Consider the following 57671-nt stretch of genomic DNA (forward strand, 5'->3'; position numbering starts at 1 on the left):
GCACTGAGTTGTTCATAGCTTTGTCCCATGCAACATATCCTATTTCAAAGGTGTTGCACTTGTACCTTGAAAACGCCCCTGGATTAAACCTCGCCAAAAATCCGCTGTTGCGACATTGCAAGGAGCCAGATCGAGGCTGAGGAACAAAACGATCACCGGTACTGCGCGCTTGCCGATTTTTTGTTGCTTACTTTAGTAGGTATCCTTAGCTTTCTGGTCATGCATATGTTGATCGCCCTCCCACCGCGGCATTCATTCGCCTGACAGCGCACGGTTGCCATCCCATACGTCATCGGATACTCTAAAACGACCGGTCAAAAGCTCGGACAGCCGGACCCGCAAGCCGCCCTCACCGCTCTCCAATTCCAGGAAGACATGATCCGCTTCTACTTTCATCCCACGCCCAATCCCGCGAAAGTCGCGCTTTTTCTCGAAGAGTCGGGACTGGAATACGAAATCATCCCCGTCGATACCAGCAAAGGCGAACAACATCTAGCGGCGTTTCGCAGCGTCAACCCGAACGGCAAGGTCCCTGCGATCGTGGACACGGAAGGCCCTGGCGGCAAGGAAGCACGCGTGTTCGATTCCAGCGCGATCCTCCTCTATCTCGCGGAGAAAACCCAGCGCTTTTGCGCAATGCCCGCAGACCGGCCTGAACTGCTCTCATGGCTTTTCTTCATCAGTTCGGGCCTCGGCCCGTTTTCCGGTCAGGCAGTGCATTTCCAGCACGCCGCGCCGGAAAAACTGCCGTATGCAATCAATCGTTATCGGCGGGAAATCGAGCGGCATTACCGCGTGCTCGACGAGCATCTCGCCAGGCGCGAATACATCGTCGGCGAAGATTATTCGATTGTCGACATGTCCGCCTGGGGCTGGCTCGAGCGCGCGCCGCGGGTCCTGCCCGGCGACGCGGAGCCGCTCGCGGCGTTCCCGAATCTGCGCCGTTTCTTCAATACCATCAGCGCCCGGCCGGCCGTGGCGCGCGCCCGCGCCGTCGGCCGGGACCTTACGTTCAAGCGTGAACTGGATGACGAAGCGCGCCGGGCTCTGTTTCCATCGAATTATCCGGACGCCGCACGCTGAGCGCTTCAGCCTTCGTCAGTGGGTGTGCGGCATCGACATCGGCAAGGCGATGCGGCACAATCCGGTCGTTTTGTGTCTGGCAGGTCGTTCGACGCCCTGCCGCTTTTTTTATCTGGAGCGCGCTGTAACCCGATGCCGCGATGAAGCGAATAACACAAGGTGGTGCCGTATCAGGCGTTGAAGAACGACTCCGGGCGCTATTCGTACGCGGCCTGGATGGCGACGCCGCCGCGTATCGCGCGTTCCTCGACGACCTGACCCGGCATTTGCGAGGTTTTCTGAGAAAACGTATTTATTACCTTCAGGACGATATTGAAGACGTCGTGCAGGAGATCTTGCTTGCAGTGCACAACAGCCGCCACACGTATCGTCCCGACGAACCGCTGACGGCGTGGGTGCACGCCATTGCGCGCTACAAGCTGATGGATTTTTTCCGTGCAAGATCGCGGCGCGAAGCACTAAACGACCCGCTGGACGAAACGCTCGATATCTTCGCGACCTCGGATGAAGAACCCGCCGACGCCAGGCGCGACATTGGCAAGCTGCTCGATCAGTTGCCCGAGCGTCACCGGTTGCCGATCGTCCACGTCAAGCTGCAAGGGCTTTCCGTCACGGAAACGGCAGCGCTGACAGGCATGTCGGAGTCGGCTGTTAAAGTGGGCATCCATCGTGGATTGAAGGCGCTGGCAGCAAAGATTCGAGGCACCGCATGAAAACCGAGGACCTGATTTCGCTTCTCTCGACAGGCGTGACGCCCGTCGACGCCGGCCTGTCCCGACGCCGTTTTGTGCGCGCGTTGCTGCTGGGCGGCCTGGGTTCGTTCGTGCTCATGCTCGCGATCTACGGCTTGCGTCACGACTTCGCGGTGGTATCTCGCACGCCGTTGTTTTGGGCGCGCTTCGCATTCCCCGCGACACTTGCCACGTGTGCACTGTTTCTGGCGGCGCGCCTGTCGCGGCCGGGGACCCGCATGGGCGCATTGTGGGCGATGCCGGCGGTCCCCATCCTCGTTGTATGGAGCGCGGCCGTGGCGGTTTTGTGCCTCGTGTCCCCCGACGCCCGTGTTCCGCTCGTGATGGGTACAACGTGGCGCTCATGCCCGTTCAATATCGTGCTGCTGTCGGTGCCGGCTTTTGTCGCCGTGTTCTGGGCAATTCGCGGACTTGCGCCCACGCGGCTGCGTCTTGCGGGCGCCGCTGGCGGCATGCTGGCGGGAACCATCGCGACCATGGCGTACTGCCTCCATTGCCCCGAAATGAGCGTTGCATTCTGGGCCGTCTGGTATGTGCTCGGCATGGTGCTCGCCACCTTGATCGGCGCGTTGCTGGGTCCGCGTTTCCTGCGCTGGTAAAACGACTTGTCAGCCTGCCATTGTGCGGTCAAGACAGTGCGAGGTTTGCCTCATGAACACTCGCCCAGTCTGATGCGCATTGAGCGACTGGTGCACGCTTCGTGCGCGCCGCTCGCCGGCTTCATCTCCGCTTAATACGCCACTTCATCTTCGTGACGCCACGCAGGAAAAGGATCGTTGAAACGGCGCCACGCTTCGGGTCCCTGCGCCATTTCCGCATCGGTGAGAAGACACGCATCGAGGCGCGCGCGCAGCGCCGCTTCGTTCATATCGATGCCGATCAGCACAAGCTCCTGCCGCGCGTCGCCGACTTGCGGATCCCAGTCGTCATCGATCGCCTGAAGCGATTCGGCATCCTGCGGCCAATAGGACTTCGGCACCGCGGCCCACCACAATCCCATCGCGCCATGACGGCATACGCCGCCAGCCTGCGACCACGATCCAACATATGTCGGCCGGCTGGCGAGCCAGAAAAAGCCCTTCGAACGCATCACGCCCGGCCATTCGCTTTCGATGAGTTGCCAGAATCGCCCGGGATGAAACGGCCGGCGCGCCCGATACACAAAGTTGGTGATGCCGTACTCTTCCGCTTCGGATGTATGTTCGCCGCGCAGCGCCGTGAGCCAGCCAGGTGCTTTGGATGCCTCATCAAAATCGAACAGGCTGGTATCGAGAACCTTGTCGAGGTCTAGCTGGCCAAATTCGGCTATCTCGATCCTTGCACGAGGATTGAGGCCGCCCAGGATTGCCATGAGCCGAATACGGTCGTCACCACTCACAAGATCGATCTTGTTCAGCACGATGACATCGCAAAACTCGATCTGCTCGACCAACAGGTCGACCACCGTGCGCGTGTCTTCCCCGCCAAGCGATTCGCCGCGCGCCTGCAGGCTGTCGGCCGAACTGTAGTCCCTCAGGAAGTTGAACGCATCCACCACGGTGACCATGGTATCGAGCCGCGCGACATCGGAAAGGCTCTGCCCTTCTTCGTCGGCAAACGTGAAGGTCTCCGCGACCGGCAACGGCTCGGATACGCCCGTCGATTCGATCACGAGATAGTCGAAGCGGCCCTCCTTTGCCAGGCGGTTCACCTCGAGCAAAAGGTCTTCGCGCAACGTGCAGCAAATGCAACCGTTGCTCATCTCGACAAGCTTTTCATCCGTGCGTGCAAGCTCGGCGCCGCCGTTGCGAATCAACGCGGCATCGATGTTGACCTCGCTCATGTCATTCACGATTACGGCGACTCTTCGCCCTTCACGATTGTTCAGGATGTGGTTCAAAAGCGTGGTTTTACCCGCACCCAGGAATCCCGACAAAACAGTTACAGGTAACTTTCTCATTTATTTCACCGTGAAAAATGATGGCGGTTTTGATTATGGATGTTATAACATTACATTATTCAAGCGGCATTGGACACAAGAACGGCGCTCAGGAAGATGCGACCGCCTGACCCGTTGCACACATCGCCACCACTCACGCACAAAAAACAATCGATGAAAAATCGCACGCTCTTCGCTCATGCAGCGTTATTGCTGTTCGCCCAGATAGCCGCGGCTGAAGCCTACGCAGCCGGACCTGATGGCACTGTATCCGGCTCTGTAACCGACAGCGCGGGAAAACCCGTCGCGAACGCCAACGTTGTGCTGCAGAACGCGAGCGGCGCTTCCGCTGGAACAGCCAGCACGGACACGGGCGGGCATTTCGTGGTCCACAACGTGAGTGCGGGCACGTATGCGGTCGTCGTGGCCGCGCCTGGGTATGCGAGCGGCAGCAGCATCGCGACCGCGAACGATGGCAGTGATGCTTCGGTGTCCGTATCGCTTTCAAAAAGCGACGCGCTCGATGTACAGGTCAACGCAAAACGACTCGACCGGGCGCGCAACGGCTTGCTGCCGGAAACGGGCAGCAGTGTTTACCGGTTCAGTCAGGCCGATATCAATACCCTTCCGGCCGGACAGGACACGCCACTCAATCAGGTGCTGCTACAGGCGCCGGGCGTGGCGAGCGATTCGTATGGCCAGTTGCACGTGCGCGGAGACCACGCAAATCTGCAGTACCGAATCAATGGCGTCATCATTCCTGAGCCAATCAGCGGCTTCGGTCAATCGCTGGATACCCGGATCATCGACCAGTTGAATCTGCTGACTGGCGCCTTGCCTGCTCAGTATGGGGACCGGACCGCCGGCATTGTCGATATTCATACGAAAAGCGGGGACCAGGGCGACGGCGGCTCCATCGATGTTTTCGGTGGCAGTCATCAAACCATCAAGACCAGCGCCGACGTGTTCGGCAGCAAGGGACCATTCAGCTACTATTTCAGCGGCTCGGTGGGCGAGAACAACCTGGGGATCGAAAACCCCACGTCGAGCGCAAACGCTATTCACGATCACACGCGCCAGGGCGATGCATTCGGGCTCATGTCGTACATCATCAATCCGCTCACGCGCGTGAGCCTGATGTTCGGCACGACGAGCAACCAGTTCGACATTCCCAACACGGCGGGTTTGCCGACCAACTTCACGTTGAATGGCAACACCACGTTCGACTCAAGCAAGCTCAACGAAACACAGTCCGAACTCAACCAGTTCGCAGTAGTCGCCTTGCAGGGCACGAACGGCGGCGCACTCGACTATCAGGTTGCGCTCTTCACCCGTTATTCACGCACGCAATTCAATCCTGATCCCGTCGGCGATCTGCTTTTTAACGGCGTGGCAGCGAGCGATTTTCATAGTGACAGCGCGAATGGCGTACAAGCGGATACCACCTACCGGCTCAACGCAAAACACACGCTGCGCGCGGGCATTTCGTTTCAGCAGGAACACGCGGTTTTCGACAATAACCTGAGCGTCTTTCCCGCCGATGAGGACGGCAACCAGCTATCCGACCAACCGTTCAACGTACCGGATTCCAGCAGCAAGACGGGCTACCTTTACAGCGCATACGTTCAGGACGAGTGGAAGGTTACTGACAAGCTCACGATCAACTACGGTCTGCGCTACGACAAGATGGACGAATATGTGAGCGCGAGCCAGCTTAGTCCGCGCGTTGGAATGGTGTATGCGCTGACGCCATCCACGACCGTGCATGCGGGGTATTCGCGCTATTTCACGCCACCGGCATTCGAACTCGTATCCGGCGCGGACATTGCGAGATTTGCTGGAACGACCGCGCAGACATCGACACAGAACGATCCGGTTCAACCAGAGCGCAGCCACTATTTCGATCTCGGTGTCACACAACGGCTGACATCCGCAATCACCGTAGGTGTGGACGCGTACTACAAGAAATCGACCAATCTGCTCGATGAAGGCCAGTTCGGCACCGCACTGATTTTCACGCCGTTCAACTACCAGTACGGTCGCGTGTACGGCGTGGAATTTACCAGCAACTATAAACAAGGCAACGTCTCTGCGTACATGAACGTGGCGTTCAGCCGTGCTCAGGGCAAGGACATCGACTCTGCACAGTTCAACTTCGGTCCGGACGAACTCGCCTTTATCGGCAGCCACTTCGTATTCCTCGATCACGACCAGCGTGTTACGGCTTCGTTCGGCGGTGCGTATCAGTTGGGCGCGACCACATTCACTTTCGACGGGATTGTCGGCAGCGGGCTGCGCAGCGGCTTTGCGAACACAGATCGCCTTCCGGTGTACACGCAAGTCAACCTGGGCGTGATCCATCACTTCGACTTCAAGGAGCCGCTCATCGGCAAGTTCGACGGCCGTCTGCTTCTCATCAACGCATTCAATCGCGTCTACGAGTTGCGCGACGGTTCGGGCATTGGCGTAGGTGCGCCGCAGTATGGCCCGCACATTGCGTTATATGCGGGTATCACGAAGAACTTTTAATGCACTGGATAACTAGATAAAGGTTCTTATCATGCAGGATTGGGGAGGAATCGTTGCGGCTGCCCAGGTCGGTGGATGGGCCGTATATCCGCTGACGCTGCTTGCCATGCTGGCGATTGCCATAACGATAGATCGCGCTTATGTATTCATGCGCTTTGCAGGCGAACCGTCAACGCATGTTGAAACACTTCCGGCGCAGCATGCGTTCAAGCGCCTGGATGCAACGTTCGTCATGCGGCCCGGCACGCCGCTATGGCTGTATGAGACACGTGCGCAATCTCTGGCAACGCGAATCGAGCGCGACATGAGCCGCGGCTTCTGGGTATTGGAGACGATCGTCACCGCCGCGCCATTGCTTGGATTACTCGGGACCATCGTGGGAATGATGCATTCATTCCAGCTCTTCGGCGGCAGCGGACTCGTGAATCCCGGTGGAGTGACCGGCGGTGTCGCGCAATCGCTGGTGGCGACAGCAATCGGGTTGATCGTCGCGTTGTTTGCGCTGTTTGCGTTCAACTACTTTTCGCGACGCCTTGAACGTTTGATCGATGACCTTGAGGTGTACACCAACCAGCGTCTCAGCGAGATCCGGCTTGCTGCTGATGACCGCGGGCTGAACGCGGAAAATGCCAAATGAAACTCAGAAGAACACGCGCGTCGAAGCGCGGCCGCATAGAAATCATTCCGATGATCGACGTGATGTTCTTCCTGCTCGCGACCTTCATGCTGGCTTCGCTGGCCATGCAACGACTCGACGCGGTAAAAATCAATCTGCCGTCGGGACAAGCCGAGCGCATGTCTGAAGATCAGCCGCTCACAATGACGATCGATCAGAATAACGGAATCTTTCTGGATCATCATCCGGTCCGCCTGGATCAGGTTCAAGCCAGCGTGAGGCAACTTCTCAAGTCGGATCGTAACGTGGTGATCGCGGCCGACGATAAAGCGGCTCAAGGCGCCGTCGTTCAAGCTATGCTTGCCGCCCAGCGCGGCGGCGCCGCGCATTTTTTGATCGCCGTGCATCGTGAATAGATGGTCGCGTCCTTTGAGCGGTCTGCTCGATGAACCGCGTTTCAGGTTGGGCGTTGCGCTTCTGATCGCCGTGTTGGCATGGACATTTATGCTCGCTGAGGTCGCCAGCCGGCTCTCGCGGGTTTCGGCGAAACCCGCCATGCCCCAGGAGACGGTGGTGGAGATGCGTCTTGTCGAACTCGCGCCGCCCTCGCCTGAGCCCGCCCCTGCCCGCCCGAAAGCTGTTGCACCAGCGGTTCATCCACGGCTAAATCCCGCGCCCGTTCATACGACCGAACCGCGCATAGCGCGGCCGCCTATGGATGAACACGCCATCGTCAAGGCCGAACATCCTCCCACGCCCACACGTGACGCAAGCCTTGCACCAGTTCCGCCTACATCACCAGCGCCATCAATGCCTGCGCCGGAGAGCGAAAAGCCCGCGGCGCCGGCAGGTTCCGCTGCGCGAGTCATCAGCCAACCCATGCCCGCTCTCCCCGATGAACTTCGCGAGGACGCCTATCAAGCTGTGGCAATTGCGCGCTTCGACGTTCACGCGGACGGAACCGTCGATGTGGAACTATCAAAGCCGACGTCCAATCCACGCTTGAACGCGTTATTGCTTGATGCCCTGAAAAAATGGCGCTTTTTCCCGGCAATGCAGGACGGTCGAGCAGTCGAAAGCCATCAGGATGTTCGCGTTCATTTCAACGTGAGTTGAAGTCAGAAGAGCACGTGGACAACGCGTCTTCATGCAAAGTTCGCGCGTGCGCCATGGCTATCTAAGCTGCATCGTGCGCGGCACTTGATGTAATGCGCTCGGCAAGCCCCGCGTCGTAGCTCGAATGTACGTGCGTGCGCTTCTTGTCGGGATAAGCGTACGCGTACGCCTTTCGCAGCGCGAGCGATGCCTCATGAAAACCCGAAAGAATCAGCTTCTGTTTGTTCGGATAATTCGCGATATCGCCAACAGCAAAAACTCCAGGCCGGTTAGTTTCGTAGTTCGAAGTATCGACATTGATACGGCCGCCCACGATTTCCAAACCCCACTTTGCGATTGGTCCGAGATCCGCAACAAGGCCGTAAAGCACAACGAGATGATCCGCATCGATCTGAGCCATGCCATCGATCTGCCGGATCTCGATGGACGCAAGCTTGTCATCAAGCATCTGCAAGCCGGCAATCGAGCCGATCATGAACTCCATTTCGCCGGCATCGACCGCGCGCTTCATCTGGTCGACGCTCGAGGCCACCGCGCTGAAACCATTGCGCCGATGAACCAGCACCACCTTACGCGCAACCCGGCGCAGGGCCAGCGCCCAATCAAGCGCCGAGTCTCCACCGCCTGCGACCACGACGGTTTTATCGGCGAAGTCAGCGAGCGATCGCACGCTGTAGTGAACGAAGCGCTCTTCCAGCGGCGTGGCTTCGGGCAATGCAAGGCGCTGCGGCACGAACGCACCGTTGCCGGCCGCGAGCATGATGGCGGCGGTATCGAAGACGAGGCCCTGCGCTGTTGTCACCGTCCATCGGCCATCATCGCGCTGTTCGACTGTCTCGACGCGCTGGTCCAGATGGATTGGCGGATTGAACGGGCGGCATTGTTCCATCAGCCGGTCGACAAGTTCACGCGCCGTACATGACGCAATGGCAGGAATGTCGTAAATGGGTTTGTCAGGATACAACTCGATGCATTGGCCACCAATGCGTCCAAGCGTATCCACGATCTGGCACGACAAGCCGATCACGCCCGCCTCGAATGCCGCGAAAAGCCCGACAGGTCCCGCGCCGACAATCAATACATCGGTGCGGATCGGAATCTCGGTCTGTGTGCTGGTCCCGGATGTCATTCGATATCCCTTTGTGATCTGCATGCAAATGTCTTACGCCTGGCAACACCATACAGAAGCGGCGAACGGCCGGCAACGAAGGCACTATTGGCAGCAGAGATATCCGCGTTTTCAGGGAGGTTCGAGGAATATTTTCGACTGTCCGATGTTTATGGTAAGACAACATCTTTCCCGAAAGTCTTCCAAAGGAGCTTCGCGCTGTGCATCCTCTCGACAATCCGGCGTGGAACGCGCTAACCCACTTGCAACGCTCAGTCAGCTTCGGAAACGACCTTGCCCGCCGATATGAACCGGCCATCTCGCCGATCGCGGCCGTCGCGGACTCCGCCAATCCGGCTTGCTGGACGGCCCTCGCGGACGTCGCGGGTGCGGGCTCGCTGGTTGGCGTGTTTGCGATCGCGAAGCATGCGCCGCCCGACGGATGGTCTGTCGACTGGCGCTATAGCTTTGCCCAGATGACATGCACAAAGGCCGCGTTCAAGGTCCCCACGCATTTCATTTCCCATTCATCGATGCGCGCGCTCACGCTTGCGGATGGTCCGGCCATGGTCGCGCTTGCAACGTTGGCGCAGCCCGGGCCAATGGAAATGCGAACAGTGACACTGGGCCGTTATCTAGGTATCTTCGATGAGAACGATATGCTCATTGCGATGGCCGGCGAGCGCATGCGGCTCGATGGCGCCACCGAAGTGAGCGGCGTATGCACGCATCCGGATCATCGTGGGAAACGCTATGCGCAAATACTGAGCGCGGCTATCGCCGAGAACATCCTCGAACGCGGCGATACCGCCTTTCTTCACGTGAGAGATGGAAACGCCGGCGCGGCCAGCGTGTATGAAAAACTGGGGTTCGGCGTGCGAGCGGTGTTTGATATAGCGGCCGTGAAGAAATGCTAGATCCGCACATCAAGGATCGTCTATCCGCGTCATTCAAATAACGAGGGCCGCATTTTTGCTCAGGCAATCGCCTGAATGATCCGCTCGATGTTCTCTTCCAGGTAACTCGTTTCATAAACGCCCGCCGCCACGCCGGGGTCGTCGAGCAATGCCAGATGTAGCGCCCGCGTGGTCTTCACACCGTCCACATGCAGTTCGGTCAACGCGCGTTTCATCCGGCTGATCGCCGCGTCGCGATTCACGTCCCACGCAATCACCTTGCCAAGCAGCGAATCGTAGAATGGCGGCACGCGGTAGCCGTCGAAGATATGCGTGTCCGTACGCACCCCTGGCCCACCAGGCAAGCGCACATTGCCGATAACCCCCGGCGACGGCATGAAGTTCCTGACCGGATCCTCCGCGTTGATCCGGCATTCGATCGCGGCGCCGCGCAATACGATGTCTTCCTGCGCGAACCCAAGCGCTTCCCCTGTCGCCAGGCGCAGCGACTCGCGCACAATATCGATGCCCGTCACCATTTCGGTTACTGGATGTTCGACCTGCACGCGTGTATTCATTTCAATGAAAAAGAACTCGGAGGTCGTGGCGTCGAACAAATATTCAATCGTGCCTACGCCCACGTAGCCCACCGATTCAGCCAGCGCCACCGCCGACGCGCACAAGCGTCCGCGAACTTCATCATCAAGCGACGGCGACGGCGCTTCTTCCATCAGTTTTTGCCTGCGCCTTTGCAGCGAGCATTCGCGGTCGTACAGATGGATCGCGCGTACGCCGTCGCCCATGATCTGCACTTCTACATGATGTGCGCGCCCGACGAAGCGCTCGAGATAAAGGCCGCCATAGCCGAAAGCGCTTTCGGCTTCGCGGGTGGCCTTGTCGAATTCAGCGGCCAGTTCGTCTGCGTCCTGCGCGACCCGAATGCCGCGTCCGCCGCCGCCCGCAGCCGCTTTCAACATCACCGGATAGCCGACCTTGAGCGCCTCACGCTGCGCCTCTCCAACGTGTTCGACCACGCCGTCGCTGCCGGGCACGGTCGGAACGCCCGCGCGCCGCGCACAGGCACGCGCTGCAGCCTTGTCGCCCATCAACGAAATGGTCTCCGGCGAGGGTCCCACGAAGATCAGACCCGCGTCCTTGAGCGCCTGCGCAAAAGCGGCATTCTCCGATAAAAACCCATACCCCGGATGCACGGCGTCAGCGCCACTGCGAAGCGCCGCGTCAACGACCGCACGCGTGTCGAGATAACTCTTCGCGGCAGGCGCCGGACCCAGCACCTCGACGCCATCCGCCATGCGCGCGGCGAGACTGTCGGCATCGGCTTCGCTGCAACCCAGCACCGTTTGCAAACCAAGCTCCCGCGCCGCTCGGATGATGCGCACCGCAATCTCACCGCGGTTCGCAATGAACACCTTTCTGATCGCGCGCGTCATGTCATGCACTTCCCGTGTCGATTACCACAAGCACGGCGTCCGCGTCAACGGCGTCGCCATCGGCCACGGCAAAGCTGCGCACGACACCCGCCACGCCCGCGGGCACATCGTTGAACTGTTTCATCAGTTCCACGATCCCGACTATCGTATCGGCCGTGACGTGTTGCCCTTCTTCAACGAGCGGCGGCTTGCCGGGTGCGGAACTGCGATAGAACGTCCCCGGGATTTCGCTTTTGACTTCGAAGTCGGCCATCTGGTTGTCATCCTTGGTTTGCGTTATAGGTCATGCTCGAGTAGTCGGTTCGATCAGTGCTTCCGCCGTGCACAACGCATCGATGCGCCGGCGTCGCGCGTTGGCTTCGTCCATGGTCACGCGGCGAAAGCGCAGGTTTTCATTCGGCCGCGCTTGCCCCAGGCGCCATAAATCGCAGCGCGGCACCGTGAACGGAATGATGAAACCGCCGGCACTCGGCGCGTCGTGAATCAGCACAATCGCCGTCTGCCCTGCAACGCTGATGCCGCCGACCGGATAGCCGTGGTCAAGAATGTTCGATGGTTCCTGCCCATGCTCGGGCCGCTTCGAATATGCGCGCTCAGAGAAGGTGAACTCGGGTCCGGTCAGCCTCAACCCCGTGCGGTTGCTTCGCGCCTGAACCGTCCATTCGCTTTCGAAGAACATGTCGATGGCGTGCGGGTCGAGCCATGCATCGTTGGGACCGAGCATGGCGGCAACACGCTTTGAAGCGGCGCTGGTGCGAAGGGCGGTATCGATCGGCGGGCGGGCGCTTTCTGCCACACGAAACCGCTTGAACTGCGCGCTCGGTTCGCCGAGCGGCACGCGGTCATCTTTCTTCAGCGCACCATTGCCCATCCCGCCGATGGCGGCCATATGGAACGTCGCGCGCGAACCAAGCACCGGCTCCGTCGCAATACCGCCCGATACCGCGATATACCCCCGCGCCCCCGTGCGCGCCGCGCCGCACGTCAGCACCTGCCCTGCTTTAACGTTGAGCGTTTCCCACATTGGCACGGGTGCGTCATCGAGCTTCGCGGCCATGTCCGCGCCTGTCAGCGCGATCGCGCCATCGCGATGAAAGCGCACCGTTGGCCCGACGAACTGCCATTCGAGCGCAGCCGTATCGCGGTCGTTGCCAACCAAAAGATTAGCAAGCCGAAATGACCACGCGTCGGCCGGCCCGGATGGCGGAAAGCCCTGCTCCCAATGACCGATGCGACCGGGCAATTCCTGCACCGTGGTCTCGAGTCCCGGTTTGACGATATCGAGCATCGCTTACTCCTTCCCGAGGGTTTGCAGCCAGGCCTGATATTTCGGCACCGAGAATGTCTGGTATTCGATCACCGGATGCACGTAGCGGCCCACGTTCACTTCTTCTTCAATGAAGTCGTATTCGTCGCGCTGGATCGGCACGAAACGTACGCGGTCACCTGGCCTGAACAATGCCGGGCTTTCGCGGAACGCGCCCAGCCGTTGATGCCGGTCCCACGTCGGCATGGGGGTGCGGGCGAAGATCTGGTAGCCCCCGGGCGTACGGTCCGGATAAATGCACGTGAGGCCGCCGCCAAGACCTATCGCGCCCTTGGGCGTCCAGCCTCGCGGCGGGTTGTACTTCGGCGCGTTGAGCCGCGAGCGCGGATCGAGCGGCATCAGCGAACACAGTCCGGGCCAGAATCCGAGCGCCGCCACCCAGTATTCGCTTGCGCAATGCACCCGCTGTAACGCGGCGCGGTCGGCGAGGCCGTTCTGCTCGCACATCAGTTCGGGGTCGGGCGTCTTGTCGGGATACGTCTTGCGATATTCATCGACGCATTCGGCGGTCCACGGGTCGTAGTAGAGCAGCGGGACGTGGAAGACCCGGCTGGTCATTTCCTGCATTGCGCCACCCGAAAGCGCGTCGGATAACGCCTGGATTTCACGGACGGCGTCAGCGTACGAGATACGGTCCGGATCATAGGACACAAGCAAAGATGCCAGTTCGGGAATCAACTCGACGACGCCCGCAATCCGCGCCGCGCGAATGGCGGCGGCAAGCGCATGAACCCGCACATTGAGGTCGAAACTCATTTCATCGCCGAGTTCGACTTCGATGAAACAATCGCCGCCCGGCACGAAGCGCGGCTCAGGATAAAGCATCGCGATGCCCTTGAGAGTTAAGGAGAGACGTCGATCAATTCTTGTCCATTCGCACGAACAAGACCCAGAAAAGCGCGGCCAGCAACGGCAACACCACGGCGAGGACAATTGTCTCGAGCGAGAAGATCACCGGCACCTGCGATTGTTGCGACGACGCCATTTCCCAGTTCCAGATCGGCATGGTCGTCGCCGTGCCGCGCAGGAAGATGGACCGCTGCACTTCGTTGAACGAGATGAGAAAACCGAACGTGCCCGCACCCACTATGCCGGGGCGCAGTATCGGCAACTCGATGTCCCAGAAAGTGCGCCAGCCCGACGCGCCGAGATCGGCCGCGGCCTCCACAAGACGGCTATCGAAACGGGTTGTCAGCACCAGCACGATCAGCAACGAAAATGGAAACGCCCAGACCACGTGACCAAGGAAGATGGACCAGAACCCCAGTGTGAGCCCGAGCATGGGCCGCAGGAAAATGAACTGGGCGGCGCCCATCGACATGCCGGGTATGAAGAGCGGCAACACCGCGAGCAGGACCAGCGTTCCGGCGCGTGGCGAATGGGGCAACGCACGGCCAACCAGCGTTGCTGTCAACGCCGTCACGACCGCAACGCCGAGCGCAATCATCACGCTGATGCCGAACGGTGCAAGCCAGTCGTTGTTCGTAAAGAGCGATACGTAATTGGCGCCCGACAACGGAAACGGAATACCCGAGAGCGGACGCGCGCTCACGGACATCATGGCGAGCCACAGCAGCGGAAAGTAGATCAGGCCCAGCACGCCGAACGTGATCCACTTCGCGCATGCCGGCCAGCCGCGCCAGTAGCTCCACGCGCCGCCCTTCGGTTGCGCCGCGGGTTCGCGAACAGATAGCTGAAGGACGGAATGGCTCAACTCTGAAGATTCCGGAAAGAAGTGGAAAGGTCGGCGAAGCGGCGCGTGAGGAACATCAGCACGGCAAGCATCAGGCCAACCATCAGGATAACGAAGCTCGACAGCGCGGCCACCACGGGATAGCGCAATGCGCTATAAGCGCTGTCCACGGAATTGCTGAGCAAGTTGACGAAACCGCCGCCCAGCATGTTCGGTTCGATCCACGACGCAAGCGCCGGCCCGAGTGTAAAGACCACGCCGGCCAGGATGCCGGGCATGGAAAGCGGCAGGATGATATCGGCGAGAACGCGCCACGGCGACGCGCCGAGATCGGCGGCCGCCGCGATGAGCGTGTCGTCTATCACGCTGATTGCCATGTAGATGGGCAGGACCATCATGGGAAAGTACGAGACGATCATGCCGAAATGCACCGCCTGCTCGGTGTAGAGCATGCCGCGTATGGGCGACGCAATCACATGCAGCGCCATCAGCACATGATTGATGAGGCCGTTTTCATCGAGAATACCGCGCCAGACTATGATGCGCGACGATAAATCGAGGAAGAACGGAATCGTCAGCAACGCCAGCACCAGCGCCTTCGTGGTCTTGCTGCAGCCGCCCTTCGCGAGCCATAACGCGCTCGGAAAAGCGAGCGCGAGTTCGATCACCGTCACCGTCAACGCAATGCGCAACGTGCGCACCGTGACTTCGAAGCGCCCGGACGTGAAGAGACTTTCCCACGTTGCGAGCGACGGCTTGTAGATCATCGCGAAGTTGCGGCTCTCGAAGAAGCTGTAGGCGAACAGCACCAGCAACGGCGCGATCACGAGCGTCAGCCATACCGAAAGAAACAGCGGCAATAGCCAGGGAGAACGCTCGAGCGGCGTTCGCATGGTGCCGCGCCGCGCAATGCCGATGCTTGCATCGCTCATGATTGGACCCGGTTGAATGAATGGCTCATGCAGTCGGTTACGCGTTCAGAAAGCGCTGCCACTCTTCTTCGATAACATCGGAATTCGATGGCGTAGTCGTGCTGACAAAGGGCTTGGTGAACTTGCGGTCGACCTTCTGCTGCGTCGCCTTCAGGTTCGCAATGTCTTCGGGTTTCCACCCGTTTGCAGTTGCATACGTCACTGCAAGATCCATGTTCGGGCCGGCATAACCGCGGTCCCGCGCCTGCATTGCACGGTATTCGCCGTCAAGGAAGTAGTTCAGCATCTTGTAGATGCTGTCCATGTTTCCACGGCTCTTTGCCTGCGAAGCAATGTAGGCGCCGTGGCCCCATTTGTAATAGCCTTCGGTGGTGTAGGCGTAGCGGGTCTTGCCATCGCCGAGTTTGAGATTTGCTTCTCGCACGGCGGGTTCCCAGCAATTCAGAATGTCCACCTCATGGTTCGAGAGCAACTGGATCTGTTCCTCGAACGACGACACCAGCGTGCGGAACTGGCCGGCCTTCTTGCGCGCAACGAGAAAGTCCACCACGGTCTTCGCTTCCGCTCCCGTGGGATCGGCAGGGTTCGCCACCTTCGCTTTACCGGTCGCATTCAAATAAAGCGCAGCCACGCCAATGGAATAATTCCACGTCTTGTCGTAGCCCACGCGGCCGCGCGTGCGGTCGTCCTCGAACATCATCTTCCACGATACATCCGCGCTGCCGTCCGGATTCACGCCGATCTTGTCGGGGAAATAGCCAAAGCTGTCCGCATTGCCGATCACAGGCACGCCGTACTGTTTGCCGTCACGGCCAACCACGGTCTGCGAGCGTTTCCACGTATCGGAGGTGCGCTGCCATAGCTTGAGCTCGGGCTGTTTTTCATCGATGACAAGATACGCGCCCTGCGGTCCAAGCAGATTTTGCGTACCGCCTTCGAAGATGAAGATATCGACTTTGTTACCCATTTGCGAAGCCATCACGTCGCGCATGAAAACGCCGACGTCATTGCCCGAGCCAACGTATTCCATCTTCAGGCCGGTGGTTTTCGTCAGCGCCGACCAGTCCTTCAATTGCGCGGTGGTCACCCCATATGCGCGCACGGTGTTCGACGCCGCGGCTTGCGCAAGGCGGTTCAGGCCCAGCGAACCCGCAAGCGCCACGGCGCCGGTTGCGGCGATGCTCTTCAACATGTCCCGGCGGGACAGATCCAGTTGCGATGTAATCGAATGCCGGTCTTTCATGATTTCCCGCCTTAGTCGTTAGTGTGGAAGAACAACGCAATCCTGTGGGCGGCAGGCCACCGCGTCGAAGCCGGATGCATCGGGGCCATGTTGCGCGCCGCTCTGGTCCCAGCTGCGGATCTTGAGCACCGTGCCGCCCGGCATGCGCGCGGTCCGGTCGGTGTATTTGCCGCGATAAAGATGGCCTTCGGCCGTGCACGCCAGCACGTTCAGGTTCGCCCCGGCCTGTGCGCGCAGAATGAGCGAGAGACGTTCGGCGCGTACAGCAACGAGGGCGGCTTCGCCGCGCCGCGCGCGACAACCAGGCGAGCGTTGTGCGCGCACCGTTGCGCCGCCCAGGTCGACGGTCATGACAGACGCGTCGTCGTCGCTCGTTACGGTGCATGGCAGGACGTTGTCGTAGCCCATGAACTCGGCGGCGAACCGGCTGCCAGGGCGGTCGAAAAGGTCTTCCGGCGTTCCGCTTTGCTCGATACGCCCGCGCCGCATGAGGACGATCCGGTCGCTCATGGTGAGCGCTTCTTCCTGGCTGTGCGTGATGTAGATGAACGTCATGCCGAGCGCCTTGTGGATGTCCACCAGTTCGGCCTGCATGTCGTAGCGCAGGCGTTCGTCGAGAGCGCCGAGCGGTTCATCGAGTAACAGGATGGCCGGCTTCGTGACCACCGCGCGCGCCAGCGCCACGCGCTGCCGCTCGCCGCCCGACAACTGGCCGATGCGCCTTGCGCCCTTCGCGCCGAGCCGCACCATGTCGAGCGCCTCGCCCGCGCGGCGGCGGCATTCTTCGCGCGGCACGCCACGCAGCTTCAACCCGTAACCAACGTTTTCCTCGACCGACATATGCGGAAAAAGCGCGTAGCTTTGAAACACCGTCGTACAGTTTCGACGCGCTGCCGGAACGTTGGTCACGTCCACGCCGTCAAGCGACAACTGCGCCACGTGCGACGCCCGTTCAAGACCGGATATCACGCGCAGCATGGTTGTTTTGCCCGAGCCGCTCTCGCCAAGGATGGTGAGGAATTCGCCGCGCCGGACTTCCAGAGAGACGTGGTCGAGCGCGGTAACCGGACCATAGTGATGCACGACATCGATCGCGCGCAGGATCAGATCCGCGGCTGACGAGCCATCGTGCTGCACGCGAGGCGCGGCGGCTGGCGACGGGACAAACGTGGGCGTCACGCGCTCGGCGTCGTGGCGTTCCTTCAACATATCAGGACCTCGATGGTCAAAAGGGTCATCGCCAGTGAAACTGCATGGCGAAGAATGGCGAGCGTGGCCGAGAGCGGATCGGCGACATCGGGTGGAACCTGAAGCGCCCCCGGCTCCACGCCGGCATTGCCCGCAATGCGCGTGGCGATCGCGCGGCAACCGCGCACCAGTGCTTCGAGAGCGGCATCTTGTGCGACCGTCGCATGAGCGGGATGCTCGGCAACGAGCGCATCGGCAAGCTGCATCAAAGCTATACCGCCGCCTGCCACAACGCCATGCGCGGCAGCGCGCGTAGCGGCAAGCGCGGCGCTCGCGCCATCGATACATTCCGCTGTTTCCCACGCTGTGCGCCCCGCCACGCGTAATTCGCCCCAGCCGCCGCCCATGCGCGCAGCGCGGCGCAGCAGCCGTTCACGATCAAGCGCCACGTAGCGTTGCGCGGCCGCCTCGCGGGTAATCAGGTCACGCCGGTTGGCGATGGTCTCGCGCTCGCCCGCCGGTTCGACAAAGATCGCTCGTCCGCCCTGCACGATCAATCGGCCGGCGCGGCCGAGCATCGCGGGACGAACCCGTTCAATCGATATGCCCGTTTCCTCGCTGACGAGCGTGGCGCCGGTCATCGCGCATAGGTCTTCGAGCACATGCATTGCGCTCAGGCCCGTGTCCGCGGGCAACAGCCCCAACACATGCATGCCAAGACCCGCGCGATTGGCGGCCAGCGTGGCGCGCGCCGCGCCCTGAATGCCGCGCGCGACCACCACAAGCGACTTCGCGCGCGAAACGAACTGCTCCATCACGCGCGCAAGCGGCCCGAAATCGTCCAGTATCTCGTTGACCACCAGCACGTGCACGCCATCCATCTCGATGCGCGCACCTTGTTCCCTTACCGTCACACCCGCGCGATCCGCCTGGACTTCCATGCAAAAGCCCGCGAACTGCGCGAGTTCGACGCCGGGCCGATAGCCTTCGACAACCGAGATCGCACCTTCATCGCAAAGCGCCTCCGGCATCTGCGCGACGCTCGCCGCGATATCGGCGTGATCACAGGCGCTGTGCGCCATCGCACAGGCGCCGGGCGACTCGCGGCGCTGGCGCTCGAGCAACGCCGGCAAACGCGCCGCCAGTTCGCCAAGCGCTCGCGCAAGCAGCCCCGGAGAGACACCTTGTTCCACGCGTTTCGCGGCCACGGCATGCATCGAAATGGCCATGCATGCAATACGTGCCGTGCCGTCGCCAAGTTCTCGCTGCGCGTCCCACAACGCGTCGCGCAAAATGCGTGGCGCAACCGACCACGCGCCTTCCTCCTGAGCAATCTGACGCGCGATCGCAAGACCGTTGTTTGCGTGGCGCGGACCGCCCGAGCCGCCGTCATACATCAGGCCCCGCCCGAGCGGTCCAAGCGACGCGCCGATCGCCCGCTCGCACTGCGCGAGCGACTTCACCACGATTGCACGCGCGGCGTCGCCTGTGAGAATGAGGCTTGTATGGAGGGTCTTCATGCGGCGCGCGTCAGAGCCTGTCCGCTACGGCGTCATACACTGCTTTCGCCAACGCCACCGCGCCGGGGGTGTCGCTGTGAACACAGATGGAATCCGCCGCCACCTTGACGGTGCGGCCATTGATGGATTTCGCCGTATGTTCGTCGAGCGCGCGCAGCACGCGCTCCACCGCGTCTTCCGGCGCGACAGGATCATGCTTCATGGTGATGATCTGGCGGCCTTCGTCGTCGTAGTCGAGATCCGAATAGAACTCGCAGGCGTAGCTGATCTTGCGCTCGTCGAATACGCGAGTCATCTCGCTGTCCGAGCAGCCGATGACCGGCAAGCCCAGCGCAATGGCGGCGTCCGCGATGCCTTCGGCGACAGGGGCATATTTCATCGCCATGCCCATCAGTGCGCCGTGCGGCTTGATGTGCGAAAGCTGCATGCCTTCCGCGTCGAGGAACGCGCGCAGCGCGCCGGTCTGGTACAGCACGAGCGCTGCGGTTTCGTCGCGCGACAACTTCATTTCACGCCGGCCGAAGCCTTCCCGGTCCGGCAATCCCGGATGCGAACCAACCTTGACGCCATGGCGCTTCGCTGCTCGAACGGTCCGCCACATGACATTCGGATCCGACGCATGAAAACCGCACGCGACGTTCGCGTGAGTCACGAAGGGCATCACATCTTCGTCGTCGCCGAGGTGATAGATCCCAAACGCCTCGCCCATGTCGCAGTTGATCGTGAGTTTGTTCATGGATTGCCTTTCCTTCGCTGTCTGGCGGCTTTCGCCGCGTCAGTATTGCAATTTCAGCTGACGTTTCGCTGCTTTCGATGAGATATGATATATCGCAATTTCACTGGAAAAAAATAATTTCATGGTGCATGAAAATTCGGCGAACCCACGTACGGCATTAGCTTCCGGCGTTCACCGCGCATCTCCACGAAGCTCGCAAAAATTCCTGGTGACATCGATTTTTTACGACTCGACACGCGGTTTTGACGTGTTATTCTTGTTGCATGATATATCATATCTCGTCAATTTTTGAAGGTTCAGGGGATAGGTAATGAGCGAGCTGGAAGCGAACGTCGACAGCGAACTTGCGGAGTCGGTGAACGACATCCTGCGGGTGGCGGCTGAGGAAGTGCCTATCGAGGACGCGCAGAAAACCGTGGCGGTTCACTATGGAATCAGCGGTTCGGTGTCGCGGCTGACCAGCGAGCGCGATCAGAACTTCAAAATCGACGCTGACGATGGTCACGAATACGCGCTCAAGATCAGCAACCCGGTCGAGGATCCGACCATCAATGATTTCCAGGTCCGCGCCCTGCTCCACGTCGAGTCGGTCGACCCGCCGCTGCCCGTGCCGCGCGTCACGAGAGCGCTCGACGGCCATGCGCATTTGCGTCTTGCGTACGGACACCATGCGGAGCGCGCCGTGCGGCTGCTTTCATACCTGCCGGGCGTGCCGCTCTACACGGTCGAGCGAAGCGCCGCCCAGCGCCAGCAACTAGGCGCACTGCTCGCGCGGCTGGGACTTGCGTTGCGGGGCTTCTTTCATAGCGCGGCCGGCCACGACCTTGCCTGGGACATCAAGAACGCAAGCCGCCTGCGCACGCTGATCACGCATATTCCCGACGCCTCGCGCCGCCAGATGGTCGAGGCGTTCCTGGATAACTTCGAGCGTCACGCGCAACACGTGCTTCCGCGCTTGCGCGCTCAAGTCGTACACAACGACCTCAATCCGCACAACGTTCTGGTTGATCCAGCGGACCACGATCGCATTGCTGGAATCCTCGACTTTGGCGACATGGTGCATACGGCGCTTATCAACGACGTCGCCGTGGGCGCCTCGTATCACATGAGCGGCGTGGGTCCTGAAGATCCGTGGGATTGCATCGCACAATTCGTCGCGGCGTATCACGCGGTGTCGCCGCTGGAGCCGGTCGAACTGGATCTCCTGTATGACCTGATTGCAGCGCGTTTTGTGCTGACGGTATCGATCACCGGCTGGCGGGCCGCGCGTTATCCGGAGAACAGCGCATATATCCTGAAGAACAATGCCAGCGCCTGGAACGGCCTCGCGCATCTGTCAACCCTGCGGCGTGACGAGGCGCAGCAGCGCCTGCGCGCCGCATGCAACATGGAGTGATTTCGATGGTCAAGCCCTTGATGGTCAATGCGTTCAACCCTGCGAACGCCGAACGTCTCGATGCGCCCTTGCGCGCATTGCTCGAACGCAGGCAGCGCGTGCTCGGGCCATCGTACAAGCTCTTCTACGAGGAGCCCGTACATCTGGTCCGGGCAGAAGGCGTCCATATGTACGATGCCGAAGGAAACCGCTATCTGGATGTCTATAACAACGTGCCGTCGGTGAGTCATTGCCATCCGCGCGTGGTGGCGGCGATTGCGAAGCAGGCCGCAACGCTCAATACGCACACCCGCTATCTGCACGAACTCATCCTGGACTACGCGGAGAAACTGGTCGCCACCTTCCCGGCGGAACTGTCGAACGTGATGTTCACCTGCACCGGCAGCGAGACGTCGGACCTTGCCTTGAGAGTCGCGCGCAATTTCACGGGCGGCACGGGGATCATCGTCACGGAGACGGCTTATCACGGGATCACCAGCGCCGTGTCGGAAATCTCGCCGTCGCTCGGCGATCACGTTCCGCTCGGCAGTCACGTCCGCACAGTGCCCGCGCCCGATGCCAAGCGCATGGGCGATGCCGATGTCGGCAAGACTTTCGCTGCGAACGTGGAAGCCGCCATTGCCGATCTCGCGCGGCACGGCGTACGCACTGCAGCCCTGATCGTGGATACGATTTTTTCAAGCGACGGCGTCTACGCCGATCCGGCCGGTTTCCTCGCGCCCGCGGTCGACGCAATCCATCGCGCGGGCGGCGTTTTCATTGCCGATGAAGTCCAGCCCGGCTTTGGCCGCACAGGCGACAGCATGTGGGGGTTCCAGCGGCACGGCGTGCTCCCCGATCTCGTGATCCTCGGCAAGCCGATGGGCAACGGCATCCCCATCGCGGGACTCGTTGCGAAACCGGAAGTCTTGCAGGACTTCGCGTTGAAGGCGCGCTACTTCAATACGTTTGGCGGCAATCCGGTGTCTTGCGCGGCGGCGCTTGCCGTGCTCGAAGTCATCGAGCAAGAGCAATTGATGGCGAACGCGAAGAAGGTCGGGCGTTATATGAAGGACGGCCTGGAGGCGCTTGCACAGCAATTCCCGTCGATAGGCGCCGTGCGCGGCGCGGGATTTTTCATCGGCGCGGATCTGGTCAGCGATCCGGCAAACGCGACGCCGGATCCGGCGTTGGCCACGCGTCTTGTCAATGGATTGCGCAAACGGCGCATATTGATCGGGGCATCCGGACCGGAAGGCCACGTATTGAAGATTCGTCCGCCACTGCCCTTCTCGATTGAACACGCGGACTTCTTCCTGAGCGCAATGGAAGACACCCTGCGCGACGAGCAGACTGGAATTTAATGCACGACCGCCTTGGCCGCGCGTTTCCGGCGGCCGGGGGATTGGGATTCTTCGAACGCACCTGTAGCCGGCGCGAGGCTGGCATCGGTTGCGCTGGCTGCATCGCTCAAGTCGGTGCCCGGTTCGAACCCGGCTTCCGCGCCCGGCACGACCAGCATGCCGAGGCGGGGCCGCAGTGCATCGCCCGCGGCAACCAGATCTTCCACGATCATCTTGCGCACTCTCGCAGCGTCGCCGTCCTCTATCGCCTGAACAATCTCCCGGTGATGCAGGTTTGCGTGCTCGCCACCATAGTCGGGGGCATCGAGTAGTCCGTAGAACACCGGGCCAACCTGCCCCCACAGGTTCTGAATCAACTCAAGCAACCGCGGGAGCTTCGCTTTCCGATAAATATCGAAGTGAAACTTCTCATTGAGTTCGCGATACGTTGTCTTCTCGCCCCGCTCTATGGTCTTGTCCATTGCAACAAGCGTCTTCTTCAGGCGTGCAGTATCGGCGGCACGGAAATGCGCAGTCGCGACCTCCCCAGCGAGCCCTTCGAGTTCGCAACGGATACGATAGATTTCCGCGAAGTTTTCGGGCGACAACGACGGCACCACGATGGTGCGATTTGGCAACATGACAAGGAGACGCTCGGCGACGAGGCGCTGCAGCGCTTCACGAACCGGCGTGGTCGAAATGCCGTAACGCTCCGCCAGGGAGCGAATGATGAAAACCTGCCCGGGGTGAAAGGTCCCTGATATCAAACCGCCCTTAAGGATCGCGTACGTCCGATCGTTAAGGTTTTGATGTTCGAGCTTGTCTTGATGCATTCGGCGCAACCGTCCATGAGGAGAATCCGGGATACCTTTCATGATGTAAAGCCAGGTTTGACGCGGCTTCACCATGATCATGGCTCGATATGATATATCAAGTGTGCAGGATCGACGGTGGATTCAGGCCGTTCGTCGCTTGCTCAACACGCGTTCCCCTAGCGCCATCAAAACGGCGCAAATCACAACTCCGCGAGTTTCCCGCTGTCCAGTATCTTCACCTGCCTGCCCTTCATCACGATCACGCCGTCCCTTTGCAGCTTTGAAAACATACGGCTGACGGTTTCCAGTTTCAGTCCGAGATAGCTGCCGATTTCTTCCCTCGTCATTCGCAGATTGAACTCCGCGGCCGAATAACCGCGCGCCTTCATTCTCGACGACAGGTTTATCAGGAACGTGGCCACGCGCTGTTCGGCGGTCATGGTGCCCAGCAGCATCATGAGATGCGCGCCGCGCACGATCTCGCCGCTCATCATGTGATGCACATGCTGTTGTACTGCCTTGAAGTCGTAGCACAGGTTTTCCAGCAGGTCGTAGGGGATCACGCAGACCTGGCTGTCTTCCAGTGCGACCGCGTCGCAGTTCTGCCTGCCCGCGTACACGCCGTCGAGTCCAAGCGGTTCTCCGGCAATGTGAAAGCCCGTGACCTGCTCGCGGTCGTCGCGAAAGATGATCGTCTTGAAGCAGCCAACGCGGACCGCGTAAACGCTTTTGAACGTATCGCCGGCGCGAAACAGCGTCTCGCCGCGCCGCACGAGCCGCCTTGTGCACACGATGGAATCCAGTTGACCAAGCGACGCTCCGGGCAGCCGCGTCGACATCAGGATGGTGCTCAGCGAACAGATTGGACAGTCGATAACCGGAGGCCGCTCCGGGTACGTCTGTTCCGCGCGGGTCGAACGGGTCATGAGATGGAGTGAGCCTAAGGCTGACGGGACTCACACCATTGTTGCCGCGCAAACCCGGAAACAGCATTGATTCGAATCACTTTAGCCCATGCCGCCGGCAGGGATATCCATACGCGGCCGCGCTGTGATTCGCTGGGCCCGCGCCGTGGTATCAAGGACAAACGTACAGAACAGGAAGGCCGACATACTTGACTTGAGTCAAAACCAGCGCGGGCCGTTGACCCACAATTCCTATCGTTAGCAGGTTTGAAAGAAAGACCGGCCCGCGCCGGAAATCAGGAGAAGCATATGCGCGCACTTGACGTCATGACCCGTGCGGTAATCACGGTCAAACCGGAAACATCGGTGCGGGACGCCGCTGCCCTATTCGCCGAGAATCACATCAGCGGCGCACCCGTGGTGGATGACGAGGGCCGCTTGATCGGCATGATCACCGAGGGCGACCTGATTCATCGGATCGAAACGGGCACGCAAACCCGGCGCCGCTCATGGTGGCTCGATTTCTTTTCTTCCACGCGAGATCTTGCCGCCACCTATATCAAGGAGAACGCGCGATCGGTGAGGGACGTCATGACGGAAAAAGTGATTTCCGTGCGCGAAGGTACGCCGGTCAGCGAAATCGCGGATCTGCTTGAGCGGCATCGAATCAAACGGGTTCCGGTTGTCTACGACGGAGAGCTTCTTGGGATCGTCAGCCGGGCGAACCTGGTGAAGGCGCTGGCAAGCGTGCCGAAGGAAACCGCGTCCGCTCAGCCCGATGCCGATGAGGCAATCCGCAATGCTGTCCTTCGCGAACTTGCGAATCATCGCTGGGCATTGGCTGCGGAGAACGTCATTGTGAATGCAGGCACGGTCCATCTGTGGGGCGTTGTCACCTCGGTCGAGCAGGCGCGCGCCATGTGCGTTGCCGCGGAAAACGTGCCAGGCGTCAAAGGCGTTGAGGATCATACGGACTTTCCGGTGGTGATTCCCGCCATGTGACCGTGAGCCTTGGCAAAGCGTGCGGCAGCGAGGCTTTATGGAGTACAGGCGCGACGTAGCGAAGCCACCCGAACCATGTGTTGACCAGAGGTGAATAATGAGTAAGACAATGAAAGCGGCTGTGGTGCGCGGGTTCGGCCAGCCATTGGAAATCGAAGAGGTTGCAGTGCCTTCGGCCGCGGTCGGACAGGTGCTTGTCAAGATTGAGGCTTGCGGGGTTTGCCATACCGATCTGCACGCGGCCCACGGGGATTGGCCGGTCAAGCCAAATCCTCCGTTTATTCCGGGACATGAGGGTGTCGGCTACGTGGTTGAAGTCGGGGCTGGCGTGCGCCATGTCAAGGAAGGCGACCGCGTAGGCATTCCATGGCTGTACTCCGCGTGCGGACACTGCGAGCATTGCCTGGGCGGGTGGGAAACGCTCTGCGAGTCGCAACAGAACACGGGATACTCGGTCAACGGTGGTTTCGCCGAATATGCGCTTGCAGATGCGAACTATGTCGGGCATCTGCCGAAGGGCATCGGCTTCGTCGATATCGCGCCGATCCTTTGCGCCGGTGTGACCGTGTACAAGGGATTGAAGGTCACCGATACAAAACCGGGCGACTGGGTCGTCATTTCGGGCATTGGCGGCCTCGGGCACATGGCCGTGCAGTACGCGAAGGCGATGGGTCTCAACGTAGCCGCCGTGGATATCGACGATAAAAAGCTCGAACTTGCCACTCGTCTCGGTGCAGCGCTGACAGTGAACGCAGCCACGACCGATCCCGCAGCCTTCATTAAAAAGGAAATTGGCGGAGCACATGGCGTGCTTGTCACCGCTGTTTCTCCCCGGGCGTTCTCGCAAGCGCTCGGCATGGTCCGGCGTGGCGGCACGGTTTCCCTGAACGGTCTGCCGCCCGGCGACTTTCCGTTACCGATCTTCGACGTGGTGCTGGGCGGCATTACCGTCCGCGGTTCGATTGTCGGCACGCGGCTCGATTTGCAGGAGTCGCTGACCTTCGCCGACGAGGGAAAGGTCAAAGCCACGGTCTCCACCGATAAACTGGACAACATCAACCAGGTATTTTCTCGTATGGCCGAAGGCGACATTGAAGGCCGGATCGTGCTGGACTTCGCAGCATGACCCAAGCGGGCAACGCTTACACCAAAGACTCGCCATGAAAGATGAGCTTGCCGACGTGGCGCCGTATCGGCCATCGATTTATGCCGCGCCTTTTCGAAAAGACGGCGACGGGATGGAAGTGGAATTGCTGTCGAGATCCGAACAGGACGCGTTGATGGAAGTATCGCAACTGATCAGCGTCCGGCGGCATACCGTCCTCTATCCGGAAGGCGGCGAGGCGCGCTTTGTCTATAACGTTGTCAGCGGCGTCGCGCAAACCTATCAGTTGCAGGCGAATGGCGACAAGCGCATCACGGCCTTCCTGTTTCCGCGGGATCTGATCGGGCTCAGTGAAAACGGCGCTTACGTTGCAACCGCGCAATCGCTGACGCCGGTGACTGCATTCAGGATTCCGTTCGACGCGCTGCAGGCTATTCTCGAACGTGACCCGGGACTCGATATCGGGCTGCTTTGCAAGCTGTGCCACGAACTGCGGCGCTCCCAGCATCACGCGATCACGGTCGCAAGAAACGATGCGCCTGCGCGTCTCGCGAGTTTTCTGCTCTGGATCGAGCACGCATACGCGCCACCCGGCCGGCTCGCTGGAGAACTGATACTGCCCATGACGCGGCATGACATTGCCGATTACGTGGGCTTGACGGTGGAATCGGTCAGTCGCGCATTGCACGCGCTCGAAGCACAGGGCGTGATCCGCCGTAAGGGCCCGCGTTTCATCACCTTGCTGGACACGGCGAAACTGCGCAAGCTGGCTGGTCAGGTCTAACGGTGCAAGTTAGGTGCAAGACCTTATCTGCTATGTATCGAGGGAATGCCACGGCCCACGCGTCAGAACAGAGTCACCAGCATCGCCAGTGCGATTACCAGCATGACCCCGGTTGCAACCCACCCAAGCAGACGAAGCCAGCCGCGAGCCGCGAACTGACCCATGATGTCAGTGCGTGACACCATCAGCATCATCACGACCATCAACGGCACTGCAACCACGCCATTGATCACCGCACTCCAGTAGAGCGCGGCAATCGGATTGATGGCCGTGAAGTTCACGATCATGCCGATGAGCGTTGCAATGGCGATCGTCGCATAAAACGCTTTCGCCTCCTGTACCTTGCGTGTGAAGCCCACCGGCCAGTCGCGCGCCTCCCCGATCGCATACGCGGCCGACCCGCCGAGGACAGGAACGGACAACAATCCGGTACCCACGATACCCATGGTAAAAAACAGCGCGGCGTACTTGCCGGCGACTGGCCGCAAGGCCTGCGCCGCCTGAGCGGAAGTCTGGATATCGACAATGCCGGTCGCGTTGAGCGTCGCGGCAGTCGTAGCCAGAATCGCCAGGGCGACCAGGTTCGACAGCCCCATGCCCACCAGCGTATCGATCTCTATGCGATGCAGCGCCTTTCCACCTTGCTCCGGCGCTTGCAGAAGGTCCAGACGCCGCGGATGCGCACGCATGTCCTCGACCTCCTCCTCGGATTGCCAGAAGAACAGATAAGGGCTGATCGTCGTGCCGAATACTGCAACCACGGCGGTCAGATAGTCGGACGTCAAGGCAATATGCGGAACAAAGAAATGACGTCCCAGACTTGCCCAGTCAATATGCACAACCGCCAGAACAGCGAAGTAGGCAAAAAGGGAAAGCGTGAACCACTTCAGTACGGCGACGTAGCGCGTGTACTGCAAAAGCAGTTGCATGCTCACACATACCACCGAGAAGAACAGCACATACAGCCATTTCGGGCCGGGTACAAGAAGCGCCATTGCGTCGGCCATTGCGCCGAGGTCCGCACCCAGGTTGATGATGTTCGCCACAAGCAGCAGCACGACCACCCATTGCAGCAGCCAGTTCGGATAATGCTTGCGCAGCACGCCGGCAATGCCGTGACCGGTGGTGCGCCCGATTCGGGCGCTGATCATCTGGATCGCCACCATGAGGGGATAGCTGAAGAGCAGCGTCCACGATAAACCGTAGCCAAAGGCCGCGCCGACCTGGCTGTACGTAGCGATCCCGCTGGGATCATCGTCCGAGGCGCCCGTGATCAATCCAGGGCCGAGCACGCCAAGCAGACGCGGCTTCGATGGACCGACGACCGGGTCCGCAGTGATGTCCTCTGGCTGAGGCGGCAGATCAGGTAGGCTCATGAGCGTACGGGTGCGGTCCAGGTCGGGTTGCGAATTACAAGATTCCCGCTCGCCAACTGGTCGGCAGGGCGTTCCTTTGGATCGAAACGGATCAGCGCGTCGGGGACGTGTCGCCGGTCTGCTTATCCGACGCCACGTCTACCACGCAAAGCAACGGCTTACCGATCCGGCAGCCGGATCAGATCGAGCGTGATGAGGACAAGGATTAGTGCCGGAATGATCAGCGGTTCCGACACAAGACCCGCAACAACAGCGCCCACTGCTGCCGAAAGACTATAAGTCAGCCACGCGAGCCCAGGCAGCAGTACCTCCGACAGAGGCGGACGCTTTTCCCTCGCGTTCTTGCCGCCAAAATAGCGGCCGATGAACGTGTCGGAAAACTTCACCATGTTGTTGGTCACCACCAGTGTCTGTAGCGAGACGGCGCCGAAACGGCTGATCGTTTCTCCCTGCATGCCGAGTGCGAGCGCAAGCATGGGAAGTTCGACGGGAATACGCAGCGCCGCATTCTCGCGTACAACCCCGGCGACGACGAGCAGCACGGCCATGATGCATAGCTCGAGCGGCGGCCGCTTCAGATGACGCCTGATGAGGCTCGCAATCATGCATCCGATGAAAAACGCCCCGATCGCGAAAGCAAGCAGTGAAAAACGGGACCACGCGCCCTGGGCCAGGCTCCAGCCAAGCTGGACCGTATTGCCGGTCATGATCGCCGGGTAGATCCCGCCCGCGTCCTTGTACCCGATCACCTCCACAAACCCGCAAACAGTCGTGAGCGCCACGACGCGGCGCACGTTGACGTGCAGCGGGAGCGCGGTCACCGGCGCGGAAGATATGTCCATTGATCGCTCCTTGCGCTCAGGAACTACGCTTGTCCGTCGCGAACTCCGTCCGCAGCGCGGCGCCGTGCTGGTCGAGCGAAGGTGCTCCCGGGCGCACGGCGGGGTCGGCGTAGCTGCTGATCTTGATAGGGTTGCCGGGCATCCTGACGCCGCCGGCTTCGATCACCATGTTACGCGCAGCCGTCTGCGGCAGCGCCGCAGCCTCTGCAATGTCGAGCAGCGGACCGACGGGCACGCCTGCCTCGTGGATCACCTGCAGCCAGTGAGCCGCGTCGCGCTCGCGCAGTGTCGCTTCGAGCGCTTCTTTCAAGGCATCCGCGTGTTCCATCCGGTCGTGATTTCCGATGAAACGCGCATCCGTCAACAGTTCGGGACGGCCGATCGCGTTGCAGAGCTTGAGGAACAGCGAGTCGTTGCCGGCACAGATCACAAACTGCCTGTCGCGCGCCTCGTAGACGTCGAAGGGCGCCATGTATGGATGGCGATTGCCGATGCGGCCCGGGGCCTTTCCCGTCGCCACATAGGACATGAATCCATGTTCGAGAAACGCGAGCGTTGCGTCGAACATTGCCACGTCGACATGCGCACCCTTTCCTGTCTTCTGCCGATCATAGAGGGCGCTTGCAATACCGCTGAACATGAAGACACCGCCACACAGATCGGACAGCGACGTACCCACGCGCGTTGGCGGCCCTCCGGGGAAACCGGTTGCATCCATGATGCCGCTCATGGCTTGGACAATGGTGTCGTAGGCCGGATAAGTGGCCATTGGTCCTGTCTGGCCAAAGCCCGATGACGATGCATAAATCAGCCGCGGATTGATGCGGGAAAGATCCTCGTAGGCGAGCCCAAGCCGCTGCATCGTTCCAGGGCGAAAATTTTCCGCCAGCACGTCAGCCTCGCGCACCATGTTCAGAAATATCTCCCGGTCAGCGTCCGCCTTCAAATCCAGGACAATGCTTTCCTTGCCCCGGTTCACGAAACTGAAGTAAAGCGACTGGTCGTTCACGAAAGGACCGAGAAGCCGTGTGTCGTCTCCATGACCGGGTTGCTCAACCTTGATGACGCGCGCACCCAGATCGGTCAGGATGTTCGTGCCGAACGGGCCATTGAGAACGTGCGTGAGGTCGATCACCAGCACGTCGGAAAACGGGCCAGCTGGCCGGGTCGTTGTTGCAGAGGGTGCGTCCATCGTCTTCCCTTTGTTTAAATCTGATTGGCAATCCTTAGCGAAATCCGAAATGCATCGCCAAAAGCCGATGCACTACTTCGTAGCCGCAAGACCGCTTTTCGGATTGAGGTTTTTCAGGTGCCCACTTTCCGTGCCCGCGTGAGGATCGATCACGCAGTTGATCAGCGCAGGGGTCTTCGCTTCAAGCGCGGCTGCGAGCGCCGCTTCCAGGTCTTCAGGCCGAGTCACGTGGTATCCCTTGCCGCCGAAGGCTTCTATCAGCCGGTCATAACGCGCCGAGCCCATGAGGACCGTTGGCCCCGGATCGGCTCCGCCGCTGCGATTGACGTCGTCGCCGTGATAGATACCGCCGTTGTTGAACACCACAATGACAACCGGCAGACGATACCGGCAGATGGTCTCGATCTCCATGCCGCTGAAGCCAAACGCACTGTCGCCTTCTATTGCCACGACCGGCCGGCCGCTGGTCGCCGCCGCGCCGATTGCATAGCCCATGCCAATGCCCATGACGCCCCACGTGCCAGCGTCGAGCCGCATGCGCGGCCGTTGCATATCAATGATGTTGCGCGCGAAATCCAGCGTATTCGCACCTTCGTTGACGATATAGGCGTCCGGATGTCGGGTGAGGACATCGCGCACCGCGCGCAGACCGCTCTGGAACGTCATGGGGTCCGGGTTGGCCAGCAGATTTGCCGCCATCTTTTCTTCGTTGTGCCGGCGGCGTTCGTTAATCGCATCTGTCCAGGCCTTTGGGGCATGCACTGGCGTGGCCGACAGGCCCGCTCTGAACGCTGCGATCGAGGACGCAATGTCGCCGGCAACGGGCGCGGCAATGGCACGGTTGCTGTCGAATTCGGTCGGCTCTATATCGATCTGGATCAGGCTTGCATCGGGCGACCATTGCGGCGCCTTGCCATGCCCAAGCAACCAGTTCAGGCGTGCACCGACGAGCATCACCACGTCGGCCTGTCCCAGCACAAAGGAACGCGCGGCAGCAGCGGATTGCGCATGGTCGTCCGGCAAGAGGCCCTTGGCCATCGACATGGGCAGGTACGGAACGCCGGTTTCTTCGATAAACCCGCGGATCGCGTCGTCGGCCTGCGCATAGGCTGCGCCCTTGCCCAGAATAATCAACGGACGTTGGGCATTTGCGAGAAGCGTAAGTGCGCGACCCACGGACTCCTGCGACGGAATGCGCGCGGGCGCCGGATCGACAACCTTGATCAGCGTGGCTTTCGCGGATCTGGCGTCGGTTGTCGCGGCCAGCGCAGCAGCGGTCAGATCCAGGTACACACCGCCTGGCCGTCCCGAAAGCGCTGCCCTGATGGCCCGGGCTACGCCAATGCCGATGTCCTCGGGCCGGTTGATTCTGAACGCCGCCTTGGTAAACGGCTTCGCCGCGTTCATCTGGTCGAGTTCCTCGTAATCGCCCTGCTGCAGGTCGATGATTGCGCGATCGCTCGATCCGCTGATCTGGATCATGGGAAAGCCATTCGTTGTCGCGTTGGCAAGCGCGACGAGTCCGTTAAGAAAGCCCGGCGCCGATACAGTCAAACACACCCCCGGCCATTGCTTCAGATAGCCCGAGATGGCGGCGGCGTTACCCGCCGACTGTTCGTGACGAAAGCCAAGATAACGGATACCTTCGGCCTGCGCGAGGCGCGCAAGATCCGTGATGGGAATGCCGGCGACGCCATAGATGGTATTGATGCCGTTGAGCTTGAGCGCCTCTACGACCAGATGGAAACCATCGGTCAGTTCGCCTTGCGTTGGAGTATCTGCCATGTCGCGTTCGTTCCAGTGAGTGAGGGGTGATTGCTACCGAAGCTCAGATGACCTTCGCCTCACGGAACCTGTCGATCTGCTCTTTCGAATATCCAAGCCCCACGAGGATTTCCTCGTTGTGTTCACCCAGGAGCGGTGCGCCTTCTATCGTTGGCGTAAATCCGGAAAACTTGATCGGACTGCCAACAGTCAGGTATTTGCCGCGCTTTTTCTGCTCCACCTCTACCACTGTTCCACTTGCACGCAATGACGTGTCGTTGGCGATTTCTTTCATTGTCAGCACGGGTGCGCACGGGACATCGAACTTGCTCAGATAGTCAACCGCCTCGAACTTGGTCTTGTCCGCGAGCACCTTTTCGATATCCGCGAAAATATCGAAGATGTGTGACTGCCGCGCTTTCGCAGTGTTGTAGGCGGGGTCGTCCTTCCACTCGGGCTTGCCAATTGCATCACAGGTCGCTGCCCAGTTCTGTTCCTGGATCGTAAAGTAGATGTAGGCGTTAGGATCGCTTTCCCACCCTTTACATTTAAGGATCCAACCCGGTTGGCCTCCGCCACCGGCGTTGCCACCGCGTGGCACCACGTCGGTGAACGTGCCGTTGGGATATTGCGGATATTCTTCGAGATACCCTACGCGCTCGAGCCGTTGTTGGTCGCGCAGCTTGACCCGGCAAAGGTTGAGCACGCTGTCCTGCATCGAGATGGTGACACGCTGCCCCTTGCCCGTTTTCTCCCGGCCGATGAGCGCAGTCAGCAGACCGATCAGCAGATGCATGCCGGTGTTGCTGTCACCGAGTGCCGCTGCGCTGATCGTTGGGGGACCGTCCCAGAAACCGGTGGTCGACGCCGAACCGCCAGCACACTGAGCGACGTTTTCGTAGGCCTTGATGTGTGTGTAAGGCGACTCGTCGTTGAATCCCTTTACCGAGCCAAAGATCAGGCGGGGATTCAGTTCCTGCAAATGCTCCCACGTAAAGCCCATATGATCCATGGCGCCCGGGTGAAAGTTCTCGACCAGTACGTCGGCCTCACGAATGAGTTGCTCCATGATCGCCTTGCCTTCGGGCGTCTTCGTGTTGAGTTCCAGCGAACGTTTGTTGCTATTGAGCATTGTGAAATACAGCGCATCGAGATCGGGGATGTCGCGCAGTTGATTGCGCGTCACATCACCAACACCGGGACGCTCCACCTTGATCACATCTGCGCCATACCACGCCATCATTTGCGTGCAGGCGGGACCAGACTGGACACCGGTGAAATCGATAACCTTGATACCACTAAGCGGGAGATCCATGGCGTTAATCCTTTGACGGTGTAAATTCAGTCTGTGATTAAGCGCCTGTTGATATCGAACAGCATTGATACAGATCAAACTGTGCAAAAGCGCACCGTCCTCGCTGTGGAAATATTTTTTTCCGTTGTAATCGCTCTGGTAACTAGACCGTAATGCGATGAGCGTAGGCGGATGTAGATCAGTTTTTCTCAGCCTTTGATTCCTTTCAATCCTTTAAACGTTGCCGACAAAGCGCGTGCCTTCGGGACCGTCTTGAATAGCTTGGACAAGAATCGCAGTAATTTTTATTTTCTAAGGATACCCAACTACTCCTGCAGCGATTCGCGTGAGCAAGCAGCGAGTGTTCGCGAGGCACATCAAAGCCGGATGGCCGGCCATGCTCGCGCCGTACGATGTTGGCACATGTTCGGATGACAGGAACATTTCACCACACAGCACCACACCCACCCGTTACATCCTTACATTCTCCTTTTTTATTTCAATTAAGATATACCCGCGACCGGGACCGCCCGTAGCGAACCGCTTTCAAATTTCACACGGTTCAAGCACTGAAGGGCGTAAGGAGGCTTCACTTGAAAACCGACTTGAACTGTTCATTGGCAGTACCAGAGCTTCACTGGCGTCAGCGGCCGGTACTGCGTCCGCAGGAGCAAGATTTCCGCGTGACCCTCACCAAGTGGAGCCTCGACCAGCCCAGGCAGCCTCTTGAGTTTAAGCATGAACTTACTGACGGTACGCATACTATTACTATCAACCGGAGTGTCAGCGCCGGAAGGTTTCTCTTTGGCAAGAAAGAAGTTGCTTTAAGCAATGTGCCCACATACTCCAATCTGCTGGTGCCGCCCGGGGAAGTCACCCGCATTGTGTTCACCGAGGCAGCACAGGCGTATCGCCTCTATCTTTCGCAAGCATTGCTCGCGGAATGCCATGAGCACATCTTCGAAACCCCTACCCACGGCGACATAGTGCTTTCCAATGTCACTTTCCTGGACGACGGGCCGGCTCGGCACCTGATCCAGGCCATGCTGGAGATCAACGAAGGAGATTTCTCCGTTAATCACTTAATCCTTGATAGCATCAGTCTTGCCATTGCATCCCGATGTGTGTCACTCAATTCGAGAAAATCGTCCACGAAGGCACGCATTAGCCCCTTGGCAAAATGGCGTCTTCGCCGAGTTACCGACTATATCGATGCCCACCTGTTCGACCAGATCTATCTTTTCGACCTGAGCAACGTCGCCGGCCTGACCCGGATGCATTTCTCAACGCAATTTCGCCTGGCGACGGGCGTCACGCCAAACGAATACGTCTTAAGAATAAAGATCGGGCGCGCGCAGCAACTGATTCGAGAAACCAGCCTTTCCCTGCTGGATATATCTGCCATGCTGGGGTTCAAGAGTCAAAGTCACTTCACGCTTGTCTTCAAGAAAATTGTTGGACACACACCTGCTCGTTGGCGAGCGAGTTCCAAGTAAGGTCGGGGCTTCTGTGGCGCGCAACGCACGGCATCGTGCCGCTACCAGCCATACTTCAGCTCCAGGCCGACATAGTCCGAGTTACTCCCACCAAGCTCCCTGATGGAATCTCCAATCCGGAAGTGCACCGCTTCAACCGACGCAATCAGGTTCGCCGCGACCGTCCAGTCAGCGCGAAGTTGCGCGTAGGCGCCAGTCCAACGCGTACCGTGTCCAGCCGTGCCCGGAACAACGGCGTTACCCTGCTGATAAATCGCGTCGTTTGCGGTCATTCTCCATTGGAGCGCTACAGCAAACAGCAAGGTAAGCTTGCTTGAGGGCTTAAGGGTGAGCGACGGTTTCACATGAACGAGATTTGAATAACCCGTGTAGCCCGCCAATGCAAAGTAATAGCCATTCGGGAAGAGTGGATTGAATGTGCCAAGCCTTCCATCACCGGGATGTCGATCGCCTGAGGCAGCGTCGACTTGCAATCCTAACCTCGGAGTCCACGTCGAATCGAGCGTGTAGCCAAACAGCGATCCGACTGCCCACGCACCGATTCTCTTGTTACCGACATCACCTGTCTGATACATCGACTCCACATCGTAATCCGCCGCCGCGATTTTCCCTGTGTATCGCAGGTCGAAGACGTCACGATGCTCGTTGCCTTGCGCATCGAGGAACTGCGCTGCATCGCGCGTGTAGAGGGAATAGTAGCCGGACAGGTCACCCGGTCCAACGCCCTGACGCTCGAACCGCACGCCGCTAAACGTCAAATGGCGATTCGAGGTGTCGTCAAACGACACAACGTCGCGGTATTGCACGGGCCGCGTGACGTATCCGATAAATCGCCACTTTTCATATTCGTAATCCGCCCATACAGCGTCATACGCCTGGCGTACGTTCGGACCGTCGCGAACGGAGATGAATCTTTGCAGGTCGAACGCCATTTCCTGACGCCCAATGCGAAATTTAATCGTGCCGGGTCCCATTGGACTCACCCAGGCAACGAACGCTTGCTCCAGATCCAACGGATTCTTGTCTGTGGGTCTCACCAGATCTTTATCGAACGCCCTCGCGTCCTCAAGCTGGGCAAAGAATTGTAAGTGCGGCCCTATCCTCGCGTCAGCATGAACCTGCGCGCGTTGGATCAGATACGTGTCCGATCCGGCGGCCGGACCGAGTCCGAATAGCGGAGCCTCGTTGATCTCCAGGCGCTCGCGCAAATTGGCGCCGAGCGAAAGATACGAATCCGGGTCGCCGCCAAGGCGAACATATTTCAGGTTATCGAGAGGCTTTTTGGGTACGCAAGGGTCGCCAAGTGCGGACCAGTCCTCTTGCCACCGATTGAACATCACCACGGGTCGCTTTGAATCACAGACTCCCGCCGAGGTATTTGTTTGCTGCGGCGACTGCGCATTGCTATCGGCTCGCGCCTTGCAGCACAGGCCGAGCGAGACTACAGCTATGGCGATCCCTACAAATGCGGCGACTTGCATTCGACCCGTTCCCTGTTAAGCATCGTTTCGTCCGCCCGTTATCGGGGTTACGCGTCGGTTCACGCGACATACAGTCAACCGCCACTTTCGCGGCAGTCAGCAACACGTTATTCTCTCGCTCGCGCCAGGCGCCCACAGTAATAGCGTTCATGAGGCGCGCTTCTCCAAGGCGTTTCGTTGCATCAAGGAGCGCAGCGCGAGCCAAGCTAGTGCAATAACGGGTAACAATAGCGACCAGAAGCCAAAATGAGCGTAAGCGAAAGCGCCGGCAATAGCGCCCAGAGCAAACGCAATGATTGCCGGAAGCATTTTCGCGACACGTGCGCGTGAAGCGAGTTTGCTATCGATTCCAACGCGCGACGAACACAGATCGATTGCGTCAAGAATGACCTGCGTCACATTCCCTGTCATGACCGTGTTCGGAACTCCCGGCCGGGCAACAAGCCGGCTGTGTGCGTTCTGGACACCCATAGCGGCCGCGCCAATCATCCCGCATAGGACTACCGACCAATTTTCCGGGCTAAAAGTCGACCCAAGATGAATGCCCGCAATAGAAAATGCCAGGAGAAGAACTGCCTGCACCGCGTAAAGCATGCAGGCACCCCGCGCTAGCGTTTCGGGGCTGGCGGTCCGAATGAGCAGGCTGCTAAGCGCAACACCCAGGACAAAAGCGGGAAACGCCATCAGCTTGAGAAAAATGCCCTGTCCGTACCCGGCCAGGCCGCCGCCAATCAACACGAAGTTGCCGGTCACGTGCGCCGTGAACAGGCCGAAAAGAGCGACGAAACTGAGTGTGTCCACATACCCTGCGATCGCCGATAAAACATTGTCGTCATTCATGACCGGTTCGCGAAAATACGTCGGAAAACTGGCTATTTGATCGGCCGCGTTTTGTCATCGCTATGACGCCGACCTAATTCGCCGTTGCATGTATTTCCGCAACGTATCCACCTGGAAACTGAACGACCGCCGATTTTCTCTGTTCTGACGTAAACGGCTGCACGAGAACGGTGACGCCAGCCGCTTGAGCCTTGTTAAGCGTTTCATCTAAGTCTTTGACCTCGTATCCTGTCATCTCGCGGCCGTAGGGATACGGCAAGTGGCCGTCTGTGGCGAAGACAGTCATGTTGCCAAAACCCGAAGAGAGCCGCACTCGCCGGAATGTATCGTTGGGACGTCCGATTTCTACTCCTGGTGCACGGTGATTGTCCGATATCACCTTGCCGTGCGAGAACGCGAGCCAGTTCTTGATGAGATCGTTCGCACGCCATGGCGAGACATACACCCGGTTTTCCGGAATCGTCGCAAGAGGGTCATAACTGGGCGCCTTTGTATGCCAGTAAAGCTGCATATGTACTCCACCCGGCCACGAGACCACTGCATCGCGTCCGATCGGATCCGGGAACGTATCAACGATGACATCGGCACCGTGAACCTTCGCCCACTTCATCGCGCCGTCCATGTCCGTGACAAGATAGCCAGTGCGCTCGTCGCCAAACGGGTAAGGAATCGGCGTCTTGAATCCGAACACCGAAATCGTTCCGGCCGGTGTAAGGACCAGTTGCGACATTGTCTGGCTAGGTGTTGGCGTTACCTGGAAAACGCCCTGTTGCGATTTGTGACCGCCGAACGTTGCAACGAAGCTATCCGTGAACTTATCGAAATCCTCAGGCGCCACGTACACATGCGTGGTGTCGTATTGCGGACCCACCGCATATGACGTTGCCTGCGTAGTGTCAGCCTTTGCGAAAGTCTGCGACGGCGCGGTTGCCACGACGCCGAACGCAAAAACAATCGCGACACCAAGAGTTCGAATATTGCGCATGATTAGATGTTCCTGCCCTGTTGTTAGCCACGAGAGCGCTGCTCACTGCTCGACAAATACGTGAGCATCACTAGCGCGGCAATAAGTCCGAGATGTTCGAAGAATCCGTTCAGCGCAATAAAGCGCGCAGTTCCCTGCAAATGCCAAAAGTCGTTTGCGACGAGCATGGCCACAAACGTCAAGGCCGCCAAGCCACCCGCGCCAAGCCACACAAACGTGTTGAAGATTGCACACAGAGAGCCGGCAATTTCCACGAATATGGCGAGCGCAGCCCACAACCAACCCGGATGAAGCCCGAAATGGGTCTGCTCGGCGACAGCGGCGTCGAAGTGCACCAGCTTTGTGATTCCCCCGATGAGGTAAGCCGAGACAAGACAAACGCGAACAAGCGCCATCACCCATGGTTGGCGCAGCAGCGCCGCCACCCACGACGGACTGTTCCCAGCCCGCAGCGGTTCTAGACTGCCCAGCATGCGCATCCGAGCGCTCCCCAAAAACCTTTGTGGTCCGCGGTCGGTGCGTCGCTCATCCAGGCCCGCCGATGGTCGTGTCCATGCAAGCCGCAGGCGCGCGCGCATCCGCATGCAGACGATGCAACTTGCTGAAGTGGTGCGCCAGACGCTGCCCCTTGCTTCCACGCTGCAAAACCGCCGTATTTTCGAACCGGCGACCAGTCCGGCATGGCGGGAGGCAGCGGGTTATCGTCCAGCTCGGCAAACTCGCCCGCGGCGTACACGACCTTGCCTCCTACAACGGTCAGCAACGAAGACGCGCCGGCTATGTCGTCCTCCGAGCACCTGAAGTAGTCACGATCAGGAACGATGAAATCGGCAAATTGACCCGCAATAACCTGTCCCTTCTTGCCGGTTTCGTTGGAAAACCAGGTGACCTTTTCTGTCCACATGCGAAGCGCTGTTTCGCGATCAAGGCAATTATGCTGCTTGTATATGCGCATGCCTCCGACCGTCTTGCCAGTCACAAGCCAGGAGAGCGAAACCCAGGGGTTATAGGACGCAACCCGGGTCGCATCCGTACCGGCAGAGGTATGTACTCCCTTTTCGAGCATGCGTGCAACCGGTGGTGTGCTTTCCGCAGCTTTCTCGCCATAGCGCTCGACGAAATACTCGCCCTGATAGGCCATTCGATGTTGAACCGCAATGCCTCCGCCAAGCGCCGCGATACGGTCCATCGACTTCTCCGTGATGGTTTCGGCATGGTCGAAGAACCAGTTCAAACCCGCGAGCGGCGTATCGCGATTGACTTTCTCGAAGACATCGAGCGCGCGGCTGATGGTCTCGTCGTATGTTGCGTGCATGCGCCAGGGCCAGCGGTTTTCCGCAAGCACACGGATGACTCCTTCGAGATCGGATTCCATCTCCGAAGGCATGTCCGGACGCACCACCCGGAAATCCTCGAAGTCCGCAGCCGAGAAAACCAACATCTCACCCGCACCGTTATGACGGAAATAATCATTGCCGTCTTTATACTTCGAGGTCTTTGTCCAGTTGAGAAAATCGTCCTTCTCGCCTTTGGGCTTTTGCGTGAACAGGTTGTAGGCGAGCCGGATGGTCAAGAGCCCCTCGTTGTCGAGCTTCTTGACGACTTCATAATCTTCCGGGAAATTCTGCGATCCCCCTCCGGCATCAATTGCGCCCGTCACGCCCAGGCGATTCAGTTCACGCATGAAGTGACGCGTCGAGTTCAATTGGTACTCCGGAGGAAGCTTGGGTCCTTTCGCCAACGTCGCGTATAAAATCCCGGCATTCGGCTTGGCTAGCAGCAAGCCCGTTGGATTACCCGAACTGTCGCGGACGATCTCGCCGCCCGGAGGCTCGGGCGTGTCTTTGGTGTAGCCAACCACCCGCAGCGCCGCAGCGTTTAGCAGCGCGCGGTCGTATAGATGCAGCAGGAAAACCGGCGTATCGGGCGCCACGGCATTTATTTCTTCGATAGTCGGCAGACGCTTCTCTTCGAACTGGTGTTCCGTGAAGCCGCCCACCACCCTTACCCATTGAGGCGGCGGCGTGATGGCAACCTGCGCCTTGAGCATCTCCATGGCAGTTGCCAGTGAACGGACACCGTCCCAGCGAAGTTCCATGTTGAAGTTCAACCCGCCGCGAATGATGTGGAGATGATTATCAATCAAACCCGGGAGGGCCGAGCGCCCTTTCAGGTCGATAATACGTGTGTTCGCGGTCCTGAGCCTGCTTATCTCGGGGTCGTCACCGACAGCAATGAATTTGCCGTCCTTGATAGCCACCGCAGTGGCCGTTGGATTGGACGTATCCAACGTCGTGAAACGGCCATTAACAAAAATAAAGTCTGGCGCACCTTGCTGCGATGTCATGAACGCTTCTCCTCAGAGGACACTCCCGCCGTTGGCCCAGGCCGATTCGAGTTTCGGCCGGGCAGAGACCCAAAAAGATGTTGATTGCAACGCTCCTCTTGCCACGCCATAAGAAAGCCAGCGCCGCGAAGCATTTTTCTTCCGACAGGAATCACTTGTTCGCCAGCGAGAATCCCGAGAAGGCCCAACAAAGCGATGACAGGCGGCGCTGGCGAAGGGACATTAATCCAGCTATACATCAAACCGATCAGGATTCCTGATATAAGCGACAGCACGTAGACTTTCATCCAATGATCTCCGAAGATACCGGCTACCTCTCTCATCTGCACATGTTGAAGCGGCGGCTGTCCGCAAGGAATTCGGACTGGCTTTGTTTGAGCCGTTATCACCGTCGGAAGCTTATGATTTTTTATTGCTTAAGAGAAGTGAACTTCCAGCAAGTAGCCTCTTAAATTATCTGAATCAGCACTTTAAGGACTACAGGGTCATGACTGCCTGGACTATGCTTATCGTGGGCTGAAAGACGTCAAGCGCATGTCTCGATCCTGGATTCACAGGAAGCGGTTTATTCGTATTCTGCGCGATATGTCGGCTAATCAAGCCTGTGCTGGAATATCGATCAACACCCTTGGATAGTTCACAACCGGATGACATCATGAGCCAAGAGAAACTTGAAGTGCTTACCCCGACGAACAGTCAAATCATCTTTATTGACCAGCAACCCCAAATGGCGTTCGGTGTCCAGTCGATCGACCGGCAAACGCTGAAGAACAACGTTGTCGGCTTAGCTAAAGCAGCAAAAACCTTTAACATTCCCACCACCATCACGACTGTAGAGAGCGAGACATTCTCCGGCTACACCTACCCTGAGTTGCTCGACGTTTTTCCTGACCACCCCACCCTTGAACGAACGTCCATGAACTCCTGGGACGACCAGAAGGTACGCGACGCATTAAAGAAAAATGCCCGGAACAAAGTGGTGGTGGCGGGTCTCTGGACGGAGGTATGCAATACGACGTTCGCTCTGTGCGCCATGCTTGAGGGCGGGTACGAGATCTATATGGTCGCGGATGCGTCTGGCGGCACATCGCAGGATGCTCACGACTATGCAATGCAGCGGATGATTCAGGCAGGCGCCGTGCCGGTCACGTGGCAACAGGTGTTGCTCGAATGGCAACGTGACTGGGCGCGACGCGATACCTACGACGCGGTAATGAAGATCGCGAAGGACCACTCCGGCGCGTACGGTATGGGGGTCGATTACGCCTATACGATGGTCCACAAGGCGCCGCAGCGCACTCAGATTCAGCACGAAGTCCTCGCGGCTGTCCCGGCAAAAAGCTGAATTTGACCGGAGGCGTGCGAGTCCCGAAGGCAGTGCGCGCAGCGGCATCCGTCAGATCCGCTGCGTGTTGTTCTGCATGCCTGAGCGCTTGAGCGCTGGGGGCACCAATCAATGTCATCCATGAATTAAATCGGCCTGGAACAAAGAATGGAATCCTATATTCTTTCGCTGCTTGCTGGCATACTCGCCGGGATCATATACAGTGTGATTCGCGTCCGCTCGCCAGCACCGCCAATAGTGGCCCTCGTCGGACTGCTCGGGATGGTCATTGGAGGGCAAATTATCCCCATTGGACACGAACTCATTTCCGATACGGAAATAAAAACGGGAGGATCGAAGGAACGACAAGGTAGCGCAACTACCGCCGCACCCAGGTTGGTTTCCTTTCAGAGCGGGTCCAATGCTGTCCCTCCGCATTCAAGTCCCAAGGCGCTTCCAACGAGACCATAAAACCTCGGAGTCTGGCGGAAAATCATGCCTGACGTCTCAGGTTTCCCATTGAGAACCTAAAACGAGGCCGCAGAAACTAATGCGGTAAAAATCGGGATTACAGCGCTCCAGTACGTCTGCGCCGACATTTCCGAAGCTTGTCGCCGGCCGCCACATGATGCCGTCGGCCAGCGCCTCTATAACGAGTGACTTGAACGCACGTTCACGAGGATAGGCTTGCACCACCGCGCGACGGTCACTATCTGATATTTCGTCAAAGTGACATCCCATCAAATCGGTTTCGACTCCAGCGCTCAAAAGTTCAATGAGTGGAGATTCAAATCCATTAAGGCCGAATGTCGAATGTAACGCGATTGCATCGCGTACATTACGGACCTCCTGCCTCGCGATTCCGTGTTGATGCAGAAAGTGTGCTGCTGCATCCGCGCTATCCAGCTCGAATCTGCGAGTAGATCCACTGAAACGTGGCGCCAGTCCGTGGTGATGAAAAGCGGCCGCGACGAAGAGCATTTCCGGCGAGAAATCAAGCATTCGACGACGCCCAATAAGCGACGAAAAAATAAATACTCGAAATGCATGACTGATCAGAACCCTGGGTAAGTCCCGTTTGAGCAGGGCCATTGCCTGCGTTGCCATTTCACTGTCCGGGATCGTCACACCTGCCACATGTATCCTCATCACTTCTCCTGCTGCTCAATAGCCGCGCATTTTTTGACCGGCAGCAGGCCTCGGCGCGAGGACGGTTCGGACCCGAGAACCAAGCCAATCGCTATTGAAGACTCGCGCAGTCACTCACGCGTGTATGAAGTGTATGCTTGCCACCCGCTAAAAGTTCTTAATTTTCTTGAACCCTGACGCTCCGGGGACGCGCTTTCTTTATCATGCATTGCTAGGGAAAGTCATCGGATACCAATTGACCACTACACACTATTGATGTGCGGCGCATCCGCAAGCTGCTGACGCAAAAAGATGGCCTCCCTTGCGAGCAACAACAGCCGTGAGGCTTCACGAAATTCTGGCCAGTCGCGTTGTTGGGGGAAAAGAATGGACACTTGCTCCAGGCAACCAAGCGTTTCGTCGTGACGACCTTGTGCATGAAATAGGCGGGCAAGGCTTAGGGCGGCTCGCAATTGCAGCGATGGAGCGCCCTGATCAACGGATATATTGATCGCTCGAATGAAGCTTCGTTCTGAGGCAAGCATGGTAGCGTTAGGGGATGAACCGTTTGAATGGTTCGAGTGCTCGATCAACAACTCGCCTTGGATACGATGCAGCTCGCTGGCATACCACATGTTGCCGGTTTCCTCGCAGCGACTCAACACGCTTGCTATCGTGACCAGCGCGTCACCATGCCTTCCTGCAAGGGCTTGCGATATGGCATATTGCGCGACCAGCATTGGAGCGTGGGCACCCAGCCCGATAGCGTCGATATCGGCTATCGATGCAGAAAACTCGCTTAGGTGTCCAGGCGTTACATTGTCCAGAGAAAGAAGATACGCATTAAACGCTCGGCTGCATGTGCGGGCGATATCAAGCCCGACACGAGTCGATGTTTCGTTTAGCAAACCAATGGCTTCTGCCGCGCGTTCGCGTTCGCCAGAGAGCAGCGCAATCGGGATGCCCGCTTCGATCAGTACATAGCAGGTAACGATTGCTTGCTCCTGCGCGCGTGCTTTCTCAGCGCAGCGCTCGGCGATTCGCAGCGCCTCGTCGCGCTCCCCCTTTAGCCATAGAACACGCGCAAAGGTGGCGCTGGCAACAACGTGCTGATCGATCGAGCGGCCCAGAGGCAGCCATGCTCGCATACCGCGCGCCTCAGAGAGAAAGCGTTTAAGCGTCGTGTAAGCCTCGCCTTGGTCGCCTGCATAGTGTGAGGCGACGCCGACTAGACGACGGCCTAGCGCACTAACAACGGGACCGTTGCCGCCCTCGGCCAGTTCGATCTGGCAACTTTCAGCTTCGAGTATTGCAAAACGCCTGGCGAACGCCAGCGCGCCAAAGATGATGCCCGAACTCTGAGATGCGTTCCACAACCCCCAGAGCGCCCTTGCTTCAAGAATTGAATCGCCTAATGCGATCGCCGATGTCAATACTTCGGACCAGATTCCACTGGTCTTATCAATCGGTCCTTGCACATAGCCAAGCGCCGCTGCAAGCGCGGCGTTGAGTTGCATACGGACGCGTCTTAGCTGAGTTGTATCGACACCGGGCGGTTTCTCCAGCGCTTCGAGAGAACGGTGTGCCCAACTGCAGCACTCCTCGACTAGCGAAAGCTCGAAGAGAAGCCACACAAAGCGGACGGCGAGGATTTCACCAGTGGCTTTGTCTCCGTGGGCGGACAAAGCCCATGTAAGAGCGGCCCGCAAGTCGTCAAGCATTCCGCGCATATCATGCTGCCATGATCCGCCATTACGAGTTCCACTAGCGTTCGAGATGTTTCCAAGTAATTCGGAAAAGTAATTTGCGTGGTTTAACCTCGTCTGCCGCTGTTCGCCGTTGTGATCGAGTTTCTCATGCGCAAACGCGCGGGTCGTTTGCAGCATGCCGTAGGCAACTTTGTTTGCGCCCTTGATACGCACGATCAGTGATTTCTCGACAAGTCCAGAGACCGCGGCTGCAACAGCATATTCGTCAAGAGAAGCATCCGATGCCACGGCAACGGCGGCGGGCATCGTGAAGCCAGCGGGGAATATGCTTAGACGACGAAGCGTGGCGCGCTCAGTCTCATTGAGGAGCGCGTAACTCCAGTCGAATGTCGCCCTTAGCGTTTGATGTTGAGGAAGCGTCGAGCGGCTGCCTCCGGTCAATACACGAAACCGGTCGTCCAGGCGTGTTGCCAATGTCTCGACGCCCAGGATCGACGCACGCGCAGCAGCAAGTTCAATTGCAAGGGGAATACCGTCAAGGCGACGGCAGATGGTGTGTATCAGTTCGTGACTGTGTTCGTCTGATTGAAAAAGCGCGTCTAATCCGCGTGCATGCGAATAGAACAACTGCACGGCGCTGCATTTGACAACGTCATCCGTGAAGTCGGTTTGCGGTGGCACTGGAAGCGGCTCGACGCGGTATATACGTTCGTTGACGGCCGCAATCGGTCCCCGGCTCGTCGCGATAACGCGAGTCTCGTTGCCAATAGACGTAAGCGACTCTGCCAGTTCCGCCGCTGCCCGCGATACCTGCTCGCAGTTGTCGATCACGAATAACATGCGCGGCCCGCTTATTTTCTCGCCTATGCGCGCGAGCGATAACAGGCCGTCTGCCGGATTAATGCCTAGCGCGCTGGCGGCAGCCTGTAAAACGCTTGCGTGATCCGTGGCGGAGGCAAGAGAGATCAGATAGACACCGTCCGCAAATAGCGCCTTCGCTCGATGAGCGACTTCTATGGCAAGCCGTGTCTTTCCGATTCCTCCCGCGCCGACAAGCGTGAGGTGTTTGCTGAGCTTCAGCGCTTCAATAATCGCGAGGATTGCGTCATCGCGCCCAATGATGTCAGAGGCGGACGTTGGTAAATTGTTCGGTGTGCTTCCCTCATGGGACACTGCTTTTTCAAAGGATGTGTCTATTAATGAAGCGGATGATTTATCAGGAACGTTGGGGATGGCGAGGCGATAACCACGTCCGGATACGGTTTGAAGCAATGTCCCACTTTCGGCTAGCAGGCGTCGCAACCGCGAGAGTTGCACATGCAAATTGTTTTCCTCAACGACGGTTGAGGGCCAGACGCGCATGAAAATATCTTTCTTTGACACGAGTTGGCCTCGTGCCTCGAGCAGGACCGCCAGAACGTCGAATGCACGACTGCCGACGGCCAACGGAGCGCCATCGCGCAACAACTGTCGACCGTCCAGGTCTACCTCAAGGGAGCCGATCCTGATCATGGCGCAAATCCAGCTTGGGCAATACGATTCACTTCACCGGAACGGACTTGCGCCTTTCCCGTCGGTTTAGTCGTTGGGTGATTAGCAAGTCCGGGTAACCCCGCCAGTGGAGTGTTGAACTCTTTGGGTAATACAGTCCGAGTTTTGCGAAAGCGCAGATGAGACCTCATTGTTATCGGGTCTCTACACCACGTCTTTCATATTTGACTCATTCTTGCCAAATTTTCACTACAAGCGATACTGAAATTGCTATCAAGCTTGGTAGTCCAACCGTACGTATTATTGCGGATGACCTTGCCCCAAGCTTCGCTCAAAATGAGTCGAAGACGCCGAGTTTGACGAGTTTGATAAAGGGGGAATTGTCAGAATGAAGCGTTCAGAGTGCGTCCCATCTGCACCCTTGGAGTGCAAAATGGGACGCAATGCAACGATTACGTCAGGAGCCGGACAGCCTAAGCTGACCCCAGGCAAGGGCCGCGATGCACCTCATATCGACCGACGGCATTAACAATCATCACTGGCCGGACTTGGTGGCAGCCTGCTCGATCAACTTTGCAACTTCGACGGGGTGCGAGATATAAGCGACGTGGCTCGATTTCATCTCGACCGTTGTGCTTCCGGCGCGCCTGGTCATGAACCGTTCGAGATCGGGATTGATCGCGCGATCGCTCGTTGCAACGACGGCCCAACTCGGCTTGGTCTTCCACGCCGCATTTGTGATCGGCGTGGAAAACGACTGCGCCGCCGGCATCACCTGCGAGATGGCCATGAATTTCGCTTCCATCGCGGGCACATCGGCGGCGAAGTCCGCATGAAAAAGACTCTGGTCGAGATACAGGTAGCCGTCCGCTGTTGCCTTGATTGCCTTCGTTGCAGGCGGCATCTTCTTGGTCAGGTCCATCGGACTTTCGCCGGCGTCGGGCTGAAATGCAGCCACGTACACCAGCCCGGCAACTTTCTGGTCGTTGCCGGCCTCGGTAACGACCGCGCCACCGTAGCTATGGCCGACGAGGATACATGGACCATCCTGCGCATCGATAACTCGCGTGGTAGCCTTCACGTCGTCCGCAAAAGACGTTTCGGGCTCTTGTACAACCGACACGTTGTATCCGTCGCGGACCAGTATTTTCGAAACTGCCTGCCAGCCCGACCCGTCCGCAAAAAAGCCGTGAACCAGTACGACATTCTTTACGGGTGCGGCGATCGCGGCAGATGAACTCAGCACGGCAAAGGAACAGGCGACACCAGCAGCAAATCGGGCGACAAACGACAATGTCTTCATTTATGTTCTCCAAAGGAAGAGTGAAAAGAGAAGAACGTAACGGAACAGGGCCGGCGATTATTCCGCCCACCGATAAAACCATCGTGCTATGGATTTTTTTCAGTCCGTCATGGTAGTTCCGCACCGCCTTTGCTCAACGGTCGTTGATAAACTGATCCGTATGAAAGAAGCCGTTTAATCAACCGCCGCACGCAAGCCGCGAAGAATGTAGCCGCGCGCGATGCGGACGCGACACAAGCTCGCATTGTCGAGGCCGCGAAAGTGCCGTTCTTGCTGAACTGCGTCTGCTGCTGTGCTCGATTGGCAGCGCGACAGCGGGCCCTATCGTCAGCGAATCCTCGCTACGGCATAGGCATCGCGAGAGCATCGAACAGCTTGAGCGCAGGTGCGGCCAAGGTTTCTTGCGTGCGCGAGACGAGTTTCAGTTCGCGGCTCGACCATTGCTCGTCAAGGTCGACAACGGAAAAAGGCAGCGTAGCTCGCAACCGGCGGGTTGTCGATTCAGGCACTATCGATACGCCGACACCCGCCGCCACCATATGACAGACCGCCTCGAAGCTTTCGACCTGCGTGCGCAGTTGAATGCTCTGGCCCACGAGCAACGCAGTTTTCGATACGTACTGCTGATGGGATGAACGCTCGTTCAGCCCGATGTAATTCCACTCCAGCACCTGATGAAAACGGATCGCGCGCTCACGCGCAAGCGCATGGTCGTTCGGGACGATGACCACAAACCGGTCCTCACGAAACGGCGCCACGGCGAGTTTCCGGGTGTTCACAAGTCCGACGATGATGCCGAGATCCGCACTGCCTTCGTCGACCGCGCGCACGGTTTCCGGACTGGTATGTTCCTGGACGTCAACATTGATCTTGGGGTTGTCCGCGAGAAATCGCGCAAGCAGCGCGGGCAGGAATTCGTGGATGGCATTGGTGTTGGCAAAAAGCCGGATGTTGCCTCGCATCCCTTCGCCGAACTGCGACAGATCGTGACGTAGCTTTGTTGTTTCGCGCAACATCGAGATCGTATGCTGCAAAAACACTTCGCCGGCGGGCGTCAACTCGACGCCGCGGCTATGGCGCAACAACAGCGTCGCGGCGACAGACTCCTCAAGCGCGCGAATACGCGAACTCGCCGCCGCAACGGCAATCGGCACGCTTTCCGCCGCTTTTGTGATGTTTCCGTACGCGGCGACAGCCGCAAAAAGCCTCAAATCGGTCAAATCGAACCGCATGGTGTCTCCATCGGCAGGGTCTCCTATCTTATTGCTGAGGAGTTGCGTGCGTCTTCGGGCTCGGCCATGCACGCGCCGGCAAACCGTCCCCAAAACCGGTGCGCGGCCAACGGCGCGAGTCCCAGTATGGCTGGCGACGTTACCACACGATGCAAATATCCGTGATCTGCAGCAAATTTCTCCGCGAGCGTTCGCGAACGGCGAATGCTCAATCAAAGAAATAGCAACGCGAGCCCGGACCAGCACGCGCAGAATACGGGTCGTCAACGTATCAACGGGCGATGCATTCAATTCCGGATTTCAGCGTCCCCATATGAAGTGATGCCAATATCGCCGGCTTTGGACTGGCAATAAGGAGACTGACCTGATGACATGGAAACCAATGGCACGCGTTGCCGACGTCCCGTCCGGCACCGTCAAGGCGTGCCGCATCGAAAACATCCCGATCGCTCTGTATAACCTGGACGGCGAATTCTTCGCTACGCACGATATCTGCACGCATGCTCACGCGTGCCTCTCAGACGGTTACCTCGAAGACGGCAAGATCGAATGCCCATTGCACCAGGGGCTATTCGACGTGCGCACTGGAAAGGCGGTGTCGGGACCGGTGGACGTGGACCTGCAGACGTTTGCTGTACGCGTCGAAGGCGATGAGGTGCTTGTCGATGTCGAATGACTCTATGGCGGTCACGCTGCGGGTGACGACGTGAGCGGGCGCACGGTCATTGTCGGTGCAGGACAGGCCGGCGCGAGAACCGCCTCGGCGCTGCGCCGGCTGGACGAAGCCGCGGAAATCGTACTGCTCGGCGAAGAACAGGAGTTGCCGTATGAGCGGCCGCCGCTGTCGAAGGAAATACTGAACGGCGGTCCGCCGTCAAAAGCGACCATCTTCGCGCACACGTGGTACGAAGAGCACAGGATCGCGATGCGTGCTGGCGTACATGTCACCGGATTCGACTGGCGTGCCAAGCAGATCGCGCTCGCCAGCGGCGAGTCCCTTGCCTACGATAACCTCGTACTTGCGACCGGTGTGCGGCCCCGGCCGCTTATGGTGTCGGGCGCGACGCTCGACGGCGTGCTGACGCTGCGCACGATCGGCGATAGCACGAACCTGTCGGCACGGCTCACGCCCGGTGCGAAAGTCGTGGTAATTGGCGGGGGCTTTCTCGGACTCGAAATCGCGGCCACGGCCATTGCACGGCAGTGTGCAGTAACCGTGATCGAGAGCGGCAGCACGCTGTTGCCCCGGATTCTTGGCGGCTTTCTGGGTCAGTATCTTGCGGACCTGCATCGCGCGCATCAGGCCGACATTCGCACCGGCGTGAGCGTTGCCGCGCTCGAGGGTCATACGTCTGTGGAAGCCGTCAGGCTCGGCGACGGTACGCTGCTCGCGGCCGATGTCGTGGTCGTGGCGATCGGCGCAGTAGCGAACGATGAGCTTGCCCGCGCCGCCGGGGCCGAATGCGCTGACGGCGTGCTAGTCGATGCACATGCGCGTACATCGCTGCCCTCGGTCTACGCCGTTGGCGACGTCACGCGACAGCGCACGCACTCTCTGGGCGAGTCCGTACGCCTCGAGTCGTGGGAAAACGCGGAGTTGCAGGCTCAGGTCGCCGCGAGCACGATTGCAGGCGTTGCACCTGCCGCCGCCGCTGCGCCATGGTTCTGGACTGACCAATATGATCGCAATATCCAGATGCTGGGCGGCCGCCGGGCCGACGATATTGTCGTGATGCGGGGAGACATCGCCGCGTCTTCATGGTGCGCATTCTTCGTTGCCGACAGCACGATTCTCGGCGCGGTGCTGATGAACGCGGGACGCGAGCGGCGCCACGTGAAACGGCTGATCGATACGAAGCAGCGCATCGACTGTGAAGAACTTGGCGATCTAGCGCGGCCACTTTCCAGTCTGGCACACAACTAAACCGGAGCTGAATCCGCACGCCACGCGCGTGCGGATGCACGCTTGTCTTGCATTCCTATTTTGTGGAGACGAAACATGGAAACCGAAATCAAATGGGCTCCGCGTACCGCGGCGGCTTCCGGCGCCGGCGATCACGCCGCGCCCGATTACGTCTGGCCTGAAGGCGGCTGTTCGCGCATTCCGTTCTGGGTCTATACGGACGAGGAAATCTATCGCCGCGAACAGGAGCGGATCTTTCGCGGGCCGAACTGGGCCTATGTCGCGCTCGAATGCGAGATTCCCAATCCGGGCGATTTCAAGCGCAGCTTTGTCGGCGATCTGCCGATCGTCGTCGTGCGCGACACCGACGGCAGCGTCAATGCATTCGCCAACAGTTGCGCGCATCGCGGCGTGGCGTTCTGCCAGAGCGATCACGGCAACACGAAGTCGTTCACGTGCCCGTATCACCACTGGAGCTACGACCTGAAGGGCAACGTCACCGGCCTGCCCTTTCGCCGCGGCTACAAGGGCAAGGGCGGTATGCCGAAAGACTTCGACCTGAGCCAGCATCGCGCGCAGCCGCTTGCGGTGAGCGTGCGCAATGGAGCGGTCTTTGCGTCGTTCGACACGAGCGTCGAGCCGTTTGAAGAGTACCTCGGCCCGCGGATGCTGTCGTACTTCGACCGTGTGTTCGACGGGCGCAAGCTCGAACTGCTCGGCTACATGCGCCAGCGGATCGACGGCAACTGGAAGTTCATGTTCGAGAACCTGAAGGACCCCTATCACGCGAGCCTGCTGCACGTCTTCTTCGTGACGTTCGGTCTCTTCCGGATGGATGCAGAATCGGCAATCGAGATGGACGAAACCGGGCGTCATGGCGCGATGATCAACCGGCGCGGCGGCAAGCTCGACGAAGTAGCCGCGCATGAAATGCGGGCGACGCTGCGCAGCGACATGCAGTTAAAGGACACGCGCGTGCTCGACCTGATCCGCGAATACCCGGGCGACGTGACCGCGGTGATGTGCACGTTCTGGCCGAACCTGATCATCCAGCAGCAATCGAACACGCTCGCGATGCGCCATCTGGTCCCACGTGGACCGGACAGCCACGATTTGCACTGGACCTTTTTCGGCTACGCGGACGATACGCCGGAGATGCGCGCGCACCGTATCCGCCAGGCGAACCTGATGGGACCGGCGGGCTTCGTGTCGGCCGACGACAGCGAAGTCATGGTGATGTCCCAGGAAGGAGTCACGCCCTACAACGACCGCGCGGGCGTGGCCGAGATGGCCGGACGCACGGTCGAGGACCACGACCATACGATTACCGAGGTGGCCGTGCGCGGCCTGTACCAACACTATCGCAAGGTGATGGGATTATGAGTACGTTACCGCAGCAGCGTGTGCAGACCGTTCCGGCTGACATCCGCTTTGGCATCATGGATCTTTACGCCGAGTACAGCGCAGCACTCGACGAAGGCCGCTACGAGGACTGGGCCGATTGTTTCACCACGCACGCCGAGTATCGGCTGACGACCAAGGAAAACTATGAGCGCGGGCTGCCGATCGCCATCATTTACTGCGATGGCAAGAACATGATCGAGGACCGGGCATTCACGACATCGGAGACGACGATCTCACAGCCGCGCGCGCTGCGGCACATCGTCAGCGGCATGTCGGTGAGCGTGGATGGCGAGGGCTACCGCGTCGGCGCGGATTTTCTGATCCTGCAGACCATGATCGACCGGATGACGGAAATCGTGATGTCAGGGCGGTATATGGACCGCGTCGTGATCGACGGCGACCGGTTCTTCTTCGAAAGCCGGATTTGCGTGACGGATACCCTGCTCTATCCGACTTCGGTTGTAGCGCCGGTTTAGCCCGCCGCGAAAAAAATCAGAGCAGACGTTCGAGCATGTACCGCACGCGCTCGAAGCCTGCTCTTTTCACTCCTCGCCAGAAGTGAATCGGGCTTAGAAAAAGTGATTCATACCGAACGAGACGCCCGTCTGTTTGTCATGCCCGGACGGATTCAGCGTTGAGTTCGTCACGTAGACGCCCGTGAAATGCGTGTAGTCGATATCGGCATATAGCTCCGTGCTTTTCGACAGCGAATAGCTGATGCCCAGAATGGCGACGCCCTTCCTGCCGTCCACGCCGCCCGTCGAGTTCTTGTTGTCGTAATACGCTCCCGTTACGTTGAAGTCCGTCAATGCCTGATAGCGGAAACCGCCCCACAGATATTGATTGCGCGTCTCGCCGTGCACCGTTGAGGGAACGTCTTGTGTTGCGAGCGAATAGCCGCCCATCAGTTGAACGGGACCGAGCGTCACGGCGCCGCCAGCGGTGTATTGATTGTTGGCGAAATACGTATTCGATGTAGCCGAAAACGGGTTCGAGCGATGCGTGTAGCCTGCGCCGAACTTGAACATTTTAGTGTGATAGTTCAAGCCGCCCGCGAGCATGGTGCCGCTGGCGAGACTGCCTGCCACGCCGCCCGGCGCATAGACCGCGCGCGCCGTCCACGGGCCGAAGTCGCCGTGGTAATGGATAGCGTTGTCGTCGCGGCCGCTGGTGCCGCCCGAAATCGCCGCGGCTTCGGTAATGCCCAGATAGTGCAGGTCGAACGGCTCGAAGTCCTTGATCAACCGGTGCTGCAGCGTGAACTGATGGCCTATGTTGACCTGGCCGAACGGGCCACCCAGTCCCACTGTCGACGTACGCTGGAATAACTGGTTAGTGCTGCTGCTGTTGGCGCCCGTCGAGAGAATGTAGCCCGCTTCAAGATTGAAGCGGACGTAGTATCCACCGCCCAGGTCCTCAATGCCGAGAAAGCCCCAGCGATTCGACTTGTACACGCCGTTCGACGCCATCGTCAGCGCCGCGCCGCCGGCCTTCGTGCCGTTCACGACATTACGCAGGCCGCCGTCCAGCGAGCCATACAATGTGACGCTGCTTTGCGCGTGAGCCGCGCCGCCTGACAGGCTAACCAGGGTCATAGCGGCTAGCGAGCGTCTTAGACCGATCCTGCGCGCGCTGCGACCTGCTCTTCCAATCTGAAACATATCTCCTCCGTTGACATCGTTGAATTCGTGAGGTGGCTGGAACTGCGATGCGCTGCACTCCGCGTTGCCGTCGAGCGTGGATTGCACGCAGTTCGAATTCGAACCGCGTGCAACTACCCGCCATTGCGCTGCCTGAATTCGCGCGCCCCTACCTTTCCAGCTGCATTTCAATCAACAAAGGTCGCGCGCCGTCTGCGCGGACCGTCGATCAGAACTGTGTGCGCAAACCGCCGCCGATCGTGGTGCCGGTCGCGAGCTTGCTCGCGCGATCGGACAGCACAGCCGCATAGATATCGGTGCGCTTGGACAGCGGATAGTCGTACGAGAGCGCCCATGTGTTGCGATAAACGGAGCTATGGCCGGAACTCTTCGAATACGCGTCCGAGCCCAAAATCCTGCCGACGCCTACCGGAATCGCGAAGCCGATCTGGCCTGTATCGATGCCTACGTCGCCACTCGAAATCGAATCCCAGACGTGCTGATACTGGCCATACAGCTTCACGAAGTTCAGGTCGTACGAGACGCCAAGGTTCGCCACTGACTGCGTCGTCAGTCCCGGCAGCACGGTGTCGAGATCGCCGGCGTTCAGGCTGTACTTGATCTGCTGATACACAACCGACGTCGCGAAACCGCCGTTGGTATAGGAGACCTGGCCACTCCACTTGTTCTGGCCGAGATGGCCCGGCTCGTTGCCAAACGAGTACATTGCGCGGCCGACAAGACCGTTAAACGACGGCGACGCGTAGTACACGGAGTTCCACCACTCGCCCGCATTACCGAATACGCCCTGACCATTCACGCCAACGTAGCTCTGCAGCACAATTGGCGAGAACACGAACGAGTTGAAGAACGGGTTGAATGTAATTGTCGAGAACCACAGCAACGGAGGAATCAGACCGGCGGTCGCCGTACCGTACCGGCCCGTCACGCCAACGTACGCATTACGCGAGAACAGGCCGTCATGCGGGAAGCCGGTGCGTCCCATCGTGCCGTTCTGGATGTTGAAATAACTTTCGAGGTCGAAGATGACCTTCGTGCCGCCACCGATATCTTCTGTCCCGCGCAGACCGAAATACGGCGCCGTCATACCGCCGCTGCCGGCTAAAACGCTCGACTGGCCGTTCATGGGCTTCTTGTAGCCGACAAACGCATCCAGAAGTCCGTAGAGCTGCACGCTCGATTGCGCATGTGCCGCCTCGGCCAACAGAGCTGCGCCGAGAACGAGTGCTTTCACCCCTGACTTTATTTTCATCTATGTCTCCTGCTTCTCCAAAACCTGGATTCCTGGCTGCGAAGCGAAGCGCTTTCGTACACGCTGGCACGTGTCGAATCGCACCCCGAAAGCTCGCTCTCTTTATTGATACGTACAACAAAATATAAAATCTGTACTACCGAGTTTCTATATATGCCCCTGTACGATCCTGTTGCGAACAGTAGCCCGCGCGGACGTTTTTTGCGGCGTTGCCCTAAGCCTGCTTTTCCGCGCGCGAAGGCGTGGCCTGCGACGTCTTCGATGGCCGCCGGGAGCAAAGCAGCGTGTGCAGTGCGACGAGCGTGAGACCGCCTGAGATCACAGGCTGTTGAAGCACGAGCTGAAGCATCAGCGGCATTGCATGAATGACTTCGGGTGAGATGAAAAGACCGCCGAGGCCTACGAGAAAAGCGAGCCCCGACGCGATCAGCCGGCGATCGTCCCATTCCACCTGCGCAAGAATGTGCACGCCGTGCATGAAAACGATGCCGAACAACAGCGTTGCGGCGGCCGAAATCACCGGTATCGGCACAACGACGAGCAGCATGTCGAATTTGACGCAACCACCGAGGACGATCAGAAGAACGCCAGCGGCTAGCGTCACGAAGCGCGAACCAACGCGCGTCGCGCGCAGAATGCCGATGTTGTCTGGATAAGCAATCGTGCTGAAGCCACCGCACGTTGCCGCGACAACCGAGCCGAGCGCGACGCCGAACAGTCCTTCGGACATGCGGCCCGGACTCAGCGTTTCTTCGCCCCATTCGGCGACGGTCTGGTAGAGGGCCATCGACCCCATGCCCGCCGGAATCAGCACGAGCAGGAACACCGCAACAAAATCGGGGCGCACGCCGAAGCCGAACGGAAAGATGCGCGGCTCGACAACAAGCGGCGCCGCGGCCACTGCAGCAAACGAAATGGGCTCGAACAACGTGTAGGCCAGCGTGCCAAGCGCGAGGCCGAGCAGGATTGCGACGCGACGCAGCCGACGGCCGCCCCACAGCATCGCAAACACGATACCGGCCACCGCAATTGCGCCGGAAAGCAGGTTCACGACCGGAAAGCCAGGGCTTTTTGCGCTGCCGATCCAGGTCGGCAGCGCAACGCTGGCAATCTGCACCACGATCAACATCACAATCATCCCGGAGATGATAGGCAGGCGTAAATGCCGCGCGAACATGCCCACCACGCTGCGTCCGCGGATCGGCACCGTGAGGAGGCACCAGATCAGCGACGCGACGAAGAACGATCCGAATGCCGTAGCGAGGCCTCCCGACTGCAAATGGCCGACCGCCAGGAGCGCGCCGAAACTGCCCGCGTAGGGACCCTGCGCGATCGGCAGGCGCAACAGCAGAACCGATTGCAGGATCGTGATGATTCCGCACGCCATGAAGGTCATCCCGTACAGGTACGCAATCTGCGGATCGGGCAAATGAAATGCGCGGCCGAGAAGTCCCGGGAACACAAACATGCCCGTCATTCCGAATACGTTCTGCAGTGCAAGCACGGCGAGTTGCGAGAGTGGCAACCGCTCGTTGATCCCGACGTCGAAGACGCGCGCGGACGGATTTTTTGCGGCGGCCTCCTGGATCGAAGCGCCGGGTTTCAGCATGTCTGTACTCAAGGTGTGTTCCATTAGACCAAAACTGTCTGGCGACGCGGACCAAAGCCGTGCGCTCCATTGCCTTCAGGCGTTATCGCATGAAGGAAACACCCACACTTCCGGGGGCGGACGGCTTACCGTCCAGCTTTCTTTAGTGATCCTCAGTTGTCGAGCGGAACACCCTTGGTCTCGGGACCGAACCAGATCGACACCATGCCAACAATAAAGAGCAGCGATACAGCCGCCGATGCCGCCGGAAACGACCCAAATTTCGCGACCACGGCATTGCCGGCGATCGGACCAATACTTGTCAGCGCGCGTGCCATGTTCCAGCAAAAGCCCTGCCCTGTCGCGCGCACGCGGGTCGGGAAGAGTTCGGGCAGGTAAGCGGCAAAGGTGCCGAACGCGCCGATGACAAAGTAGCCGTACACCGGCATCAGCCATAGCACACCGCCAATGTCGTGCACCGTCATGAACAGCACCAGCGACACCACGAGCGACCCGGCCGAAAAGATGAAGTACGACATCCGGCGGCCGAGCGCGTCGAGCATCCAGATCAGCGTCAGGTAGCCGAGCGTTGCGCCGATCATCATCAGGATGAAGGCATAGC

At 59.1% G+C, this 57671-nt stretch carries 53 protein-coding genes (1 of these 53 running past the window's edge); 20 read left to right on the forward strand and 33 right to left on the reverse strand.

The window, feature by feature from the left end; translation table 11 throughout:
* Positions 1 to 375: 375 nt before the first annotated feature.
* The 3 genes from AWB64_RS00005 (at position 376) to AWB64_RS00015 (ending at position 2434) form a co-directional block, all read left to right on the forward strand.
* Positions 376 to 1083, forward strand: coding sequence for a glutathione S-transferase family protein (locus AWB64_RS00005; RefSeq protein ID WP_060816601.1), 708 nt, complete (start codon positions 376 to 378; stop codon positions 1081 to 1083).
* Between the two features lie 140 nt (positions 1084 to 1223).
* Entirely contained in the window at positions 1224 to 1796 is a 573-nt protein-coding gene (locus AWB64_RS00010; RefSeq protein WP_060816602.1) for a sigma-70 family RNA polymerase sigma factor, read from the forward strand.
* A complete protein-coding gene (locus AWB64_RS00015; RefSeq protein ID WP_060816603.1) occupies positions 1793 to 2434 on the forward strand; it encodes a DUF1109 domain-containing protein in 642 nt (213 codons plus the stop codon). Before AWB64_RS00010 ends, AWB64_RS00015 begins: the two co-directional genes overlap by 4 nt.
* A 131-nt stretch (positions 2435 to 2565) precedes the next feature.
* Here the strand turns inward: AWB64_RS00015 and zigA are convergent, their stop codons facing one another.
* Complete coding sequence (zigA, locus tag AWB64_RS00020) at positions 2566 to 3774, reverse strand: zinc metallochaperone GTPase ZigA (protein WP_060816604.1); 1209 nt, start codon at positions 3772 to 3774, stop codon at positions 2566 to 2568.
* Positions 3775 to 3927: 153 nt separating this feature from the next.
* Here zigA and AWB64_RS00025 point away from each other — a divergent pair, with 153 nt between their 5' ends.
* The 4 genes from AWB64_RS00025 (at position 3928) to AWB64_RS00040 (ending at position 8014) form a co-directional block, all read left to right on the forward strand.
* The gene (locus AWB64_RS00025) at positions 3928 to 6282 is read left to right on the forward strand and encodes a TonB-dependent receptor (RefSeq protein ID WP_060816605.1); all 2355 of its coding nucleotides are present in this window, start codon (positions 3928 to 3930) and stop codon (positions 6280 to 6282) included.
* Positions 6283 to 6313: 31 nt separating this feature from the next.
* Positions 6314 to 6919, forward strand: a complete 606-nt coding sequence (locus tag AWB64_RS00030; RefSeq protein WP_060816606.1) for a MotA/TolQ/ExbB proton channel family protein — start codon at positions 6314 to 6316, stop codon at positions 6917 to 6919.
* Positions 6916 to 7314: an ExbD/TolR family protein gene (locus AWB64_RS00035; RefSeq protein WP_060816607.1), complete on the forward strand. Its 399-nt coding sequence runs from the start codon at positions 6916 to 6918 to the stop codon at positions 7312 to 7314. The genes AWB64_RS00030 and AWB64_RS00035 overlap by 4 nt, the downstream gene beginning before the upstream one ends.
* 88 nt (positions 7315 to 7402) lie before the next feature.
* Positions 7403 to 8014 (forward strand): energy transducer TonB, encoded by a 612-nt coding sequence (locus AWB64_RS00040; RefSeq protein WP_082850343.1) that lies wholly within the window; start codon positions 7403 to 7405, stop codon positions 8012 to 8014.
* A gap of 61 nt (positions 8015 to 8075) precedes the next feature.
* Here the strand turns inward: AWB64_RS00040 and AWB64_RS00045 are convergent, their stop codons facing one another.
* A complete protein-coding gene (locus AWB64_RS00045) occupies positions 8076 to 9143 on the reverse strand; it encodes an NAD(P)/FAD-dependent oxidoreductase (RefSeq protein WP_060817132.1) in 1068 nt (355 codons plus the stop codon).
* 200 nt (positions 9144 to 9343) lie between these two features.
* Between AWB64_RS00045 and AWB64_RS00050 the strand changes: the two genes are divergently transcribed.
* On the forward strand, positions 9344 to 10039 hold the full coding sequence (locus tag AWB64_RS00050; protein WP_060816609.1) for a GNAT family N-acetyltransferase: 696 nt from the start codon (positions 9344 to 9346) through the stop codon (positions 10037 to 10039).
* A 59-nt stretch (positions 10040 to 10098) separates the two neighbouring features.
* Here AWB64_RS00050 and AWB64_RS00055 read toward each other — a convergent pair whose 3' ends face one another.
* The 10 genes from AWB64_RS00055 to pxpA are packed head-to-tail and all read right to left on the reverse strand — an operon-like array spanning position 10099 to position 20108.
* Positions 10099 to 11469, reverse strand: coding sequence for an acetyl-CoA carboxylase biotin carboxylase subunit (locus AWB64_RS00055; protein ID WP_060816610.1), 1371 nt, complete (start codon positions 11467 to 11469; stop codon positions 10099 to 10101).
* Between the two features lies 1 nt (position 11470).
* The gene (locus tag AWB64_RS00060) at positions 11471 to 11722 is read right to left on the reverse strand and encodes an acetyl-CoA carboxylase (protein ID WP_060816611.1); all 252 of its coding nucleotides are present in this window, start codon (positions 11720 to 11722) and stop codon (positions 11471 to 11473) included.
* 30 nt (positions 11723 to 11752) lie between these two features.
* Complete coding sequence (locus tag AWB64_RS00065; RefSeq protein ID WP_060816612.1) at positions 11753 to 12757, reverse strand: 5-oxoprolinase subunit C family protein; 1005 nt, start codon at positions 12755 to 12757, stop codon at positions 11753 to 11755.
* Between the two features lie 3 nt (positions 12758 to 12760).
* The gene (locus tag AWB64_RS00070) at positions 12761 to 13621 is read right to left on the reverse strand and encodes a 5-oxoprolinase subunit B family protein (protein ID WP_060816613.1); all 861 of its coding nucleotides are present in this window, start codon (positions 13619 to 13621) and stop codon (positions 12761 to 12763) included.
* A 34-nt stretch (positions 13622 to 13655) separates the two neighbouring features.
* Entirely contained in the window at positions 13656 to 14510 is an 855-nt protein-coding gene (locus AWB64_RS00075; protein ID WP_060816614.1) for an ABC transporter permease, read from the reverse strand.
* Positions 14507 to 15421, reverse strand: a complete 915-nt coding sequence (locus AWB64_RS00080; RefSeq protein WP_060816615.1) for an ABC transporter permease — start codon at positions 15419 to 15421, stop codon at positions 14507 to 14509. Before AWB64_RS00080 ends, AWB64_RS00075 begins: the two co-directional genes overlap by 4 nt.
* 37 nt (positions 15422 to 15458) lie before the next feature.
* Positions 15459 to 16664 carry an ABC transporter substrate-binding protein gene (locus tag AWB64_RS00085; RefSeq protein ID WP_060816616.1) on the reverse strand — a complete coding sequence of 402 codons (1206 nt, stop codon included), beginning with the start codon at positions 16662 to 16664 and terminating at the stop codon, positions 15459 to 15461.
* 18 nt (positions 16665 to 16682) lie between these two features.
* The gene (locus tag AWB64_RS00090) at positions 16683 to 17873 is read right to left on the reverse strand and encodes an ABC transporter ATP-binding protein (protein ID WP_060816617.1); all 1191 of its coding nucleotides are present in this window, start codon (positions 17871 to 17873) and stop codon (positions 16683 to 16685) included.
* Entirely contained in the window at positions 17867 to 19372 is a 1506-nt protein-coding gene (locus AWB64_RS00095; RefSeq protein ID WP_060816618.1) for a TCP-1/cpn60 chaperonin family protein, read from the reverse strand. The genes AWB64_RS00090 and AWB64_RS00095 overlap by 7 nt, the downstream gene beginning before the upstream one ends.
* Positions 19373 to 19382: 10 nt before the next feature.
* Positions 19383 to 20108, reverse strand: a complete 726-nt coding sequence (pxpA, locus tag AWB64_RS00100) for a 5-oxoprolinase subunit PxpA (protein ID WP_060816619.1) — start codon at positions 20106 to 20108, stop codon at positions 19383 to 19385.
* A 310-nt stretch (positions 20109 to 20418) separates the two neighbouring features.
* On the opposite strand from pxpA, the gene AWB64_RS00105 reads away from it, so the two are divergent.
* Both AWB64_RS00105 and AWB64_RS00110 read left to right on the forward strand, forming a co-directional pair.
* Positions 20419 to 21504: a phosphotransferase gene (locus AWB64_RS00105; RefSeq protein ID WP_060816620.1), complete on the forward strand. Its 1086-nt coding sequence runs from the start codon at positions 20419 to 20421 to the stop codon at positions 21502 to 21504.
* Between the two features lie 5 nt (positions 21505 to 21509).
* Positions 21510 to 22847: an aspartate aminotransferase family protein gene (locus AWB64_RS00110; RefSeq protein ID WP_060816621.1), complete on the forward strand. Its 1338-nt coding sequence runs from the start codon at positions 21510 to 21512 to the stop codon at positions 22845 to 22847.
* On the opposite strand, the gene AWB64_RS00115 is transcribed toward AWB64_RS00110, so the two are convergent.
* Positions 22844 to 23659 carry a GntR family transcriptional regulator gene (locus tag AWB64_RS00115; RefSeq protein WP_082850344.1) on the reverse strand — a complete coding sequence of 272 codons (816 nt, stop codon included), beginning with the start codon at positions 23657 to 23659 and terminating at the stop codon, positions 22844 to 22846. The two genes, AWB64_RS00110 and AWB64_RS00115, sit on opposite strands and share 4 nt — an antisense overlap.
* A gap of 182 nt (positions 23660 to 23841) precedes the next feature.
* The gene (locus tag AWB64_RS00120; protein WP_082850315.1) at positions 23842 to 24567 is read right to left on the reverse strand and encodes a helix-turn-helix domain-containing protein; all 726 of its coding nucleotides are present in this window, start codon (positions 24565 to 24567) and stop codon (positions 23842 to 23844) included.
* Between the two features lie 288 nt (positions 24568 to 24855).
* Between AWB64_RS00120 and AWB64_RS00125 the strand changes: the two genes are divergently transcribed.
* The 3 genes from AWB64_RS00125 to AWB64_RS00135 all read left to right on the forward strand — a co-directional run bounded on the left by AWB64_RS00125 (position 24856) and on the right by AWB64_RS00135 (position 27437).
* Positions 24856 to 25548: a CBS domain-containing protein gene (locus AWB64_RS00125; protein WP_060816622.1), complete on the forward strand. Its 693-nt coding sequence runs from the start codon at positions 24856 to 24858 to the stop codon at positions 25546 to 25548.
* Between the two features lie 97 nt (positions 25549 to 25645).
* A complete protein-coding gene (adhP, locus tag AWB64_RS00130) occupies positions 25646 to 26674 on the forward strand; it encodes an alcohol dehydrogenase AdhP (protein WP_060816623.1) in 1029 nt (342 codons plus the stop codon).
* Positions 26675 to 26708: 34 nt separating this feature from the next.
* Complete coding sequence (locus tag AWB64_RS00135) at positions 26709 to 27437, forward strand: Crp/Fnr family transcriptional regulator (RefSeq protein ID WP_060816624.1); 729 nt, start codon at positions 26709 to 26711, stop codon at positions 27435 to 27437.
* A 62-nt stretch (positions 27438 to 27499) separates the two neighbouring features.
* On the opposite strand, the gene AWB64_RS00140 is transcribed toward AWB64_RS00135, so the two are convergent.
* From AWB64_RS00140 to frc, 5 genes are all read right to left on the reverse strand, one after another.
* On the reverse strand, positions 27500 to 28813 hold the full coding sequence (locus AWB64_RS00140; RefSeq protein WP_060816625.1) for an NRAMP family divalent metal transporter: 1314 nt from the start codon (positions 28811 to 28813) through the stop codon (positions 27500 to 27502).
* Positions 28814 to 28971: 158 nt separating this feature from the next.
* Complete coding sequence (locus AWB64_RS00145) at positions 28972 to 29655, reverse strand: YoaK family protein (RefSeq protein ID WP_060816626.1); 684 nt, start codon at positions 29653 to 29655, stop codon at positions 28972 to 28974.
* Between the two features lie 16 nt (positions 29656 to 29671).
* Positions 29672 to 30847, reverse strand: a complete 1176-nt coding sequence (yfdE, locus tag AWB64_RS00150) for a CoA:oxalate CoA-transferase (protein ID WP_060816627.1) — start codon at positions 30845 to 30847, stop codon at positions 29672 to 29674.
* A 72-nt stretch (positions 30848 to 30919) separates the two neighbouring features.
* On the reverse strand, positions 30920 to 32632 hold the full coding sequence (oxc, locus tag AWB64_RS00155) for an oxalyl-CoA decarboxylase (RefSeq protein WP_060816628.1): 1713 nt from the start codon (positions 32630 to 32632) through the stop codon (positions 30920 to 30922).
* Positions 32633 to 32675: 43 nt separating this feature from the next.
* Positions 32676 to 33926, reverse strand: a complete 1251-nt coding sequence (frc, locus tag AWB64_RS00160; protein WP_060816629.1) for a formyl-CoA transferase — start codon at positions 33924 to 33926, stop codon at positions 32676 to 32678.
* A 572-nt stretch (positions 33927 to 34498) separates the two neighbouring features.
* Between frc and AWB64_RS00165 the strand changes: the two genes are divergently transcribed.
* On the forward strand, positions 34499 to 35401 hold the full coding sequence (locus tag AWB64_RS00165) for an AraC family transcriptional regulator (RefSeq protein ID WP_060816630.1): 903 nt from the start codon (positions 34499 to 34501) through the stop codon (positions 35399 to 35401).
* 41 nt (positions 35402 to 35442) lie between these two features.
* Here AWB64_RS00165 and AWB64_RS00170 read toward each other — a convergent pair whose 3' ends face one another.
* From AWB64_RS00170 to AWB64_RS30635, 6 genes are all read right to left on the reverse strand, one after another.
* Positions 35443 to 36882 (reverse strand): alginate export family protein, encoded by a 1440-nt coding sequence (locus AWB64_RS00170; protein WP_060816631.1) that lies wholly within the window; start codon positions 36880 to 36882, stop codon positions 35443 to 35445.
* A gap of 147 nt (positions 36883 to 37029) precedes the next feature.
* Complete coding sequence (locus tag AWB64_RS00175; RefSeq protein ID WP_060816632.1) at positions 37030 to 37722, reverse strand: YoaK family protein; 693 nt, start codon at positions 37720 to 37722, stop codon at positions 37030 to 37032.
* A gap of 73 nt (positions 37723 to 37795) precedes the next feature.
* Positions 37796 to 38707 (reverse strand): VOC family protein, encoded by a 912-nt coding sequence (locus AWB64_RS00180; protein WP_060816633.1) that lies wholly within the window; start codon positions 38705 to 38707, stop codon positions 37796 to 37798.
* Between the two features lie 23 nt (positions 38708 to 38730).
* Positions 38731 to 39180 (reverse strand): DoxX family protein, encoded by a 450-nt coding sequence (locus AWB64_RS00185; RefSeq protein WP_060817134.1) that lies wholly within the window; start codon positions 39178 to 39180, stop codon positions 38731 to 38733.
* Positions 39165 to 41054: an amidohydrolase gene (locus AWB64_RS00190; protein WP_060816634.1), complete on the reverse strand. Its 1890-nt coding sequence runs from the start codon at positions 41052 to 41054 to the stop codon at positions 39165 to 39167. The genes AWB64_RS00185 and AWB64_RS00190 overlap by 16 nt, the downstream gene beginning before the upstream one ends.
* Positions 41051 to 41341 (reverse strand): DUF1427 family protein, encoded by a 291-nt coding sequence (locus tag AWB64_RS30635; RefSeq protein ID WP_075643204.1) that lies wholly within the window; start codon positions 41339 to 41341, stop codon positions 41051 to 41053. The genes AWB64_RS00190 and AWB64_RS30635 overlap by 4 nt, the downstream gene beginning before the upstream one ends.
* Before the next feature lie 368 nt (positions 41342 to 41709).
* Between AWB64_RS30635 and AWB64_RS00195 the strand changes: the two genes are divergently transcribed.
* Both AWB64_RS00195 and AWB64_RS32470 read left to right on the forward strand, forming a co-directional pair.
* A complete protein-coding gene (locus AWB64_RS00195) occupies positions 41710 to 42399 on the forward strand; it encodes a hydrolase (protein WP_060816635.1) in 690 nt (229 codons plus the stop codon).
* Positions 42400 to 42546: 147 nt separating this feature from the next.
* Positions 42547 to 42849, forward strand: coding sequence for a DUF1427 family protein (locus tag AWB64_RS32470; RefSeq protein WP_075643205.1), 303 nt, complete (start codon positions 42547 to 42549; stop codon positions 42847 to 42849).
* 36 nt (positions 42850 to 42885) lie between these two features.
* On the opposite strand, the gene AWB64_RS00200 is transcribed toward AWB64_RS32470, so the two are convergent.
* The 4 genes from AWB64_RS00200 to AWB64_RS00215 all read right to left on the reverse strand — a co-directional run bounded on the left by AWB64_RS00200 (position 42886) and on the right by AWB64_RS00215 (position 49241).
* On the reverse strand, positions 42886 to 43485 hold the full coding sequence (locus AWB64_RS00200; RefSeq protein ID WP_244163888.1) for an HD domain-containing protein: 600 nt from the start codon (positions 43483 to 43485) through the stop codon (positions 42886 to 42888).
* A gap of 284 nt (positions 43486 to 43769) precedes the next feature.
* A complete protein-coding gene (locus tag AWB64_RS32795) occupies positions 43770 to 46727 on the reverse strand; it encodes an ATP-binding protein (RefSeq protein ID WP_060816637.1) in 2958 nt (985 codons plus the stop codon).
* Between the two features lie 514 nt (positions 46728 to 47241).
* Positions 47242 to 48009, reverse strand: coding sequence for an alpha/beta hydrolase (locus AWB64_RS00210; RefSeq protein WP_060816638.1), 768 nt, complete (start codon positions 48007 to 48009; stop codon positions 47242 to 47244).
* Between the two features lie 341 nt (positions 48010 to 48350).
* Complete coding sequence (locus AWB64_RS00215; RefSeq protein WP_060816639.1) at positions 48351 to 49241, reverse strand: LysR family transcriptional regulator; 891 nt, start codon at positions 49239 to 49241, stop codon at positions 48351 to 48353.
* A gap of 367 nt (positions 49242 to 49608) precedes the next feature.
* Between AWB64_RS00215 and AWB64_RS00220 the strand changes: the two genes are divergently transcribed.
* From AWB64_RS00220 to AWB64_RS00235, 4 genes are all read left to right on the forward strand, one after another.
* Positions 49609 to 49917, forward strand: a complete 309-nt coding sequence (locus AWB64_RS00220; RefSeq protein ID WP_060816640.1) for a non-heme iron oxygenase ferredoxin subunit — start codon at positions 49609 to 49611, stop codon at positions 49915 to 49917.
* Positions 49918 to 49947: 30 nt separating this feature from the next.
* A complete protein-coding gene (locus AWB64_RS00225; protein WP_060816641.1) occupies positions 49948 to 51165 on the forward strand; it encodes an NAD(P)/FAD-dependent oxidoreductase in 1218 nt (405 codons plus the stop codon).
* Positions 51166 to 51240: 75 nt separating this feature from the next.
* Positions 51241 to 52527 carry an aromatic ring-hydroxylating dioxygenase subunit alpha gene (locus AWB64_RS00230; RefSeq protein WP_082850316.1) on the forward strand — a complete coding sequence of 429 codons (1287 nt, stop codon included), beginning with the start codon at positions 51241 to 51243 and terminating at the stop codon, positions 52525 to 52527.
* A complete protein-coding gene (locus AWB64_RS00235) occupies positions 52524 to 53024 on the forward strand; it encodes an aromatic-ring-hydroxylating dioxygenase subunit beta (protein WP_060816642.1) in 501 nt (166 codons plus the stop codon). The genes AWB64_RS00230 and AWB64_RS00235 overlap by 4 nt, the downstream gene beginning before the upstream one ends.
* A 93-nt stretch (positions 53025 to 53117) precedes the next feature.
* Here AWB64_RS00235 and AWB64_RS00240 read toward each other — a convergent pair whose 3' ends face one another.
* From AWB64_RS00240 to AWB64_RS00255, 4 genes are all read right to left on the reverse strand, one after another.
* Positions 53118 to 54143, reverse strand: a complete 1026-nt coding sequence (locus AWB64_RS00240; protein WP_244163889.1) for a porin — start codon at positions 54141 to 54143, stop codon at positions 53118 to 53120.
* Between the two features lie 274 nt (positions 54144 to 54417).
* On the reverse strand, positions 54418 to 55461 hold the full coding sequence (locus AWB64_RS00245; RefSeq protein WP_060816643.1) for a porin: 1044 nt from the start codon (positions 55459 to 55461) through the stop codon (positions 54418 to 54420).
* 214 nt (positions 55462 to 55675) lie between these two features.
* A complete protein-coding gene (locus AWB64_RS00250; RefSeq protein ID WP_244163890.1) occupies positions 55676 to 57082 on the reverse strand; it encodes a uracil-xanthine permease family protein in 1407 nt (468 codons plus the stop codon).
* A 140-nt stretch (positions 57083 to 57222) separates the two neighbouring features.
* A protein-coding gene (locus tag AWB64_RS00255) for an MFS transporter (protein WP_060816645.1) crosses the window boundary here: on the reverse strand, positions 57223 to 57671 show its final stretch. Its footprint extends 850 nt past the window's final position; the window shows 449 of its 1299 coding nt (coding positions 851-1299); its start codon lies beyond the right edge, outside the window; the stop codon is at positions 57223 to 57225.

The sequence above is a fragment of the Caballeronia sordidicola genome, assembly GCF_001544455.2.
Taxonomy (GTDB): Bacteria; Pseudomonadota; Gammaproteobacteria; order Burkholderiales; family Burkholderiaceae; genus Caballeronia; species Caballeronia sordidicola.

Bases quoted from the DNA above. Each gene is read 5' to 3' on its own strand.
- AWB64_RS00005 (WP_060816601.1), top strand. From the start codon at position 376: ATGATCCGCTTCTACTTTCATCCCACGCCCAATCCCGCGAAAGTCGCG.
- AWB64_RS00010 (WP_060816602.1), top strand. From the start codon at position 1,224: ATGAAGCGAATAACACAAGGTGGTGCCGTATCAGGCGTTGAAGAACGA.
- AWB64_RS00015 (WP_060816603.1), top strand. From the start codon at position 1,793: ATGAAAACCGAGGACCTGATTTCGCTTCTCTCGACAGGCGTGACGCCC.
- zigA (WP_060816604.1), bottom strand. From the start codon at position 3,774: ATGAGAAAGTTACCTGTAACTGTTTTGTCGGGATTCCTGGGTGCGGGT.
- AWB64_RS00025 (WP_060816605.1), top strand. From the start codon at position 3,928: ATGAAAAATCGCACGCTCTTCGCTCATGCAGCGTTATTGCTGTTCGCC.
- AWB64_RS00030 (WP_060816606.1), top strand. From the start codon at position 6,314: ATGCAGGATTGGGGAGGAATCGTTGCGGCTGCCCAGGTCGGTGGATGG.
- AWB64_RS00035 (WP_060816607.1), top strand. From the start codon at position 6,916: ATGAAACTCAGAAGAACACGCGCGTCGAAGCGCGGCCGCATAGAAATC.
- AWB64_RS00040 (WP_082850343.1), top strand. From the start codon at position 7,403: ATGCTCGCTGAGGTCGCCAGCCGGCTCTCGCGGGTTTCGGCGAAACCC.
- AWB64_RS00045 (WP_060817132.1), bottom strand. From the start codon at position 9,143: ATGACATCCGGGACCAGCACACAGACCGAGATTCCGATCCGCACCGAT.
- AWB64_RS00055 (WP_060816610.1), bottom strand. From the start codon at position 11,469: ATGACGCGCGCGATCAGAAAGGTGTTCATTGCGAACCGCGGTGAGATT.
- AWB64_RS00060 (WP_060816611.1), bottom strand. From the start codon at position 11,722: ATGGCCGACTTCGAAGTCAAAAGCGAAATCCCGGGGACGTTCTATCGC.
- AWB64_RS00065 (WP_060816612.1), bottom strand. From the start codon at position 12,757: ATGCTCGATATCGTCAAACCGGGACTCGAGACCACGGTGCAGGAATTG.
- AWB64_RS00070 (WP_060816613.1), bottom strand. From the start codon at position 13,621: ATGCTTTATCCTGAGCCGCGCTTCGTGCCGGGCGGCGATTGTTTCATC.
- AWB64_RS00080 (WP_060816615.1), bottom strand. From the start codon at position 15,421: ATGAGCGATGCAAGCATCGGCATTGCGCGGCGCGGCACCATGCGAACG.
- AWB64_RS00085 (WP_060816616.1), bottom strand. From the start codon at position 16,664: ATGAAAGACCGGCATTCGATTACATCGCAACTGGATCTGTCCCGCCGG.
- AWB64_RS00090 (WP_060816617.1), bottom strand. From the start codon at position 17,873: ATGTTGAAGGAACGCCACGACGCCGAGCGCGTGACGCCCACGTTTGTC.
- AWB64_RS00095 (WP_060816618.1), bottom strand. From the start codon at position 19,372: ATGAAGACCCTCCATACAAGCCTCATTCTCACAGGCGACGCCGCGCGT.
- pxpA (WP_060816619.1), bottom strand. From the start codon at position 20,108: ATGAACAAACTCACGATCAACTGCGACATGGGCGAGGCGTTTGGGATC.
- AWB64_RS00105 (WP_060816620.1), top strand. From the start codon at position 20,419: ATGAGCGAGCTGGAAGCGAACGTCGACAGCGAACTTGCGGAGTCGGTG.
- AWB64_RS00110 (WP_060816621.1), top strand. From the start codon at position 21,510: ATGGTCAAGCCCTTGATGGTCAATGCGTTCAACCCTGCGAACGCCGAA.
- AWB64_RS00115 (WP_082850344.1), bottom strand. From the start codon at position 23,659: ATGCATCAAGACAAGCTCGAACATCAAAACCTTAACGATCGGACGTAC.
- AWB64_RS00120 (WP_082850315.1), bottom strand. From the start codon at position 24,567: ATGACCCGTTCGACCCGCGCGGAACAGACGTACCCGGAGCGGCCTCCG.
- AWB64_RS00125 (WP_060816622.1), top strand. From the start codon at position 24,856: ATGCGCGCACTTGACGTCATGACCCGTGCGGTAATCACGGTCAAACCG.
- adhP (WP_060816623.1), top strand. From the start codon at position 25,646: ATGAGTAAGACAATGAAAGCGGCTGTGGTGCGCGGGTTCGGCCAGCCA.
- AWB64_RS00135 (WP_060816624.1), top strand. From the start codon at position 26,709: ATGAAAGATGAGCTTGCCGACGTGGCGCCGTATCGGCCATCGATTTAT.
- AWB64_RS00140 (WP_060816625.1), bottom strand. From the start codon at position 28,813: ATGAGCCTACCTGATCTGCCGCCTCAGCCAGAGGACATCACTGCGGAC.
- AWB64_RS00145 (WP_060816626.1), bottom strand. From the start codon at position 29,655: ATGGACATATCTTCCGCGCCGGTGACCGCGCTCCCGCTGCACGTCAAC.
- yfdE (WP_060816627.1), bottom strand. From the start codon at position 30,847: ATGGACGCACCCTCTGCAACAACGACCCGGCCAGCTGGCCCGTTTTCC.
- oxc (WP_060816628.1), bottom strand. From the start codon at position 32,632: ATGGCAGATACTCCAACGCAAGGCGAACTGACCGATGGTTTCCATCTG.
- frc (WP_060816629.1), bottom strand. From the start codon at position 33,926: ATGGATCTCCCGCTTAGTGGTATCAAGGTTATCGATTTCACCGGTGTC.
- AWB64_RS00170 (WP_060816631.1), bottom strand. From the start codon at position 36,882: ATGCAAGTCGCCGCATTTGTAGGGATCGCCATAGCTGTAGTCTCGCTC.
- AWB64_RS00175 (WP_060816632.1), bottom strand. From the start codon at position 37,722: ATGAATGACGACAATGTTTTATCGGCGATCGCAGGGTATGTGGACACA.
- AWB64_RS00180 (WP_060816633.1), bottom strand. From the start codon at position 38,707: ATGCGCAATATTCGAACTCTTGGTGTCGCGATTGTTTTTGCGTTCGGC.
- AWB64_RS00185 (WP_060817134.1), bottom strand. From the start codon at position 39,180: ATGCTGGGCAGTCTAGAACCGCTGCGGGCTGGGAACAGTCCGTCGTGG.
- AWB64_RS00190 (WP_060816634.1), bottom strand. From the start codon at position 41,054: ATGACATCGCAGCAAGGTGCGCCAGACTTTATTTTTGTTAATGGCCGT.
- AWB64_RS30635 (WP_075643204.1), bottom strand. From the start codon at position 41,341: ATGAAAGTCTACGTGCTGTCGCTTATATCAGGAATCCTGATCGGTTTG.
- AWB64_RS00195 (WP_060816635.1), top strand. From the start codon at position 41,710: ATGAGCCAAGAGAAACTTGAAGTGCTTACCCCGACGAACAGTCAAATC.
- AWB64_RS32470 (WP_075643205.1), top strand. From the start codon at position 42,547: ATGGAATCCTATATTCTTTCGCTGCTTGCTGGCATACTCGCCGGGATC.
- AWB64_RS00200 (WP_244163888.1), bottom strand. From the start codon at position 43,485: ATGGCAACGCAGGCAATGGCCCTGCTCAAACGGGACTTACCCAGGGTT.
- AWB64_RS32795 (WP_060816637.1), bottom strand. From the start codon at position 46,727: ATGATCAGGATCGGCTCCCTTGAGGTAGACCTGGACGGTCGACAGTTG.
- AWB64_RS00210 (WP_060816638.1), bottom strand. From the start codon at position 48,009: ATGAAGACATTGTCGTTTGTCGCCCGATTTGCTGCTGGTGTCGCCTGT.
- AWB64_RS00215 (WP_060816639.1), bottom strand. From the start codon at position 49,241: ATGCGGTTCGATTTGACCGATTTGAGGCTTTTTGCGGCTGTCGCCGCG.
- AWB64_RS00220 (WP_060816640.1), top strand. From the start codon at position 49,609: ATGACATGGAAACCAATGGCACGCGTTGCCGACGTCCCGTCCGGCACC.
- AWB64_RS00230 (WP_082850316.1), top strand. From the start codon at position 51,241: ATGGAAACCGAAATCAAATGGGCTCCGCGTACCGCGGCGGCTTCCGGC.
- AWB64_RS00235 (WP_060816642.1), top strand. From the start codon at position 52,524: ATGAGTACGTTACCGCAGCAGCGTGTGCAGACCGTTCCGGCTGACATC.
- AWB64_RS00240 (WP_244163889.1), bottom strand. From the start codon at position 54,143: ATGACCCTGGTTAGCCTGTCAGGCGGCGCGGCTCACGCGCAAAGCAGC.
- AWB64_RS00245 (WP_060816643.1), bottom strand. From the start codon at position 55,461: ATGAAAATAAAGTCAGGGGTGAAAGCACTCGTTCTCGGCGCAGCTCTG.